Source organism: Streptomyces sp. NPDC058678, from assembly GCF_042714835.1.
Taxonomy (GTDB): domain Bacteria; phylum Actinomycetota; class Actinomycetes; order Streptomycetales; family Streptomycetaceae; genus Streptomyces.
This window is the reverse complement of the sequence record NZ_JBHXSG010000034.1, coordinates 14,681-72,351: the sequence shown is the minus strand read 5'-3', so window position 1 is coordinate 72,351 and position 57,671 is coordinate 14,681. Positions and strand designations below refer to the sequence as shown.

Annotated in this window: 48 protein-coding genes and 1 pseudogene (1 of these 49 cut by a window edge); 25 read left to right on the top strand and 24 right to left on the bottom strand. The window is 71.4% G+C overall.

Features of this window, described 5'->3' with window-relative positions:
• The 3 genes from ACFWWR_RS28030 to ACFWWR_RS28020 form a co-directional block, all read left to right on the top strand.
• Positions 1-556, top strand: partial view of an ABC transporter ATP-binding protein gene (locus ACFWWR_RS28030; RefSeq protein ID WP_384305976.1) — the 3' portion only. It extends 3,206 nt beyond the left edge of the window; 556 of the gene's 3,762 nt are visible here — the last part of the coding sequence; its start codon lies beyond the left edge, outside the window; it ends in the stop codon at positions 554-556.
• Positions 557-691: 135 nt separating this feature from the next.
• Positions 692-1,054, top strand: coding sequence for a hypothetical protein (locus tag ACFWWR_RS28025; protein ID WP_384305974.1), 363 nt, complete (start codon positions 692-694; stop codon positions 1,052-1,054).
• A 169-nt stretch (positions 1,055-1,223) separates the two neighbouring features.
• Positions 1,224-2,684 carry a S28 family serine protease gene (locus ACFWWR_RS28020; protein ID WP_383869284.1) on the top strand — a complete coding sequence of 487 codons (1,461 nt, stop codon included), beginning with the start codon at positions 1,224-1,226 and terminating at the stop codon, positions 2,682-2,684.
• Positions 2,685-2,721: 37 nt separating this feature from the next.
• Here the strand turns inward: ACFWWR_RS28020 and ACFWWR_RS28015 are convergent, their stop codons facing one another.
• Together ACFWWR_RS28015 and ACFWWR_RS28010 are read right to left on the bottom strand one after the other, a co-directional pair.
• Positions 2,722-3,372: a hypothetical protein gene (locus ACFWWR_RS28015; protein WP_384305971.1), complete on the bottom strand. Its 651-nt coding sequence runs from the start codon at positions 3,370-3,372 to the stop codon at positions 2,722-2,724.
• Between the two features lie 116 nt (positions 3,373-3,488).
• Positions 3,489-5,324: a glycoside hydrolase family 3 protein gene (locus ACFWWR_RS28010; protein WP_384305968.1), complete on the bottom strand. Its 1,836-nt coding sequence runs from the start codon at positions 5,322-5,324 to the stop codon at positions 3,489-3,491.
• A gap of 396 nt (positions 5,325-5,720) precedes the next feature.
• Between ACFWWR_RS28010 and aroA the strand changes: the two genes are divergently transcribed.
• The 3 genes from aroA to ACFWWR_RS27995 are packed head-to-tail and all read left to right on the top strand — an operon-like array spanning position 5,721 to position 8,095.
• A complete protein-coding gene (gene aroA, locus ACFWWR_RS28005; RefSeq protein ID WP_384305966.1) occupies positions 5,721-6,959 on the top strand; it encodes a 3-phosphoshikimate 1-carboxyvinyltransferase in 1,239 nt (412 codons plus the stop codon).
• A gap of 13 nt (positions 6,960-6,972) precedes the next feature.
• On the top strand, positions 6,973-7,608 hold the full coding sequence (locus ACFWWR_RS28000) for a GNAT family N-acetyltransferase (RefSeq protein WP_383869295.1): 636 nt from the start codon (positions 6,973-6,975) through the stop codon (positions 7,606-7,608).
• Positions 7,595-8,095 (top strand): hypothetical protein, encoded by a 501-nt coding sequence (locus tag ACFWWR_RS27995; protein ID WP_384305963.1) that lies wholly within the window; start codon positions 7,595-7,597, stop codon positions 8,093-8,095. Before ACFWWR_RS28000 ends, ACFWWR_RS27995 begins: the two co-directional genes overlap by 14 nt.
• A gap of 66 nt (positions 8,096-8,161) precedes the next feature.
• Here the strand turns inward: ACFWWR_RS27995 and ACFWWR_RS27990 are convergent, their stop codons facing one another.
• From ACFWWR_RS27990 to ACFWWR_RS27980, 3 genes and pseudogenes are all read right to left on the bottom strand, one after another.
• Positions 8,162-8,962: a sugar phosphate isomerase/epimerase family protein gene (locus ACFWWR_RS27990; RefSeq protein ID WP_383869301.1), complete on the bottom strand. Its 801-nt coding sequence runs from the start codon at positions 8,960-8,962 to the stop codon at positions 8,162-8,164.
• Between the two features lie 11 nt (positions 8,963-8,973).
• Positions 8,974-9,321: pseudogene (locus tag ACFWWR_RS27985) on the bottom strand (GNAT family N-acetyltransferase); the annotation flags it as partial.
• 289 nt (positions 9,322-9,610) lie between these two features.
• Positions 9,611-10,657, bottom strand: coding sequence for a LacI family DNA-binding transcriptional regulator (locus ACFWWR_RS27980; RefSeq protein WP_383869304.1), 1,047 nt, complete (start codon positions 10,655-10,657; stop codon positions 9,611-9,613).
• Positions 10,658-10,987: 330 nt separating this feature from the next.
• Between ACFWWR_RS27980 and ACFWWR_RS27975 the strand changes: the two genes are divergently transcribed.
• Genes ACFWWR_RS27975 through ACFWWR_RS27965 form a run of 3 tightly spaced genes read left to right on the top strand, consistent with a single transcriptional unit; the run spans position 10,988 to position 14,123 of the window.
• Positions 10,988-12,139: a Gfo/Idh/MocA family protein gene (locus tag ACFWWR_RS27975; protein WP_384305960.1), complete on the top strand. Its 1,152-nt coding sequence runs from the start codon at positions 10,988-10,990 to the stop codon at positions 12,137-12,139.
• Entirely contained in the window at positions 12,136-13,287 is a 1,152-nt protein-coding gene (locus ACFWWR_RS27970; protein WP_384305957.1) for a dihydrodipicolinate synthase family protein, read from the top strand. Before ACFWWR_RS27975 ends, ACFWWR_RS27970 begins: the two co-directional genes overlap by 4 nt.
• A 32-nt stretch (positions 13,288-13,319) precedes the next feature.
• Positions 13,320-14,123, top strand: a complete 804-nt coding sequence (locus ACFWWR_RS27965; protein ID WP_383869406.1) for a sugar phosphate isomerase/epimerase family protein — start codon at positions 13,320-13,322, stop codon at positions 14,121-14,123.
• 253 nt (positions 14,124-14,376) lie between these two features.
• On the opposite strand, the gene rbsD is transcribed toward ACFWWR_RS27965, so the two are convergent.
• The 5 genes from rbsD to ACFWWR_RS27940 all read right to left on the bottom strand — a co-directional run bounded on the left by rbsD (position 14,377) and on the right by ACFWWR_RS27940 (position 20,294).
• Complete coding sequence (gene rbsD, locus ACFWWR_RS27960) at positions 14,377-14,766, bottom strand: D-ribose pyranase (RefSeq protein ID WP_383869313.1); 390 nt, start codon at positions 14,764-14,766, stop codon at positions 14,377-14,379.
• Positions 14,763-15,665: a ribokinase gene (locus ACFWWR_RS27955; protein WP_383869316.1), complete on the bottom strand. Its 903-nt coding sequence runs from the start codon at positions 15,663-15,665 to the stop codon at positions 14,763-14,765. Before ACFWWR_RS27955 ends, rbsD begins: the two co-directional genes overlap by 4 nt.
• 66 nt (positions 15,666-15,731) lie before the next feature.
• The gene (locus tag ACFWWR_RS27950; protein ID WP_383869318.1) at positions 15,732-17,681 is read right to left on the bottom strand and encodes a substrate-binding domain-containing protein; all 1,950 of its coding nucleotides are present in this window, start codon (positions 17,679-17,681) and stop codon (positions 15,732-15,734) included.
• Positions 17,671-19,227 (bottom strand): sugar ABC transporter ATP-binding protein, encoded by a 1,557-nt coding sequence (locus tag ACFWWR_RS27945; RefSeq protein WP_384305954.1) that lies wholly within the window; start codon positions 19,225-19,227, stop codon positions 17,671-17,673. The genes ACFWWR_RS27950 and ACFWWR_RS27945 overlap by 11 nt, the downstream gene beginning before the upstream one ends.
• The gene (locus ACFWWR_RS27940; RefSeq protein ID WP_384305951.1) at positions 19,224-20,294 is read right to left on the bottom strand and encodes a LacI family DNA-binding transcriptional regulator; all 1,071 of its coding nucleotides are present in this window, start codon (positions 20,292-20,294) and stop codon (positions 19,224-19,226) included. Before ACFWWR_RS27940 ends, ACFWWR_RS27945 begins: the two co-directional genes overlap by 4 nt.
• A gap of 200 nt (positions 20,295-20,494) precedes the next feature.
• Here ACFWWR_RS27940 and ACFWWR_RS27935 point away from each other — a divergent pair, with 200 nt between their 5' ends.
• The 3 genes from ACFWWR_RS27935 to ACFWWR_RS27925 all read left to right on the top strand — a co-directional run bounded on the left by ACFWWR_RS27935 (position 20,495) and on the right by ACFWWR_RS27925 (position 24,635).
• Positions 20,495-20,860 carry a hypothetical protein gene (locus ACFWWR_RS27935; protein ID WP_384305948.1) on the top strand — a complete coding sequence of 122 codons (366 nt, stop codon included), beginning with the start codon at positions 20,495-20,497 and terminating at the stop codon, positions 20,858-20,860.
• A gap of 30 nt (positions 20,861-20,890) precedes the next feature.
• On the top strand, positions 20,891-23,134 hold the full coding sequence (locus tag ACFWWR_RS27930) for an ATP-dependent RecD-like DNA helicase (protein ID WP_384305945.1): 2,244 nt from the start codon (positions 20,891-20,893) through the stop codon (positions 23,132-23,134).
• A 211-nt stretch (positions 23,135-23,345) separates the two neighbouring features.
• A complete protein-coding gene (locus ACFWWR_RS27925) occupies positions 23,346-24,635 on the top strand; it encodes a citrate synthase (protein ID WP_384305943.1) in 1,290 nt (429 codons plus the stop codon).
• Positions 24,636-25,450: 815 nt separating this feature from the next.
• On the opposite strand, the gene ACFWWR_RS27920 is transcribed toward ACFWWR_RS27925, so the two are convergent.
• Entirely contained in the window at positions 25,451-25,690 is a 240-nt protein-coding gene (locus ACFWWR_RS27920) for a heavy-metal-associated domain-containing protein (RefSeq protein WP_383869334.1), read from the bottom strand.
• Between the two features lie 50 nt (positions 25,691-25,740).
• Positions 25,741-26,463 carry a TetR/AcrR family transcriptional regulator gene (locus ACFWWR_RS27915; RefSeq protein ID WP_384305940.1) on the bottom strand — a complete coding sequence of 241 codons (723 nt, stop codon included), beginning with the start codon at positions 26,461-26,463 and terminating at the stop codon, positions 25,741-25,743.
• Between the two features lie 124 nt (positions 26,464-26,587).
• Here ACFWWR_RS27915 and ACFWWR_RS27910 point away from each other — a divergent pair, with 124 nt between their 5' ends.
• Positions 26,588-28,795, top strand: coding sequence for an MMPL family transporter (locus ACFWWR_RS27910; RefSeq protein ID WP_384305938.1), 2,208 nt, complete (start codon positions 26,588-26,590; stop codon positions 28,793-28,795).
• Between the two features lie 42 nt (positions 28,796-28,837).
• On the top strand, positions 28,838-29,881 hold the full coding sequence (locus ACFWWR_RS27905) for a zinc-dependent alcohol dehydrogenase family protein (RefSeq protein WP_383869341.1): 1,044 nt from the start codon (positions 28,838-28,840) through the stop codon (positions 29,879-29,881).
• Between the two features lie 128 nt (positions 29,882-30,009).
• Here the strand turns inward: ACFWWR_RS27905 and ACFWWR_RS27900 are convergent, their stop codons facing one another.
• Together ACFWWR_RS27900 and ACFWWR_RS27895 are read right to left on the bottom strand one after the other, a co-directional pair.
• Positions 30,010-30,201, bottom strand: a complete 192-nt coding sequence (locus ACFWWR_RS27900) for a helix-turn-helix transcriptional regulator (protein WP_383869343.1) — start codon at positions 30,199-30,201, stop codon at positions 30,010-30,012.
• A 318-nt stretch (positions 30,202-30,519) separates the two neighbouring features.
• Entirely contained in the window at positions 30,520-31,437 is a 918-nt protein-coding gene (locus ACFWWR_RS27895) for a sugar phosphate isomerase/epimerase family protein (RefSeq protein WP_383869346.1), read from the bottom strand.
• A 124-nt stretch (positions 31,438-31,561) separates the two neighbouring features.
• Between ACFWWR_RS27895 and iolC the strand changes: the two genes are divergently transcribed.
• From iolC to ACFWWR_RS27855, 8 genes are all read left to right on the top strand, one after another.
• Positions 31,562-32,512: a 5-dehydro-2-deoxygluconokinase gene (iolC, locus tag ACFWWR_RS27890; RefSeq protein ID WP_383869349.1), complete on the top strand. Its 951-nt coding sequence runs from the start codon at positions 31,562-31,564 to the stop codon at positions 32,510-32,512.
• Positions 32,509-33,426, top strand: coding sequence for a deoxyribose-phosphate aldolase (locus tag ACFWWR_RS27885; protein ID WP_383869352.1), 918 nt, complete (start codon positions 32,509-32,511; stop codon positions 33,424-33,426). The genes iolC and ACFWWR_RS27885 overlap by 4 nt, the downstream gene beginning before the upstream one ends.
• Before the next feature lie 7 nt (positions 33,427-33,433).
• Entirely contained in the window at positions 33,434-34,258 is an 825-nt protein-coding gene (gene iolB, locus ACFWWR_RS27880; RefSeq protein ID WP_383869355.1) for a 5-deoxy-glucuronate isomerase, read from the top strand.
• Positions 34,255-36,138, top strand: a complete 1,884-nt coding sequence (gene iolD, locus ACFWWR_RS27875) for a 3D-(3,5/4)-trihydroxycyclohexane-1,2-dione acylhydrolase (decyclizing) (protein ID WP_383869358.1) — start codon at positions 34,255-34,257, stop codon at positions 36,136-36,138. The genes iolB and iolD overlap by 4 nt, the downstream gene beginning before the upstream one ends.
• A gap of 14 nt (positions 36,139-36,152) precedes the next feature.
• Complete coding sequence (gene mmsA, locus ACFWWR_RS27870; RefSeq protein ID WP_383869361.1) at positions 36,153-37,655, top strand: CoA-acylating methylmalonate-semialdehyde dehydrogenase; 1,503 nt, start codon at positions 36,153-36,155, stop codon at positions 37,653-37,655.
• A gap of 317 nt (positions 37,656-37,972) precedes the next feature.
• Positions 37,973-40,621 (top strand): CocE/NonD family hydrolase, encoded by a 2,649-nt coding sequence (locus ACFWWR_RS27865; RefSeq protein WP_383869364.1) that lies wholly within the window; start codon positions 37,973-37,975, stop codon positions 40,619-40,621.
• On the top strand, positions 40,618-41,481 hold the full coding sequence (locus tag ACFWWR_RS27860; RefSeq protein WP_383869367.1) for an ABC transporter permease: 864 nt from the start codon (positions 40,618-40,620) through the stop codon (positions 41,479-41,481). The genes ACFWWR_RS27865 and ACFWWR_RS27860 overlap by 4 nt, the downstream gene beginning before the upstream one ends.
• A gap of 371 nt (positions 41,482-41,852) precedes the next feature.
• Entirely contained in the window at positions 41,853-42,455 is a 603-nt protein-coding gene (locus ACFWWR_RS27855; protein ID WP_383869370.1) for a chaplin, read from the top strand.
• 257 nt (positions 42,456-42,712) lie between these two features.
• Here ACFWWR_RS27855 and ACFWWR_RS27850 read toward each other — a convergent pair whose 3' ends face one another.
• Positions 42,713-43,975 (bottom strand): NAD(P)-binding domain-containing protein, encoded by a 1,263-nt coding sequence (locus tag ACFWWR_RS27850; RefSeq protein ID WP_383869409.1) that lies wholly within the window; start codon positions 43,973-43,975, stop codon positions 42,713-42,715.
• Between the two features lie 2 nt (positions 43,976-43,977).
• Positions 43,978-45,231, bottom strand: a complete 1,254-nt coding sequence (locus ACFWWR_RS27845) for an ATP-grasp domain-containing protein (protein WP_383869373.1) — start codon at positions 45,229-45,231, stop codon at positions 43,978-43,980.
• 167 nt (positions 45,232-45,398) lie between these two features.
• Between ACFWWR_RS27845 and ACFWWR_RS27840 the strand changes: the two genes are divergently transcribed.
• A complete protein-coding gene (locus ACFWWR_RS27840; protein ID WP_384305935.1) occupies positions 45,399-46,589 on the top strand; it encodes a glycoside hydrolase family 26 protein in 1,191 nt (396 codons plus the stop codon).
• A gap of 146 nt (positions 46,590-46,735) precedes the next feature.
• Here the strand turns inward: ACFWWR_RS27840 and ACFWWR_RS27835 are convergent, their stop codons facing one another.
• The 8 genes from ACFWWR_RS27835 to ACFWWR_RS27800 are packed head-to-tail and all read right to left on the bottom strand — an operon-like array spanning position 46,736 to position 56,086.
• Positions 46,736-47,392 (bottom strand): lipopolysaccharide biosynthesis protein, encoded by a 657-nt coding sequence (locus ACFWWR_RS27835; protein ID WP_383869378.1) that lies wholly within the window; start codon positions 47,390-47,392, stop codon positions 46,736-46,738.
• Positions 47,389-48,540 (bottom strand): glycosyltransferase, encoded by a 1,152-nt coding sequence (locus ACFWWR_RS27830; protein WP_383869381.1) that lies wholly within the window; start codon positions 48,538-48,540, stop codon positions 47,389-47,391. The genes ACFWWR_RS27835 and ACFWWR_RS27830 overlap by 4 nt, the downstream gene beginning before the upstream one ends.
• Position 48,541: 1 nt before the next feature.
• The gene (locus ACFWWR_RS27825) at positions 48,542-49,306 is read right to left on the bottom strand and encodes a polysaccharide deacetylase family protein (RefSeq protein ID WP_384305932.1); all 765 of its coding nucleotides are present in this window, start codon (positions 49,304-49,306) and stop codon (positions 48,542-48,544) included.
• A complete protein-coding gene (locus ACFWWR_RS27820; protein ID WP_383869387.1) occupies positions 49,290-50,978 on the bottom strand; it encodes a lipid II flippase MurJ in 1,689 nt (562 codons plus the stop codon). Before ACFWWR_RS27820 ends, ACFWWR_RS27825 begins: the two co-directional genes overlap by 17 nt.
• The gene (locus tag ACFWWR_RS27815; RefSeq protein WP_384305929.1) at positions 50,975-52,318 is read right to left on the bottom strand and encodes an O-antigen ligase family protein; all 1,344 of its coding nucleotides are present in this window, start codon (positions 52,316-52,318) and stop codon (positions 50,975-50,977) included. The genes ACFWWR_RS27820 and ACFWWR_RS27815 overlap by 4 nt, the downstream gene beginning before the upstream one ends.
• 5 nt (positions 52,319-52,323) lie before the next feature.
• Positions 52,324-53,751, bottom strand: coding sequence for an exopolysaccharide biosynthesis polyprenyl glycosylphosphotransferase (locus ACFWWR_RS27810; protein WP_383869393.1), 1,428 nt, complete (start codon positions 53,749-53,751; stop codon positions 52,324-52,326).
• Complete coding sequence (locus ACFWWR_RS27805) at positions 53,748-55,007, bottom strand: glycosyltransferase family 4 protein (RefSeq protein ID WP_384305927.1); 1,260 nt, start codon at positions 55,005-55,007, stop codon at positions 53,748-53,750. The genes ACFWWR_RS27810 and ACFWWR_RS27805 overlap by 4 nt, the downstream gene beginning before the upstream one ends.
• Positions 55,004-56,086: a DUF3344 domain-containing protein gene (locus tag ACFWWR_RS27800; RefSeq protein ID WP_383869398.1), complete on the bottom strand. Its 1,083-nt coding sequence runs from the start codon at positions 56,084-56,086 to the stop codon at positions 55,004-55,006. The genes ACFWWR_RS27805 and ACFWWR_RS27800 overlap by 4 nt, the downstream gene beginning before the upstream one ends.
• A gap of 266 nt (positions 56,087-56,352) precedes the next feature.
• On the opposite strand from ACFWWR_RS27800, the gene ACFWWR_RS27795 reads away from it, so the two are divergent.
• Positions 56,353-56,592: a chaplin gene (locus ACFWWR_RS27795; RefSeq protein ID WP_383869400.1), complete on the top strand. Its 240-nt coding sequence runs from the start codon at positions 56,353-56,355 to the stop codon at positions 56,590-56,592.
• A gap of 234 nt (positions 56,593-56,826) precedes the next feature.
• Entirely contained in the window at positions 56,827-57,519 is a 693-nt protein-coding gene (locus ACFWWR_RS27790; RefSeq protein WP_384305924.1) for a hypothetical protein, read from the top strand.
• Positions 57,520-57,671 lie beyond the last annotated feature (152 nt).

Here is a 57,671-nt window from a genome sequence, read left to right as displayed (position 1 = left end):
CGGCACGGACCTCCGCGCCCTCGACCTCACCTCGTACCGCCACCGCCTCGGGGTCGTCCCGCAGGAGGCCTACCTCTTCCAGGGCACCGTGCGCGACGCCATCGCCTACGGTCGCCCGGACGCCACCGACGCCGAGGTGGAGGCGGCGGCCCGCGCGGTCGGCGCCCACGAGATGATCGCCACGCTGGAGGGCGGTTACCTGCACGAGGTCGCCGAACGCGGCCGCAACCTCTCGGCGGGCCAGCGCCAGCTGATCGCGCTCGCCCGTGCCGAGCTGGTCGACCCGGACGTCCTCCTCCTCGACGAGGCGACCGCGGCCCTGGACCTGGCCTCGGAAGCCCAGGTCAACCAGGCCACCGACCGTATCGCGGGCCGCCGTACGACACTCGTGGTCGCCCACCGGCTGACCACGGCGGCCCGCGCGGACCGGGTGGTCGTCATGGATCACGGACGGGTCGCCGAGGACGGCACGCACGACGAGCTGCTCGCGCAGGGCGGGCGGTATGCCGAGCTGTGGCGGACGTTCGTGGGGGAGGACGAGCCCGCGGCGGCCTGACGGCCCGGCGCTCGGCGGCCTGACGGCCGGACACCGGCAACCATCCGACACCTGTCCCGCGTCCGTACACCAGTACGCTCATCGCGCGATACGGGAGGGACGTCTGTGGACAGGGGTGCTGGGATTCGCCGGCGGATGGCGCTCGGCTTGGCCGTACTGACCGCCTCCGGGCTGCTCGCTCTTGCCGCGCCCGGGGACGCACAGGCCGCCGACTCTTCCTGCGGGGGGCGCAAGGTCAAGTCGTTCTCGTTCTCCACCGGCTCCGTGGAGGTGTACAAGCGGCGCGGGTACGTCTGCGCGGTCACGCTGCCCAAGAAGCCCGGCACGTGGCGGTACATGATGGTCAGCGTGCAGGCGTACGGCCTCCACCCGGTCGTGGACGAGGGGCGGTACGCGCGCTTCGCCGGACCGAGGACCGTGCACGCCGGTCAGCGCTGCGTGCGGGTCAAGGGGGCGGTGGGCGGCGGATCGTACAGATCCGTCTGGATTATGTGCTGAACCACGGACCGAACACGGACCGCATTACAGGCCGAACCACAGGCCGAACCACAGGCCGATCCACAGACTTCCTACAGGGTTTTCCCCACCAAAAGCTCATCTCCCCTGGTGCTGAGGCGACTTGCTCCGCTAGCTTCCGGCGCACATCTGTACTCACAGGGGAGGGTGCATGCGCAAGGCGCTCAGATGGCTGCTGGCGCTCACGGTGCTCATAGGCACGTTGAGCACGGCGGGGGCGGCCACAGCCGCCGAGCCGGAGGCCATAGGCACCACAGGTACCACCGGCACCACCGCGGCCACGGACATCAAGGACCAACTCCTCGCCATTCCGGGGATGAGCCTGATCGAGGAGAAGCCCTACACCGGCTACCGCTTCTTCGTCCTCAACTACACCCAGCCGGTCGACCACCGCCACCCGTCCAAGGGCACGTTCCAGCAGCGGATCACCTTGCTGCACAAGGACGTCTCCCGCCCGACGGTCTTCTACACCGGCGGCTACAACGTCTCCACGAACCCGGGCCGCCGCGAGCCGACCCAGATCGTGGACGGCAACCAGGTCTCCATGGAGTACCGCTTCTTCACGCCGTCCCGGCCCGACCCGGCCGACTGGACCAAGCTGGACATCTGGCAGGCCGCCAGCGACCAGCACCGCATCTTCAAGGCGCTGAAGAAGATCTACACCAAGAAGTGGATCTCCACGGGCGGCTCCAAGGGCGGCATGACCGCCACCTACTACGAGCGCTTCTACCCGAAGGACATGGACGGCGTCGTCGCGTACGTCGCCCCCAACGACGTCGTGAACAAGGAGGACTCGGCCTACGACCGCTTCTTCGCCACCGTCGGCACCAAGGAGTGCCGCGACCGGCTGAACGCGGTGCAGCGCGAGGCGCTGGTGCGCCGCGAGCCGCTGGAGAAGAAGTACGAGGCGCTCGCGGCCGAGAACGGCTTCACCTTCACCACGATCGGCAGTCTGGACCGGGCCTACGAGGCGGTCGTCCTCGACTACGTCTGGGGCTTCTGGCAGTACAGCCTGCTCTCCGACTGCGACTCGATCCCGGCGGACGCGAAGAACGCGACCGACGACGACATCTGGACCTCGATCGACACGATCTCCGGGTTCTCCTTCTACACCGACCAGGGCCTGTCGCCGTACACGCCGTACTACTACCAGGCGGGCACGCAGCTCGGCGCGCCGACGATCGGGTTCCCGCACATCGAGAAGAAGTACATCCGCTACGGCTACCAGCCGCCCCGGAACTTCGTCCCGCGCGACATCTCGATGAAGTTCCAGCCGTACGCGATGCGTGACGTGGACACCTGGGTGAAGCACAACGCCCGTCACATGCTCTTCGTCTACGGCCAGAACGACCCGTGGGGCGCCGAGCCGTTCCGCCTCGCCAAGGGCGCGAAGGACTCGTACGTGTTCACCGCCCCCGGCCTCAACCACGGTGCCAACGTGGCCGGCCTGGTCCCCGACCAGAAGGCACTCGCCACGGCCCGGATCCTGGACTGGGCGGGCGTCGCCTCCTCCACCGTCCAGGCGGACCCGTCGGCGGCGAAGCCGCTGGCCAAGTTCGACGCCAGGCTGGACAAGCGGGACGTGGAGCGCGAGCCCGCGCTGCGTCCGTAACTCCTGTGGTGCGCCCGGCCGGCGGCCCCCTTGCGGGTCACACCGGCCGGGCGCAGCCCACCGGGTGTTCGCCGCCCAACTGGACGTAGAGGGCGGTCGACAGGGGGCACTGGGTGCGCTTGTCGACCGCCTTGGTCACCTTGTGCTCCGGCTTCTTGTCGCCCTTGCCGTCGCACGCGGTCTCGCGGACCTGGCCGTCGCCCAGGCCGTAGACGCAGTCGCCGACGATGGTGCGGGGCCCGCCTCCGCCGCCGGGGTCGCCGGGATGGGGTGCGCCCAGGTTGCGCATGCACGCGTAGCCCTGGGGGATCGCCCCGTCGCCGTCCTCGTCGGACACCTGGCTCTGTTCGCTGATGTGCAGCACGAAGTCGGTGGTCGCGGGGCACTGCGGCCCGTCGCCGACCGTGCCGTCGTGGCGGGCCACGACCCGGGCCGCCGCCCGCTCACCGGTGCAGGCCACCTCGGTGAAGCTGGTGGTTCCGAAGGAGCTGCACTCGTCGACGGCGAGGAACACCGCGCCGTAGCCGGAGGTCCGCGAGGGCGAGGGCGACACCGCCGTGCCCAGCCGCCCGTCCTCCTCGCCGCGGCCGCCGCCCGCGCTGGACGCCGGTCCCGAACATCCCGTCAACAGGGCAGCCAGCAGCGCCAGCAGGGCGCACACGACCCCCACGGAACATCTCTCGCGCATCGCCATCCCCCCGGGTACCCCCGTCCAGCGTGACCCGCCGCGGCGGGCCCACGCCAGACGTGCAGGGCGCTTTGAGCCTTTTGGGGGGCGTACGCCGGTTGCGTGGCGTATGAGGGCTACGTCTGATACGACAGCCCGTGCCCGACCGGATACAGCACTCGCGCCGGATCGTCCGCCCGGACCACCGGCACCGGCAGCCTCCCGCGCGGCGCCGCCCGGCCGGCGATCACCCGGGCGGCGGCCCGCAGTTCGACGTCGGTCCAGGAGTAGGCCGCCAGGCAGGCCGGTACGGAGGGCAGCTGGGCCACGTCGTACGGATTGCGGATCGCGACCGCCACCACCGGCTTCCCGGTCGCCACCAGCTGCTCGACGAGCGTCTTCTGGGCGCTGGTCGCGGTGACGTTGTACGTCCCCACCACCACCGCGTCCACGTCCCGGGCCGCCGCGACGGCCCCGGCGATCGTGGCGGCCGAGGGGGCGGTGCCCGTCGACAGGGCGGTGGCGGTGAAGCCGAGTTCGGTGAGCGCGTCCGCGAGCACCCCGGTGGGCGGCCCGGTCGTTCCGGACGGCGAGGCGGGATCGGCCCCGACGACGAGGACCCTGGCATGCGTACGCCGGGACAGCGGCAACAGCCGCCCCTGGTTCACCAGCAGCGTGGTCGTCCGCTCAGCGATGCGGTCGGCCGCCGCCAGATGAGCCGCGGTGCCGACGGTGTCGGTGACACCGGCCTGACTGACGTACGGCATCTCGAACAACCGCAGCTTCGCCTTCAGTCGCAGCACCCGCAGGACCGACACGTCCAGCCGCGCCTCGGTGAGCTCCCCGTCCTGTACGGCCTTCAGCACGGCGTTCCAGGCGAGGTCCAGGTCCGGTGGGTTGAGGAGCTGGTCCACCCCGGCCTTCAGCGCGAGCACCGGCACGCGGTCGTCGCCGTACTTCTCCCGGACGCCCTGCATGCCGAGGGAGTCCGTCACCACGACCCCGTCGTAACCGAGCTGTTCGCGCAGGATGCCGGTGAGGATCGGCCGGGAGAGGGTGGCCGGGTCGCCGGAGTCGTCGAGCGCCGGGACCATGATGTGCGCGGTCATGATCGAGTCGATGCCGGCGCGGATGGCGGCCCGGAAGGGCGGCGCGTCGAGCTCTTCCCACTGGGCGCGCGTGTGGGTGATGACCGGGAAGCCGTAGTGGCTGTCGACGGCGGTGTCGCCGTGCCCGGGGAAGTGCTTGGCGGTCGCGGCGATCCTCGAACGCTGGTAGCCGGCGACCTCGGCGGCGACCAGCCCGGCCACCGCGCCCGGCTCGGCACCGAAGGACCGGACGCCGATCACCGGGTTCGCCGGGTTGACGTTCACGTCGGCGACGGGGGAGTAGTTCTGCCGGATGCCCAGCGCCCGCAGCTCGCGGCCCGCGAGGAGGCCGAGGGTGCGGGCGTCGGCACGGGAGCGGCCGGCGCCGACGGCCATGGCGCCCGGGAACAGGGTGGCGGGCTTCCCGACCCGGCAGACGATGCCGTGCTCCTGGTCGGTGGAGATCAGCACGGGCAGCCCGCGCGGCTGCTCCAGGGACACCTTCTGGATCCCGTTCGACAGGTCCGCGATCTGCTGGGGGCTGCGGGTGTTGTGCGCCCAGCTGAAGTAGATGATCCCGCCGACCCGGTACCTGGCGACCAGTTCGGCGGCCGTGCGCACGCCGAGCTCCTTGAGGTTGGCGTCGATGTCGGCCTGGTCGGGGGCGGTTGCCGAGTGGCCGTAGACCCGTGTCACGAAGAGCTGGCCGACCTTCTCCTCCAGGGTCATACGGGAGGCGAGGGAGCGGAGGGACTTGTCGTCGGAGACGGCGTGCGAGGTTCCGCCGACCGTCAGTGCGGCGGTGGCACCCGCGGTGGCGGCGAGGACGGTGCGTCTGGAGGGGTGTGCGGTGCTTCCCGTGCTTCCCGTGCTGATGTCGGGCACGTGTGCTCCTTCCGGAGGAGAGCCACTGAAGGAAACTTCCGAGAGGTCACCAATATCCGGGAAGTTTCTGCCGGTCAAGGGAGCGCACAGTAACCAGAAAGGGGCCGCCATCGGCGCAGTTGGAGGGGGGCGCGCCGATGGCGGCATGCTGCCGGCCGCGGTACGGCGGAGAGGGTGGGTCAGCGTTCGCAGCCAGCAGCGAGGCCGACACCGCACCACGGTGACTCTCCGACAGCTTGCGGGTTGGACGAGCGGGGAGGGGGCGGGGTTCCCGGCTCGGGCCGTATTTCCGAAGTTGGTGAACCTGGGGCCGGTGGGTTCGACGGGGCGTTACGGAAGGCGTTTCATCCCGTGGACGTCCCGGCGCGGGACCCGTAGGTGGGCGATCATCGGGGCATGCCCGTAGTCGACATCCCAGGCTCGAAGTCCATCACCGCCCGCGCCCTCTTCCTGGCGGCCGCGGCCGACGGCGTCACCACCCTCGTACGACCGCTCCGATCGGACGACACGGAGGGCTTCGCCGAGGGCCTGGTACGGCTCGGCTACCGCGTCGGCCGGACCCCGGACGCCTGGCAGGTCGACGGCCGCCCCCAGGGCCCGGCGGTCACCGAGGCCGACGTGTACTGCCGCGACGGCGCGACCACGGCCCGCTTCCTGCCGACCCTGGCGGCGGCCGGCCACGGCACGTACCGCTTCGACGCGTCACCCCAGATGCGCCGCCGCCCGCTGCTCCCCCTGACGCGCGCCCTGCGCGACCTGGGCGTGGACCTGCGGCACGAGGAGGCGGAGGGCCACCACCCGCTGACGGTGGTGGCGGCGGGCGTCGAGGGCGGCGAGGTCACCCTGGACGCGGGTCAGTCCTCGCAGTACCTGACGGCGTTGCTGCTGCTGGGTCCGCTGACGCGGACGGGTCTGCGGATCACGGTGACCGACCTCGTCTCGGTGCCGTACGTGGAGATCACCATCGCGATGATGCGGGCGTTCGGTGTCGAGGTGCGCCGGGACGGGAACGTCTTCGTCGTCCCGCCGGGCGGCTACCGGGCGACGACCTACGCGATCGAGCCCGACGCCTCCACGGCGAGCTACTTCTTCGCGGCGGCGGCCGTGACGGGCGGCGAGGTCACCGTCCCCGGCCTCGGAACGGGGGCGCTCCAGGGCGACTTGGGCTTCGTGGACGTACTGCGGCGGATGGGCGCCGAGGTGTCGTTCGGCGCGGAGGGCACGACGGTCAGGGGAACCGGCCGTCTGGACGGCCTCACGGTCGCCATGCGGGACATCTCGGACACGATGCCGACCCTGGCCGCGATCGCCCCCTTCGCCTCCGGCCCGGTGCGGATCGAGGACGTGGCGAACACCCGGGTCAAGGAGTGCGACCGCCTGGAGGCCTGCGCGGAGAACCTGCGACGGCTGGGCGTTGCGGTGGAGACGGGCCCCGACTGGATCGAGATCCGCCCGGGGCTGCCTGCCGCTGCCTCCGGTGCGGAGATCACGTCGTACGGCGACCACCGCATCGTGATGTCGTTCGCGGTCACCGGGCTCCGGGTGCCGGGTATTTCGTTCGACGACCCCGGATGCGTCCGCAAGACTTTCCCCGGTTTCCATGAGGAGTTCGGGGCGCTGCGCGCACGGCTGTGAGGGGCGGCAAAAGGTGAGCTTCAAGCTGGAGGGGCCGGTCCTGGAGGGGACGCTGGTCCGCCTGGAACCGCTGGAGCACCGGCACGCGGCCGGGCTGGCGGTGGCGGCGGAAGCGGACCGGGGCACCTACGCGTTCACGTGGGTGCCGAGGGCCGACGAGGTCGGCGCCTACATCGACGCGCAGCTCGCCCGCGCGGCCACGGGACGACTCGCGCCGTACGTCCAGATCTCGACGCTCACGGGACAGGTGGTCGGCGCCACCTCGTACTGGGAGCCCCGCTGCTGGCTGACGGACGACCGGCTCGACGCCGTCGAGGTCGGCTTCACCTGGCTCGCCGGGCCGGCCCAGGGCACCGGCGTCAACGCCGAGGCCAAACTGCTGCTGTTCCGGCACGCCTTCGAGAAGTGGGGCGTGTCCCGGGTCGACCTGAAGACGGACGCCCGCAACGAACGCTCCCGCGCGGCGATCCAGAGCGTCGGCGCCCGCTTCGAGGGCGTCCTGCGGAACTGGTCCCGCTCCTGGGCGCCGGGCGAGGACGGCCGGCTGCGCGACTCCGCGATCTTCTCGGTCACGGCGGCGGAGTGGCCGGAGTGCCGGGGGCGGCTGGAGGAGCGGGTGGCCAGGCTGGCGGCGCGTGCGGGGGGATAGCGGGAGCCCGTCCGGCCCCGGGGAAGCGCCGATACGACCCGCGCGAGGCGCGACCGGGTTCCGGGACCGGCGCGACGGGCCGCTTCCGGCGACGGACCCGAAGCTGTTCCGCGCCGCGTGCTTCGAGGCGGCCAGGGGAGTCAGGGGTCGCGCCGACGTCCTGACGATCCCCGGACCCTCGACCTTCGAGGCGGCCACGATCACCGGACGCGGAGAGCCGTGCACGGTCGTGTGCCACGCCCACCTGCCGCTGGTCGCCTTCACGGACACCCCGCCGGAGCCCGGACGCCCGCTGTCGCGGTTCGTGGACCCGCCGCCCTGGGCCGACGCCTTCGGGGCGGTCGGCCTCCGGGCCCTGCGAGTCACCGAGCTGAGCACACCGATGAGCACGGTGGACGTAGGGGAGCTGTCGGCGGGTGAGCTGGAGCAGGTGCGTTACTGGCGGCCGGCTGCGCTGAGCGACCTGCTGTTCCACTGGTGGGACTGAGCACCGGCTTCCCGGACGACTCGGCGACGGACGCCACCAACTCGCCCGCACCTGCCAGACTCCGCGCTACGCGGATTCGTTGAGCAGCCGGGCCAGGTGGTCGTGGCCCGCGCGCAGCAGGTCGGGGAGCGGGGCGGCCGCCTCGTACCACCGCTTCTCGTACTCCCAGCACAGCCAGCCGTCCCAGCCGTGGCGGCTGAGGACGTCGACGCACTCGGTGAGGGGGAGGACGCCGGCGCCGAGGCGCAGGGGGGTCGTGTCGTCGGGGGAGGCGATGTCCTTGACCTGGACGTATCCGAGGTAGGGGGAGAGGGCCGCGTACGTCTGCGAGGGCTGCTCACCGCCCAGCCAGGTGTGCATGACGTCCCAGAGCGCGCCGACGTGGCGGTGGCCGACCAGGCCGAGGACGCGGATCGCGTCGGCGCCGGTGCGGTGCGAGTCGTGGGTCTCGAGGAGGATGCGCACGCCGAGGTCGGCGGCGTACTCGGCGGCCGTGCCGAGGCGCCGGGCGGCCGTGACGTCGGCTTCCTCCCGGCTCTGCTCGGCGGCACCGCCGGGGAACACCCGGATGAAGGGGGCGCCCAGGTCGCGGGCGAGGTCGAGCAGGCGGCGGATCTCCTCGATCACGGGGGCGTCGTCGCCCGGCGCGGCCACCCGCGCATACCCCGCGATCCCCAGGACCTCCACGCCCGCCGCCTTGAACTCGGCGGCCACGTCCATGCGTTGGGCGAGGTCGAGGCCGGGATGGACCGGCTCCTCCGGATCCGCGCGCAGTTCGACACCGTGGTAGCCGTACGTCGTCGCGAGTCGCAGCACTTCGGAAAGGGGCAGGCCGGGGACACCGAGGGTGGAGAACGCCAGTTTCATGGTCCCTACTGTCACTCGCCGGTGCCGCCGAGGTCCAGGCGCCAGTCCTGGCCGTTCAGGTCCTTTCCGAACGAGCGGTGGGGTTTCTCGGCGACGAGGACGAAGCCGTGGCGCTGGTAGATGCGGCGGGCGGAGGAGAGGACGTCGTTGGTCCACAGGACGAGATCGCGGTAGCCGACCCCGCGCGCGAAGTCGACGACCGCCCCGACCAGCCGGTCGCCGATGCCGAGCCCCCGCGCGTCCGGCTCGACCAGCAGCAGCCGCAGCCGGGCGGTGGCGGGCGCCTCGTCCCGTACGCACATCACGCAGCCCACCGGCCGCCCGTCCAGCTCGGCGATCCACACCCGCTCCAGGTGCGGTGCTGCGCATGGGACTCACTCCAGTTGCTCGCTGCTGCCTTGATCGGCGATTACGGCGGTACAGACCGGGGCGCGGCGCAAAACTCATCGGTGCGCATCATCCAGCCCGTCCGGCGTTTGAGGACGAGGCCCCTTCAGGGCCGAAAGCGGGGTCTGGGGGCGCAGCCCCCAGGACAAGGCCCACCCCTCGACCGACCGAGACGGGCGGCAGGGTGGGCGAAGGCCCGGGGGTCCGGGGGCGGAGCCCCCGGTGCGCCAACGCCGGGTCACCCCACAGGCACCGGCAAGCTCAACCCCGCGGCACCCCGGAGGACCCCCGCACCATCAGCTCCCCCCGGATCGTCGCGATCCCGCCCGGCGGCGGCTCCTCGCGCCCCATCGCGATGCGCCCCGCCCGCACCCCCGCCTCCGCGAGCGGCAGCCGTACCGTCGTGAGGGCGGGCACCGCGTCGATGCTGAAGGGGAGATCGTCGAACCCGGCCACCGACACGTCGTCCGGAATCCGCAGCCCGGAGTCCCGCAGCGCCGCGCACGCCCCCAGCGCGACCGAGTCGTTCGCCGCGACCACCGCCGTGAGAGACGGGTCCCGCCGCAGCAGCTCCAGAGTGGCCTCGTACCCGGACCTCCGGTCGTACCGCCCGTGGACGGTCCAGCGCGGGTCCTCGTCGATGCCGTGGGCCTTCAGCGCCTCCCGGTGGCCCTCCAGTCGGTGGCGGGTGGTCGTACGTTCCTCGGGACCCGCGATGTAGCCCAGCCGCCGGTGCCCGAGCCCGATGAGGTGTTCGGTCAGCTCCCGCCCGCCCCCGCGGTTGTCGAAGGTCAGCGCGATCGCCTGGGTGTCGGGCGCGGGCGGTCTCCCGCACAGCACCACCCGCGTCCCCGCGTCCGCCATCTTGCGCAGCTTCGAGGTCATGGCCGCCGCGTGCGGCACGTTCTCCACCGCACCGCCGGTCAGCACGACGGCCGCCGCCCGCTGTCGCTGCAGCAGCGTGAGGTAGGTCAGCTCGCGCTCCGGGGAGCCCCCGGTGTTGCACACGACCGCCAGCCGCTCGCCCCCCGCGCGCCCGCCCGGCCCCCCGATCTCCGACTGGATCGCGCCCGCCATGATCCCGAAGAACGGGTCGGCGATGTCGTTCACCAGGATCCCGACCAGGTCGGACGTGGCCGCCGCCAGCGAGCTCGCCGGACCGTTCAGCACGTAGTCCAGCTCGTCCACGGCCCGCAGCACCCGCTCACGGGTGGACGCGGCCACGGGGTAGTTCCCGTTCAGTACGCGCGACACCGTCGCGGGGGAGACCTGGGCGCGGGCCGCCACGTCCGCCAGGGTCACCGTCATCTCGTCGTCCTCCGGTCGCGCATCTCGTCGTACCTCGTCGTACACACACCGACCACGCCGGTCCCTCGTTGTTGTGTAGGTGGGCCAACGGTGTCGAGCAGACCCTAAAGCCCCAGCCCCCGGTTGTTCGCCCCCTCGAACAACTCAACCCCGTCACGGTCTTGTCTGGACCGCTGCTCAGAGGCTAGCTTCTCATCAGATAGAAAGCGCTTGCTGTAACGCTCATCAGCAGGGCGGGAATCCCAAGACCCGGCCTAGGCGTACGCGGCGCGCACAACCGCGTACGAAACGCGCGCGAACGCCGCGTACGACGCCTACGAAGGGAAAGACGTGACACGCAAGACGGTGCGTATCGCCATGAACGGCGTGACCGGGCGCATGGGCTACCGCCAGCACCTGGTCCGCTCCATCCTGGCCCTCCGCGAGCAGGGTGGCCTCGACCTCGGCGACGGCACCGTGCTGTGGCCGGAGCCGATCCTGGTCGGCCGCCGTGAGCACGCCCTGCGCGCGCTCGCCGAGCAGCACGGCCTGGAGCACGTCTCCACGGACCTGGACGCGGTCCTCGCCGACCCGACCGTCGACATCTACTTCGACGCCCAGGTCACCTCCGCCCGCGAGGAGGCGCTCCAGAAGGCGATCGCCGCGGGCAAGCACATCTACACCGAGAAGCCGACGGCCACCGGCCTCGAAGGCGCCCTGGAACTGGCCCGCCTGGCCAACGCCAAGGGCATCAAGCACGGCGTGGTCCAGGACAAGCTCTTCCTGCCGGGCCTGCTCAAGCTCAAGCGCCTCATCGACGGCGGCTTCTTCGGCCGCATCCTGTCCGTCCGCGGCGAGTTCGGCTACTGGGTCTTCGAGGGCGACTGGCAGACCGCCCAGCGCCCGTCGTGGAACTACCGTGCCGAGGACGGCGGTGGCATCGTCGTCGACATGTTCCCGCACTGGGAGTACGTCCTGCACGAGCTGTTCGGCCGCGTGAAGTCCGTCCAGGCCATCGCCACCACCCACATCCCGCAGCGCTGGGACGAGAACGACAAGCCCTACGACGCCACCGCCGACGACGCCGCCTACGGCATCTTCGAGCTCGACGGCGGCGCGATCGCCCAGATCAACTCCTCGTGGGCGGTCCGCGTCAACCGCGACGAACTCGTCGAGTTCCAGGTCGACGGCACCGAGGGATCCGCCGTCGCCGGTCTGCGCAACTGCCGCGTCCAGCACCGCAGCGCCACCCCCAAGCCGGTCTGGAACCCGGACATCCCGGCCACCGAGGTCTTCCGCGACCAGTGGCAGGAAGTGCCCGACAACGCCGAGTTCGACAACGGCTTCAAGGCCCAGTGGGAGCTGTTCCTCAGGCACGTCTACGCCGACGCGCCCTACCACTGGGACCTCCTGGCCGGCGCCCGCGGTGTCCAGCTCGCCGAGCTGGGCCTGAAGTCGTCGGCCGAGGGCCGCCGTCTCGACGTACCGGAGATCGCGCTGTGACCATCCAACTCCCCGACTTCAAGGGCGGGTTGCGGACGTACGAGCCCCGGCCCGAACCCCTCGCCGTCACCACCGGCGCCCCCTTCACCTCCCGTACGGTCTTCTCGGCGGCCCACGTGGTGGCCGACCCGTACGCGGACGCGTCGCCCGACTCGCCCGCCGCCGTCGACTGGGACGCCACCCTCGCCTTCCGCCGCCACCTGTGGTCCCACGGACTCGGCGTCGCCGAGGCCATGGACACCGCCCAGCGCGGCATGGGTCTGGACTGGGCGGGCGCGGCCGAGCTGATCCGCCGCAGCGCCGCCGAGGCAAAGGCGGTCGGCGGGCTCATCGCGTGCGGTGTCGGCACCGACCAGATCACCGCCGGGACGCTGGAAGAGGTCCGCGCGGCCTACGAGGAGCAGCTCGCCCTCGTCGAGGAGTCCGGCGCGCAGGCGATCCTGATGGCCTCGCGGGCACTCGCGGCGGCGGCCAGGAGCCCCGAGGACTACCTGGACGTCTACGGCCACCTGCTGCGCCAGTCCACCGAGCCGGTGATCCTGCACTGGCTGGGCCCGATGTTCGACCCGGCGCTGGAGGGCTACTGGGGCTCGACGGACCTCGACGCCGCCACCGACACCTTCCTCGAGGTCATCGCCGCCCACCCCGACAAGGTCGACGGCATCAAGGTCTCCCTGCTGGACGCCCAGCGCGAGATCGACCTGCGCCGCCGGCTCCCGAAGGGCGTGCGCTGCTACACGGGCGACGACTTCAACTACCCCGGGCTGATCGCGGGCGACGAGCAGGGCTTCAGCCACGCGCTGCTCGGCATCTTCGACCCGCTGGGGCCCCTGGCGGCCGAGGCGGTACGGGTGCTGGACACCGGGAACGTGGCCGGTTTCCGCGAACTGCTCGACCCCACGGTCGCGTTGTCCCGCCACCTCTTCCAGACGCCGACCCGCTTCTACAAGACGGGCGTGGTGTTCCTGGCGTGGCTCGCGGGCCACCAGGGCCACTTCACCATGGTCGGCGGCCTCCAGTCGGCCCGCTCCCTCCCGCACTTCGCCCACGCCTACGAACTCGCCGACGGACTGGGCCTGTTCCCCGACCCGAAGCTGGCCGAGGAACGGATGAAGACGCTGCTGAGCCTGTACGGAGTGACCCAGTGAGCACCGGACTCGAACGCTTCTCCATCAACCAGATGACGGTCAAGCAGCTGTCGATGCCCGAACTGGTCGACACCTGCCTCGAGCTGGGCGTCCCGGGCATCGGTCTCTGGCGGGAACCGGTCCAGTCGTACGGTGTGGAGGCGACGGCGAAGCTGGTCCGCGACGCCGGCCTGAACGTCACCACCCTGTGCCGCGGCGGCTTCTTCACGGCGATCGACCCGGACGAACGCGCCAAGGCCCTGGACGACAACCGCCGGGCGGTCGACGAGGCCGCCACCCTCGGCACCGACGTGCTGGTCCTGGTCTCCGGCGGCCTGCCCGCCGGCTCCAAGGACCTGCGCGGCGCGCGGGAGCGGATCGCCGACGCGCTCGGCGAGCTGGGCCCGTACGCGGAGGAACACGGCGTGAAGCTGGCCATCGAGCCGCTGCACCCCATGTACGCGGCCGACCGCTGCGTGGTCTCCACCCTCGCGCAGGCCCTCGACCTCGCGGAACGCTTCCCGGCCCACCAGGTCGGCGTCACCGTCGACACGTACCACATCTGGTGGGACGACGCCGCGCCCGAGCAGATCGCCCGCGCGGGCGCCGACGGCCGCATCCACACCTTCCAGCTCGCCGACTGGACCACCCCGTTGCCGGAGGGCGTCCTCAACGGCCGCGGCCAGATCGGCGACGGCTCCATCGACATGCGGGAGTGGAAGGCCTACGTGGAGGCGGCCGGCTACACCGGTCCCATCGAAGTCGAGCTGTTCAACGACGCGTTGTGGGCCCGGGACGGGCGCGAGGTGCTCGCGGAGACCGCGGCACGGTTCGTGGAGCACGTGATCCGCGACTGAAAAAAATCGCGGAACCCGTGCAACCCTTTCCGCCCATGCTGTGTCGTACATGGCATCAGGACTTCTCGGAGGGGGATCCGGGGGGATCGCGGGGGTTCTGATGCGGAGGGGAAAACCCGAGGGGGGCCGGTCGACGGACCGGACCCCCTCGAAGTTTTTCCCGGCCGGTGGCACGGCGTCCTGGCCTGCGGCACGCAGTCCCGGCCCGGTGGCTCAGCGCGCTGGCCTGCGGCTGAGAATCACGGTCGGCGGCTCAGAAGAAGACCCCGCACCGCAGCAGCACGTTCGCGTACGGCCGCGCTTCCCCGGTCCGTACGACCAGACGCGCCCCCGCCGACAGCTCCTTGAGCCTCTCGTGCGGGACCAGGGCGAGGCCGGGGAAGCGGTCGTCCAGCAGTGCCGAGGCCTGCGCGTTCGCGTCCCGTACCTCCGTCGCCGCCGTCGCGCCCTCCACCACCAGCTCGGCCAGCAGCCCCTCCAGCACCTCGGAGAAGGACGGCACCCCGGCCCGGAAGGCGAGGTCGACGACCCGCGGCCCGTCGGGTATCGGCATGCCGGCGTCGCACACCAGCACCCCGTCCCCGTGGCCCAGCTCGGCGAGCGCGCCGGAGAGATGGCGGTTCAGGATGCCGGCCTTCTTCACAGGGCCTCGACCTCCGCCGCCGTGGGGAACGACGCCTGCGCGCCCGGCCTGGTCACCGCCGCCGCCCCGACCCGGGACGCGTACGCCGCGGCCTCCTCGAGCGACGCGCCGGCGCCCAGCCGACAGGCCAGCGCCGCGGTGAACGCGTCGCCCGCTCCGGTCGTGTCCACGGCGGCCACCTTCACGGACGGGACCCGGGTCACGCCCTCCGAGGACGCCACCAGCGAGCCTTCGGCGCCGAGCGTCACCACGACCGACCGGGGGCCCTTCGCGAGCAGGATCCGCGCCCAGTCCTCGGGCTGCTCGCCGACGCGGGCGTCCTCGAGGATCACCCTCGCCTCGTGCTCGTTGACGATCAGCGGGTCGCAGGCCGCCAGAACCTCCTGGGGGAGGGGACGCGGCGGTGACGGGTTGAGGACGAAGCGGCAGTCGGCCGCCAGGTTCCGTACGACCTCCACGACCGTCTCCAGCGGGATCTCCAGCTGCGCCGACACCACGCGCGAGGCGTGGATGACACCGGCGGCGGCCCGCACGTCCTCCGGCGTCAGCCGGCCGTTCGCGCCCGGCGAGACCACGATGCTGTTGTCGCCCGACGGGTCCACCGTGATCAGCGCGACCCCGGTCGGCGCGCCGCCCACCAGGACACCCACCGTGTCGACGCCGGCCGCCCGCTGCGAGTCGAGCAGCAGCCGGCCGTGCGCGTCGTCGCCGACCCGGGCCAGCAGGGCCGTACGGGCGCCGAGGCGGGCGGCGGCGACCGCCTGGTTGGCGCCCTTGCCGCCGGGGTGGACGGCCAGGTCGGAGCCGAGGACGGTCTCCCCGGCGTCGGGCCGTCGTTCGACGCCGATCACCAGGTCGGCGTTGGCCGACCCGACGACCAGCAGGTCGTGGTCGTACATGAATGAACTCCCCTAGTGAGTGACTCGGGGCGGGCGGCCCTGTGACCGCCCGCCCGCCCGCCGATGTCAGCCGCTGAACCCGGCCACGTTCTCCTTCGTGACCACCTTCACCGGCACCTTCACCGTCTCCTCGACCTTCTTGCCCTCCAGCGCCCTCAGCGCGTTGTCCACGGCGATCCTGCCCAGCTGGGTCGGCTGCTGCGCCACGGACGCGTACAGCGTGCCCGCCGCGACCGCCTTGAGGCCGTCCGGGGTGCCGTCGAAGCCGACGACCTGGACGGACGTGCCGGCCTTGGAGCCCAGCGCCTTGATCGCGCCGAGGGCCATCTCGTCGTTCGCGGCGATGACGCCCTGGACGTCCGGGTGCGCCTGGAGCAGGTTCGACATCACGTCGAGGCCCTTGGTGCGGTCGAAGTCCGCGGGCTGCTGGGCCACCACCTGGATGCCCGGGTAGGCCTTGAGGCCCTTGGCGAAGCCCTCGGCGCGCTCCCGGGCGGCGGAGGTGCCCGCCTGGCCCTGCAGGATGACGATCTTGCCCTTGCCGCCCAGCTTCTCGGCGACCGTCTTCGCGGCGAGCTCGCCGCCCGCGACGTTGTCGGAGGCGACCAGTGCGTCCGTGGTGGCCTTGTTGACGCCCCGGTCGACGGCGACGACCGGGATCTCCGCCTTGTCGGCGGCCCGTACCGACGGGCCCGCCGCGTCCGAGTCCACCGGGTTGACGATGATCGCGTCGAAGCCGGAACTGGTGAAGTTCTGCAGCTGGTTGGCCTGCTGGGAGGCGTCGTTCTGCGCGTCCGTGACGGTCAGGTCCACGCCCTGCTTCTTCGCCTCGGCCTGGGCGCCCGCCCTGATCTGCACGAAGAAGGGGTTGTTGAGGGTGGACAGCGACAGACCCATCTTCGGCGTCGAGGACGACGAGGTGCCGCCGTGCAGGAACGAGGTCGCGCCGACGATCGCCACGGTGACGACCGCGGCCAGCGCGTACGTCGTCGCCTGCTTGCCCCTGCCCCCGCCGGACACGCCCGCGGCAACCGGGGTCGACCCGGCCTTGCGGCGCAGGGTGTCGAGCAGCACCGCCAGCGCGATCACGACGCCGATGACGACCTGCTGCCAGAAGGCGGACACGGACAGCAGGTTCAGGCCGTTGCGCAGCACGGCCAGGATCAGCGCGCCGATCAGCGTGCCGGACGCCTTGCCGGTGCCGCCCGCGAGGGAGGCGCCGCCGATGACGACCGCGGCGATCGCGTCGAGTTCGTAGCCGTCGGCGGCCTGCGGCTGCGCGGAGGACAGCCGGGAGGCGAGCACGACGCCGGCGGCGGCGGCGAAGACGCCGGACAGGGCGTAGATGGCGAGCTTCTGCTTCTTCACGCGCAGGCCGGACAGCCGGGCGGCCTCCTCGTTGCCGCCGATCGCGTACATGGAGCGGCCGATGTACGTCCGGCCGAGCACGAAGGCGGCGATCAGCCCCATCACGATCATCACGAGCACCGGCACCGGCAACCAGCCGCCGAGCGTGTCCCCGAGATGCGAGACGGAGTCGGGGAAGGCGATCGGTGAGCCCTCGGAGATAACCAGCGACAGACCACGGGCCACCGACAGCATGGCCAGCGTCGCGATGAACGGCGGCAGCTTGCCGTACGCGATGAGGAAGCCGTTGACCAGGCCGGCCGCGATGCCGGTGGCGACTGCCAGGACGACCGCTATGACGACCGGTACGCCGTGCGAAGTGGCGCTCCAGGCGAGGACGGTCGCCGACAGGGCCGCCACCGAGCCGACCGACAGGTCGATGCCCGCCGAGACGATCACGAAGGTCACGCCGAAGGCGAGGATGGCGGTCACGGCCGCCTGGACACCGACGTTGAGCAGGTTGTCCGTGGTCAGGAAGTCGCCCGACAGCGCCGACATGGCGACGACGAGGACGATCAGCGCGGTGAGCGCGCCGTTGTCGAGGAGCAGACGGCGGACCGCCGCGGCGCCACCGGCGCCCGTTGTGCTTTTGAGCGTGTCAGCGGCCACGGCCGGCCTCCAGTTCACTTGTGGATGTGCTTACGGCTTCACCGGGAGGTGTGCTCACGGCGAGTGCCATCACCGCGTCCTGCGTGGCCTCGTCGGCGGACAGTTCGCCCGCGATCCGGCCCTGGGCCATCACCAGCACCCGGTCGCTCATGCCGAGCACCTCGGGCAGATCGCTGGAGATCATCAGGACGGCGGCACCGGCGGCCGTCAGTTCGTTGATCAGCTGGTAGATCTCGACCTTGGCGCCGACGTCGATCCCGCGGGTCGGCTCGTCGAGGATCAGCACCTTGGTCTCGGCGAGCAGCCACTTGCCGATGACGACCTTCTGCTGGTTGCCGCCTGACAGGGTCCTGACGTGCTGGCCGAGCCCGGCCATCCGCACGCCGAGTTGCTCGGCGATCCGCGCGGCCGAAGCGCGCTGCCCCTTGAGGTCGACGAGCCCGGCACGGGTCGCCGACCGCATGGTCACCAGCCCGAGGTTCTCCTCGACGGAGGCGTCCAGCACCAGCCCCTGGCCCTTGCGGTCCTCGGGGATCAGCCCGATGCCCGCGGTCATCGCCGCGTTGACGTCGTACTTGGGGACCGAGGCGCCGGAGACCTTCACGGCCCCCTTGTCGTACGGGTCCGCCCCGAACACGGCCCGTACGACCTCCGTACGGCCCGCTCCGACGAGCCCCGCGACGCCGACGACCTCGCCGGCGTGCACCTCGAAGGTGACGTCGTGGAAGACACCGTCCCGGGTCAGCCCCTCGACGGTGAGCAGCGCGGCTTCGGCCCCCGACTCGGCGGCGGCCCGTTCGCGCGGGTACTGCTGCTCGATCGACCGCCCCACCATCAGGCGTACGAGCTCGTCCTCGGGCGTGTCGGCGGGGACCTGCCCGACGCTCCTGCCGTCGCGGAGGATCGTCACCCGGTCTCCCAGGGCGGCGATCTCCTCCAGGTGGTGCGTGATGAAGACGATGCCGACCCCGTCCTCGCGCAGCCTGCGCACGATGGAGAAGAGCTTGTCGACCTCCTCGGAGGTGAGGACGGCGGTCGGCTCGTCCATGATCAGCACGCGCGCGTTCAGGCTCAGCGCCTTCGCGATCTCGACCATCTGGAGGCGCGCGATTCCGAGTTCACGCACCCGCGCGCGTGGAGACACGTTCACGCCGACCCGCTCCAGCAGAACGGCGGCGTCGGCCTCCATCCTCTTCCGGTCGATCATCCCCAGGCGGCGCGGCTGCCGCCCCAGGAAGATGTTCTCGGCGACCGTCAGATCGGGAACGAGGTTGAACTCCTGGTAGATGGTGGCGATCCCGAGGCGCTCGGAGTCCTGCGCACCATGGATGCGCACCTCCTCGCCGCCGGCCAGGATCCGCCCGCCATCGGGCGTGTAGGCGCCGGAGAGCATCTTGATGAGGGTGCTCTTGCCCGCGCCGTTCTCACCGAGGAGTACGTGCACCTCGCCCCGGCGCAGATCGAAGTCGACGCCGTCGAGCGCGATCACGCCGGGGAAAACCTTCCGTATGCCCTCGATGCGCAGCAACTCGTCCTGGTTGCTCACGACTGGCTCCTTCTTACGGGGGACCGCACAGCGGGGGACTGTGCGGGGGGCGGCTCCGGGGAGGCCGACGGCTCCGCCGGCTCGCCGCACGAGCGGCGTACGACGAGACGGGCGGGGAGGGTGACGGACTCGGGGGACCGCCCCTCGATGCGGTCGACCAGCGCGCGCACGGCGGCGCGTCCCAGCTCGCCCGTGGGCTGGGCGATCGCGGTGATCGGCGGATCGGTGTGGACGAACCAGCGGATGTCGTCGAACGCGGCCAGCGCGATGTCCTCGGGAACGCGCAGCCCGCGCGCGCGGATCGCGTCAAGGGCGCCCAGGGCCATCAGGTTGTCCGTGGCGAAGACGACCTCGGGCGGCTCGGGCAGGTCGAGGAAGCCCTCGGTGACCCGCCGTCCGCTGGCGGCCTGGAAGTCGCCCTGGCCGATGTAGACGTCGGGGAGAGCGAGACCGTGCGCGTGCAGCGCCGCCCTGAAGGCCGCCACGCGCTCCTGACCGGTCGTGGTCGCCGCCGGGCCCGCGATGATCGCGAGCCGGCGGTGACCGAGGCCGTGCAGATGGGCGACGAGGTCGCGCACGGCCGCCAGCCCGTCCGCCCGCACCACGGGCACGTCCACGCCCGGGATCCACCGGTCCACGAAGACCATCGGCGTCCCCCCGCGCGCGGCGCCGAGCATCAGCGGCGACCCGCCGTCGGTCGGGGAGACGAGGAGGCCGTCGATACGACGGTCCAGCAGGTTCCGTACGTGATGGTCCTGGAGGTCGGGCCGCTCGTCGGCGTTGCCGATGATGACGCTGTAGCCCAGCGCGCGGGCCTCCTCCTCCACGGAACGGGCCAGTTCGGTGAAGTACGGGTTCATCACGTCGCTGATGACCAGGCCGAGGGTGTGGGTCTGGTCGGTGCGCAGCGATCTCGCGACGGCGTTCCGGCGGTAGCCCAGTACCTCGACGGCGGCCAGCACGCGCGTGCGTGCGTCCGCGCTGACCGACGGATGGTCGTTCAGGACTCGCGAGACCGTGGCGACGGAGACTCCCGCCTCGGCCGCGACGTCCTTGATGCTCGCCATCGCCGCTCCACCTCCTTGTGGAACTCGGGGGACGCGTGGAATCGATTACATCCAGGCGCTGAGAGGATTGGAATCGATTACACGCGAGTAGGCAAGACCCCGACACCGGATCGTGATGTCGCGGGGCCCTCCGGGTCGGGCCAGGCTGGAGGCGCGGAGTCGTTTCCTCGAAGGCCCTGGCGGGCCGGATCGGAGGAGTCATGACATCGGCGACTCGGAATGACGTTCCCGTCGCGCTCGAAGGCGAGGGAGTGGAACTGCGCGTCAAGCCGATCGGGGGCGGCATGTCGGTCGGCTACATCAGCCTGCCGCAGGGCACGGACATGGGCCCGGCCCTCAAGGGCCTGCCCGGCGACGCGTGCCATTGCCCCCACTGGGGCTACCTGCTGAAAGGGCGGTTGAGGATGCTCACGGCCGCCGGCGAGGAGGAGTACGAGGCGGGCCAGGCCTACTACTGGGCACCCGGCCATGTCCCGCTGGCCCTGGAGGACTGCGAGCTCGTCGAGTTCTCCCCGACCGAGGACTTCCAGAAGGTCCTCGACCACGTGGTCTCGCAGGCAGGATGAGTTGTCGGTGCCGGGCGGTACCGTCGGATCATGGCTCAGGAATCGGGGAGCGGGGAGCGGCGACTCGCCGTGCTCGAAGGCGTACTGGAGCGCATCACGTACGCCAACGAGGAGAACGGCTACACGGTCGCCCGGGTCGACACCGGCCGAGGCGGAGCCGACCTCCTCACCGTCGTCGGCGCGCTGCTCGGCGCCCAGGTCGGTGAGTCCCTGCGGATGGAGGGCCGGTGGGGCTCCCATCCGCAGTACGGCAAGCAGTTCACCGTCGAGAACTACACGACCGTCCTCCCGGCCACCGTCCAGGGCATCCGCCGCTATCTCGGCTCGGGGCTGGTCAAGGGCATCGGCCCGGTCTTCGCCGACCGCATCACCCAGCACTTCGGGCTGGACACCCTCCAGATCATCGAGGAGGAGCCCAAGCGCCTGATCGAGGTCCCCGGCCTCGGCCCCAAGCGGACGAAGAAGATCGCCGACGCCTGGGAGGAGCAGAAGGCGATCAAGGAGGTCATGCTCTTCCTCCAGACCGTCGAGGTGTCCACGTCCATCGCGGTCCGCATCTACAAGAAGTACGGCGACGCCTCCATCTCCGTGGTGAAGAACCAGCCCTACCGGCTGGCCTCCGACGTCTGGGGCATCGGCTTCCTCACCGCCGACAGGATCGCCCAGTCCGTCGGCATCCCGCACGACAGCCCGGAGCGCGTCAAGGCGGGCCTGCAGTACGCCCTTTCGCAGTCCACCGACCAGGGCCACTGCTACCTTCCCGAGGAACAGCTGATCACGGACGCGGTCAAGCTCCTCCAGGTCGACACCGGCCTTGTCATCGAGTGCCTCGCCGAGCTCGCGGCGCCCCCGGAGGAGGGGGAGGACCCCGGTGTCGTGCGGGAGAAGGTGCCCGGCCCGGACGGCGCCCCCGTCACCGCCGTCTACCTCGTCCCCTTCCACCGGGCCGAACTGTCCCTCTCCGCCCAGCTGTTGCGCCTCCTGCGCACCGACCAGGACCGGATGCCCGGCTTCAAGGACGTGGCCTGGGACAAGGCACTGGGCTGGCTCGCCTCGCGCACCGGGACCTCTCTCGCGCCCGAGCAGGAGGCCGCCGTCCGGCTCGCGCTCACCCAGAAGGTCGCCGTCCTCACCGGTGGCCCCGGCTGCGGCAAGTCCTTCACGGTCCGCTCGATCGTGGAGCTGGCCCGCGCCAAGAAGGCGAAGGTCGTCCTCGCCGCCCCCACCGGCCGCGCCGCCAAGCGCCTCGCCGAACTCACCGGCGCCGACGCCTCCACCGTCCACCGCCTGCTGGAGCTGAAGCCCGGCGGCGACGCGGCCTACGACAAGGACCGCCCGCTGGACGCCGACCTGGTGGTGGTCGACGAGGCGTCGATGCTCGACCTGCTGCTCGCGAACAAACTGGTGAAGGCGGTGCCTCCCGGCGCACATCTCCTCTTCGTGGGAGACGTGGACCAGCTGCCCAGCGTCGGCGCCGGCGAGGTCCTGCGCGACCTGCTCGCCGAGGGCGGCCCGATCCCGGCGGTGCGCCTCACGCGCGTGTTCCGGCAGGCCCAGCAGTCCGGCGTGGTGACCAACGCGCATCGGATCAACTCCGGGCAGCACCCCGTCACCGACGGCATGAAGGACTTCTTCCTCTTCGTCGAGGACGACACGGAGGAGGTCGGCCGCCTCGTCGTGGACGTGGCGGCACGGCGGATTCCGGCCAAGTTCGGCCTCGACCCGCGCCGGGACGTCCAGGTCCTCGCGCCCATGCACCGGGGACCCGCCGGCGCGGGCAACCTCAACGGCCTGCTCCAGCAGGCCATCACCCCCGGGCGACCCGAGCTGCCCGAGAAGAGGTTCGGCGGCAGGGTCTTCCGGGTCGGCGACAAGGTCACCCAGATTCGCAACAATTACGAGAAGGGCACCAACGGTGTCTTCAACGGCACCGTGGGCGTGGTCACCTCGCTCGACCCGGTCGACCAGCGCCTGACGGTGCTGACGGACGAGGACGAGGAGGTTGCGTACGAATTCGAGGAGCTGGACGAACTGGCCCACGCGTACGCGGTGACCATCCACCGGTCACAGGGGAGCGAGTATCCGGCCGTGGTGATCCCGGTCACCACCAGCGCCTGGATGATGCTCCAGCGGAATCTCCTGTACACGGCGGTGACCCGCGCCAAGAAGCTGGTCGTCCTGGTCGGTTCGCGCAAGGCGATCGGCCAGGCGGTGCGCACGGTGTCCGCGGGACGCCGCTGCACGGCACTCGACTTCCGGCTCTCGGCCCTGTGACCGCAAAAAATGATCGATCAAATGAGTCATGTGGGTCACAGAGCTCTTCCGGAGCGGGTGGAGGAGAGGCAGGATGAGCGAGTTGGCGGCACTCAGTGCCGCCGATAAGCCCAATGGTCGACCCCGAGTGCACTCTCCTGCGCCAAATGGGGGATGGTAGAGACAGTCAGGGCAACCTCGAAGAAGAGGCACAACGTCGGTGAGGGATGACGTGAGCGACAACTCTGTAGTACTGCGGTACGGCGACGGCGAGTACACCTACCCGGTGATCGACAGCACCGTCGGCGACAAGGGCTTCGACATCGGGAAGCTCCGCGCCCAGACCGGTCTGGTGACTCTGGACAGCGGTTACGGGAACACCGCCGCCTATAAATCCGCGGTCACCTACCTCGACGGCGAGGCGGGCATTCTTCGGTACCGCGGTTACCCGATCGAACAGCTGGCCGAGCGCTCCACCTTCCTGGAGGTCGCTTACCTGCTGATCAACGGCGAGCTGCCGACCGTCGACGAGCTCACCTCGTTCCAGACCGACATCACGCAGCACACCCTGCTGCACGAGGACGTCAAGAACTTCTACCGCGGCTTCCCGCGGGACGCCCACCCGATGGCCATGCTGTCGTCGGTGGTCTCCGCGCTGTCCACGTTCTACCAGGACAGCCACAACCCGTTCGACGATAAGCAGCGCAACCTCTCGACGATCCGGCTGCTCGCCAAGCTTCCGACGATCGCGGCGTACGCGTACAAGAAGTCGATCGGCCACCCGTTCGTCTACCCGCGCAACGACCTCGGCTACGTCGAGAACTTCCTCCGCATGACCTTCTCGGTCCCGGCGCAGGACTACGAACTCGACCCGGTCGTCGTCTCCGCCCTGGACAAGCTGCTCATCCTGCACGCGGACCACGAGCAGAACTGTTCGACCTCCACCGTCCGCCTGGTCGGTTCCTCGCAGGCGAACATGTTCGCCTCGATCTCCGCCGGCATCTCCGCCCTGTGGGGCCCGCTGCACGGCGGCGCCAACCAGTCGGTGCTGGAGATGCTGGAGGGCATCCAGGCCTCCGGCGGCGACGTCGACTCCTTCATCCGCAAGGTGAAGAACAAGGAGGACGGCGTCCGGCTGATGGGCTTCGGCCACCGGGTCTACAAGAACTTCGACCCGCGCGCCAAGATCATCAAGGCCGCCGCGCACGATGTGCTGTCCGCCCTCGGCAAGTCCGACGAGCTGCTGGACATCGCGCTGAAGCTGGAGGAGCACGCGCTCTCCGACGACTACTTCGTCTCGCGCAGCCTCTACCCGAACGTGGACTTCTACACCGGCCTGATCTACCGCGCCATGGGCTTCCCGACCGAGATGTTCACGGTCCTGTTCGCCCTCGGACGTCTGCCGGGCTGGATCGCCCAGTGGCACGAGATGATCAAGGAGCCGGGTTCCCGCATCGGCCGCCCGCGCCAGATCTACACGGGTGTCGTCGAGCGCGACTTCGTTCCGGTCGAGGCGCGATGATCACCGCGGCCGCCTAGTCAGCGGCCGCAAGCGCAAAAAGCGGAAGGCGCCCTGTCGACGGTCCCCCCACGGGCCGGCGTCCAGGGCGCCTTCCCATGTCCCGGTGCGGATTCCCCCCACGGGATCCGGCCGGGCGTCTGTGAGAAACCAGCGCCTGAATTCGCTGTTGAGCAAAACGAGCAGAACTCGTCGTACTACTGCTGTGTGCGGTCTGCCGGGACAGCGCACGCTGGGAGGGCCGCTCAAAGCTCCCCGGTGTGCGTGCCCCGGCAACGCATCTCTGAGGAAGTCCCCCAAGACATCCTCAGATGCCAGTAGGCGCCCCCCAAGACGCTTTCTGACATCGTCAACTTAGACCTTTGAACCCCTTCGATGGTTACGTTCGCATCACTGTGATCTGGGTCTCTTGCATATGTCCGTTAGATACGCAAGAGCCCGGATACAGCGAACGAGACCCAAGCGTAAGGATGATGCGCGAGCCTTGTGAAGAGCTTATGTGAGGCGGGCGCAGGACTCCAGAGGGGCTTTGGCCTCGACTTGGACCAACCCGGCGGTAACAACGGCGCACTTCGCCGGTCCGCTGACCGAACGTTCACGGTCGGAGGCTGTTCGTCACCGCGAACGCCGGCGGTCGCCCAGCTGGTCCCGCTCTCCCCGGCTCGTCACCCACCATGGCGACGGACCGCCACTCGGCAACGGCCGCCGTACGGCCGTCCCGCCCGGCCTCGTTCCTGGTGCGGGCCGCTCCGGACGGCGGACCGGACCGTACGGAACCGGTGTCGGCCGGTCGGTACGGTCCGGTCGGGAGTCGGTGCTCAGGCCTTGCCGGCGAGCTCGAAGCCGGCCTCGTCGACGGCGGTGCGCACGGCCTCCTCGTCGAGCGGGGCCGCGGACACGACGGTGACCTCCCCGGTCGAGGCGACGGCCTTCACCGAGCTGACGCCGGGGATCTCGGAGATCTCGCCGGAGACGGAGCCCTCGCAGTGCCCGCAGCTCATGCCGCTCACCTTGTAGACGGTGGTGACGGAGCCGGGGGTGTCGGTCTGAGCGGTCATCTCGTTCTCCTCGTGGGGCGGGTGGGACTCACCCCGGACACGCTATACCCCTAGGGGGTACTTCTCCAAGAAGGGTCGTGACGTGCCGGCCGGGGGCCGGGGTGGCCGAGTCTCTCCCCGACCAGCGGGTCGAGGTAACGGACCAGGGCGTTCTTCACTTCCTGGATGTAGGCCGCCCGCTCGGCGCCCTCGTGGGCCAGGACGAGCTCCAGGCCCGCCTTGTAGAGGCCCAGGCACATGTGCGCGGTACGGGTGAGGTCGGCCGGGGGTGCGTCGGGCAGGAGCGAGGAGAGCAGGCCCTCGATGCGGGAGAGCAGGCTGGCGTGCAGTGCGTCGTGCGCCTCGGCGATCCGGCCGGGGATGTCGGGTCCGTGCATCAGCGCGAAGAACACCGGGTGCTCGCAGTTGAAGTCGATGAACCGCTCGACGGCGGCGCCGACGGCTTCCTCCAGCGGGGTCACGGGATCGATCGGTGCGAGCGCCTCGCCGTACGTCTCCCGCATCTCCTGCATGAGCCGGTCGCCCAGCTCGATCGCGATCGCTTCCTTGTTCGGGAAGAACTGGTAGAGCGTGCCCGGTGAGACGCCCGCCTCGCGGGCGATGGCGTTGGTGCTGGCGGCCGTGTAGCCGGTGGTGCAGAAGACGTTGGCGGCCGCTTCGAGGAGTTGGGTGATGCGGCGCTCGCCGCGGGCCTGGCGGCGGCGCGGCGGCTGTTCCTCCACCTGCTTCTCCTGTTGCTCCTGTTGCTCCTGTTGCTCCTGGCTCTCGGGCACGCGTTTTCCCCAAGTCTCCGAACGCGGTTGACAAACACGAGCGGTCGCTCGCATTCTGGTGGAACGCGAGCGATCTCTCGTGTTTGCCATTTTATGCGTTCCACGGTGAAGGGGACACCGCACGATGAACGAAGTCAACGACCCGCCCGCCGTCGGCGGCTGGACCCGATTCGTGACCGCCCGCCCCCGGTTGTCGCTGCTCGCGGCCCTGGTGGTCACCGTCCTCGCCGTGCTGGCCGGCAGTGGGGTCGCCGACCGGCTGGGCGCCGGCGGCTGGGAGGACCCGGGCGCCGAATCGACGTACGCGACCAAGGCGCTGGAGCGCGAGTTCCCTGGTTCCCAGCCCAACTTCCTGCTCCTGGTGGACTCGGGAGCCGCCTCGGCCGACGCCCCGGCGGTCGCCGCGGAGGCCGAGCGCCTCGCCGGGCGGCTGGCCGGTGAGCGGGGCGTCGTGGGCGTCAGCTCCTACTGGCAGTCGGGCGCCCCCACCCTTCGCGCGAAGGACGGCCACGAGGCGCTGATAGCCGCCCGGATCACGGGCGACGAGAAGGAGATGGGCGAGACCCTGGACCGCATCGCCTCCTCCTACCGAGGCGCGCACGGCCCGGTGGACGTGACGGTGGGCGGCCCGGTAGCCGTCCGGCACGAGATGCAGACGATCATCCAGGAGGACCTGACCCGCGCCGAGATCATCGCCCTGCCGGTGACACTGGTTCTGCTGGTGATGGTCTTCGGCAGCGCGGTCGCCGCCCTGCTGCCGCTCGGTATCGGCATCGTCGCGATCCTCGGCACCAACGCGGTACTGCGCGGCCTCACCGAGGTCACCGACGTCTCCGTCTTCGCACTGAACCTCACCACCGCCCTGGGCCTCGGCCTCGCCGTCGACTACGCGCTGTTCATCGTCCGGCGCTTCCGCGAGGAACTGGCCACCGGCGCCGAGCCGCTGACGGCGGTCGGCACGACCCTGCGGACAGCGGGCCGCACCGTGCTCTTCTCCGCGCTCACGGTCGCCGTCTCACTGGCGGCGATGCTGCTCTTCCCGCAGTACTTCCTGCGGTCCTTCGCGTACGCCGGCATAGCGGTCGTCCTGCTGGCCGCGGCGGCCGCGCTGATCCTGCTCCCGGCGGCCCTGGTCCTGCTGGGCCACCGGGTCAACTCCCTCGATCTGCGGCGCGTCTTCCGGCGCGGCGGGCCACCGCGGGTGGCCACGGAGGGGAGTGGCGCCTGGGCGCGCACCGCCGGCCTCGTCATGCGCCGTGCCCCTTTCTTCGCCCTGGGCACCACAGCCGTGCTCGTCCTCCTCGGCCTGCCCTTCCTGGGTGTGAAGTTCGGTACCGCCGACGACCGCCAACTGCCCTCCTCCGCCGAGTCCCACGTCGTGCAGCAGCACATCCGGGACGGCTTCCCCGGCAGCCCCGGCGGCGGAATCGAAGTGCTCGCCCAGGGGCCGGCGACCCGGGCGCAGTACACCGCGTACAAGGAGCGGATCGCGGACCTGCCCGAGGTGCGGCGGGTCGACGGCCCGCTGGTCAAGGGCGACTCGGCGTACTTCACGGTGCTGCCGAAGGGCGAGGCCGTCGACGACCCGGCTCAGCACCTGGTGGGTGAGCTGCGCGCCACCAGCGCCCCCTTCGACACCGAGGTGACGGGCGCGGCGGCCGTGCTGGTCGACTCGAAGGACGCGATAGGCGAGCAACTGCCCCTTGCGGGCGCCTTCATCGTGATCGTCACCCTGCTCCTGGTGTTCCTGCTGACGGGCAGCGTGCTGATACCGGTCCAGGCGGTCGTGCTCAACGCGCTCAGCCTGACGGCGATGTTCGGCGCGGTGGTCTGGATCTTCCAGGACGGCCATCTGTCCGGCCTGCTCGGCTTCACCAGCCCCGGATCCATAGAGACCACCCTTCCTGTCCTGATGTTCTGCGTGGCCTTCGGACTGTCGATGGACTACGGCGTCTTCCTGCTCTCCCGCATCAAGGAGGAGTACGACGAGACCGGTGACCACGACCAGGCGGTCCGGCACGGGCTCCAGCGCACGGGCGGGCTGATCACCGCGGCCGCGGTCATCCTCGCGGTCGTGATGGTCGCGATCGGCACGTCCAGGGTGACCAACACCAAGATGCTCGGCCTGGGCATCGCCCTGGCGGTCCTGATGGACGCGATGATCGTCCGCAGCCTCCTGGTCCCGGCGGTCATGCGCCTCACGGGCCGGGCGACCTGGTGGGCGCCGGGGCCGCTGCGGCGGTTCCACCAGCGGTTCGGCCTGAGCGAGGGTGGCGGCGGTCCTGAGCCGGCCGTGACGCGGGACCGGGACAAGGTGGCGGCGCGCGGCTAGCGTTCGGCGTCAGAAGCGATCGGCACAAGGCGAGGCGGGCGTATGCGGGCAGTGGTGTTCGAGCGGTACGGGGAGCCGGCCGAGGTGCGGGAGGTGGCCGACCCGGAGCCCGCGGAGCACGGGGTCGTGGTGCGGGTCGAGGCGACGGGACTGTGCCGCAGCGACTGGCACGGCTGGCAGGGCCACGACCCGGACATCACGCTGCCGCATGTGCCGGGGCACGAACTCGCCGGTGTCGTCGAGGCGGTGGGCACCCGGGTGACCGGATGGCGCCCGGGCGATCGCGTGACCGTCCCCTTCGTGTGCGCCTGCGGCACCTGCCCGTCCTGCGCGGCGGGCGACCAGCAGGTGTGCGAACGGCAGACGCAGCCGGGCTTCACACACTGGGGTTCCTTCGCCCAGTACGTGGCGCTGGACCACGCGGAGGTGAACCTCGTCGCGGTCCCGGACGAGATGTCCTTCGCCACCGCCGCCTCGCTCGGCTGCCGGTTCGCCACGGCGTTCCGGGCGGTGGTGCAACAGGGCCGGGCGGCGGCGGGGGAGTGGGTCGTGGTGCACGGCTGCGGGGGCGTCGGCCTGTCCGCGGTGATGATCGCGGCAGCCTCGGGGGCGCGGGTCGTGGCCGTCGACGTGTCGCCTCAAGCCCTGGACCTGGCAGAGAAGTTCGGTGCGGCTCACTGTGTGGACGCGTCCGGAATCAAGGACACGGCGGCGGCGGTCCGCGAGCTGACCGGCGGCGGCGCGCACCTCTCCCTCGACGCCCTCGGCTCGCCCGCCACCTGCGCGGCCTCGGTGAACGGCCTGCGCCGCCGTGGCCGTCACGTCCAGGTCGGCCTGCTGCCCTCCCCGACCGGCACGACACCGGTGCCGATGGCCCGCGCGATCGGCCTGGAGCTGGAGCTCCTCGGCAGTCACGGCATGGCCGCGCACACCTATCCGCCGATGCTGGAACTGGTCCGGGCGGGGGTCCTGCGGCCCGACCTGCTGGTCACCTCCACGATCACCCTTGACGCGACCCCGTCCGCGCTGGCCGCGATGGGGACGACACCGGGGGCGGGGGTGACCGTCATCGAGCCGTGGCACTGAGAGCGGCCTCGGCCGCGGTGAACGGTCGCAGTACGGTCCGGGCGCCGGTCAGGGGGTTTGACGGAGACGTCCATCGGACGACTGTGCCCCACGTGCGGGTGGGGCACAGGTTCTTCCGGGCAGAACTCTCATCGGCCCCGGTTTCCCGGGCGGGACGCCACCCACGCCCGGACGGTGTCCGCGTACCAGAAGGGCTTGCCGCCCTCGACGTGGTCGGGCGGTGGCAGCAGTCCGTGCTTGCGGTAGGAGCGCACGGTGTCCGGCTGCACCCGGATGTGCGCCGCGATGTCCTTGTAGGACCAGAGCCTTCGGTCGGTCATGGGTTGCACCTCCCTGCGCGCACCGCGGCGGCGGCCGGAAGCGGCCGTCCGGGGGAGCCGGGCGCTGCGCTGGCGATCACAAAGCCTGTGTCCCGGTGAACGACGCAGGGTGAGGGCCGGGCAGGGCCTGTGCGCCGATGTGACGCACGTGCCGCGTACATGCGACACATGTGACACAAGGGGGGTATTTGTGACAGAGGTGACGCAAAGGCGTACGCGGGCCGGTCGGCGGGGCGCGTTGACTTGTGGGCGACCGTGTCCCCCGGATCACGGTCGGATGCCCGGTGTGCCTTCGGCGAGCCCCGCCGGTTTTGGCGGCTACGCCCCGCAGGACCTCAGGAACGCCCGCGTCCGTTGCGCGATCGGCAGCGGCTTGTCCGGCTCGCACGGGTACATGTCCTGCTCGACGATCGCGAACAGGTCCACGTCCAGTTTCTGCGCGGCCTCCAGGACGGGCCCCAGCGCGGGCACCCCGGCCGGCGGCTCGCACATCACACCGCGCGCTACCGCCGGCCCGAACGGCACCTCATTGGCCCGCACGTCCGCCAGGATCTCCGGGTCGACCTGCTTGAGGTGCAGGTACCCGATCCGCTCGCCGTAGGTCTCGATGAGCTTGACACTGTCCCCGCCGCAGTACGCGTAGTGCCCGGTGTCCAGGCACAGTGACACCAGCGACGAGTCGGTGCCGTCGAGGAAGCGGACCACGTTCTCCTCGCTGTCGATGTGGGTGTCGGCGTGCGGGTGGACGACGATCTGCAGGCCGTATCGCTCCCGCACCTCCTTGCCGAGCCGCTCGGTCAGGGAGGTGAGATTGCGCCACTGCTCGGGCGTGAGCGTGTCCGGCTCCAGCACCTCACCGGTCTTGTCGTCCCGCCAGAAGGACGGGATGACCACCAGGTGGGATGCCCCCATCGCCTGGGCCAGGACCGCGTTGTCCGCGACGTGGTCCCAGGTCTTCTCCCACACGGCCTCGCCGTGGTGCAGGCCGGTGAAGACCGTGCCGGCCGACACTTTCAGGCCACGCCGGGAGGTCTCCTCGGTGAGGACGGCGGGATCGGTCGGCAGATAGCCGTAGGGGCCCAGCTCGATCCATTCGTAGCCGGACTGCGCGACCTCGTCGAGGAAGCGCCGCCAGGGCACCTGCTGGGGATCGTCCGGGAACCAGACGCCCCAGGAGTCGGGGGCCGATCCGATCCGGATGCGGGACAGTGAGGTCTGAGGTGACAACGACGTCATGGCCGCCAGCGTGCGGATCCCGAGCGGGGGTGTCAAGCCCTGGTCCGAATGTCTGGACAAAACATTGACAGGGCTCACCATGCGGGGCTAGAAAGCCGTGGAGAGCCGACACGAAGGGAAGTCGATGGCGTACGACCTGATCACCATGGGGCGGATAGGAGTGGACCTCTATCCGCTGCAGACGGGCGTCCCGCTGCCGCAGGTGTCGTCCTTCGGCAAGTTCCTCGGCGGCTCGGCCGCGAACGTGGCGGTCGCCGCGGCCCGCCTGGGCCGGGACACGGCGGTGATCACGCGGACCGGCGACGACCCGTTCGGCACCTACCTGCACGAGGCGCTGCGGGACTTCGGCGTCGACGACCGGTGGGTCACCCCGGTCCCCGGCCTGCCGACCCCGGTCACCTTCTGCGAGGTCTTCCCGCCGGACGACTTCCCGCTCTACTTCTACCGCCGGCCCAAGGCGCCCGACCTGGAGATCGACGCCCACGAACTGGACCTGGACGCCATCCGCGAGGCCCGCATCTTCTGGGTCACCGGCACCGGCCTGAGCGAGGAGCCCAGCCGTACGGCGACCCTGGCGGCCCTCGCCCACCGGGCCAAGGCCGGCACCACGGTCTTCGACCTGGACTGGCGGCCCATGTTCTGGACGGACCCGGACACGGCCCGCCCCTTCTACGAAGAGGCCCTGCGCCACACCACCGTCGCCGTCGGCAACCTGGACGAGGTGGAGGTGGCGACCGGGGTGCGCGAGCCGCACGCCGCCGCCCGGGCGCTCCTGGACGCCGGTGTCGAACTCGCCGTCGTCAAGCAGGGCCCCAAGGGCGTCCTCGCCGTCAACAGCAAGGGCGAGTCCGCCGAGGTCCCGCCCCTGCCGGTGAACGTACTCAACGGCCTCGGCGCCGGCGACGCCTTCGGCGGCTCCCTCTGCCACGGCCTGCTGGAGGGCTGGGACCTGGAGAAGATCATGCGGCACGCCAACGCGGCCGGCGCCATCGTCGCCTCCCGCCTGGAATGCTCGTCCGCGATGCCCACGCCTGACGAAGTGACGGCGGCCCTCGCGGCGGGAGCCGTCCTGTGAGCGCCGTCGCCCCCGCCGACAACGGCCCCGTGCCCTCCGTCGACGTCACCGAACTCGTCCGCCTGCGCACCCACCACCCCGACGCGATCGCGGAGGCCGCCGCCCGCCGCCCCCGCCGCCCGCTGCTCAACGAGGCCGGCCGGCTGATGATCGTCGCCGCCGACCACCCGGCCCGCGGCGCTCTCGGTGTCGGCGACCGCAAGTTCGCCATGGCCAACCGCGTCGACCTGCTCGAACGCCTGTGCCTGGCGCTGAGCCGCCCCGGCGTGGACGGCGTCCTCGCCACCGCCGACATCCTCGACGACCTGCTGCTGCTCGGCGCCCTCGACGGCAAGGTCGTCCTGGGCTCGATGAACCGCGGCGGCCTCCAGGGCGCCGGCTTCGAACTCGACGACCGCTTCACCGGCCACCGCCCCGAGGACATCGAGCGCTTCGGCTTCGACGCCGGCAAGCTGCTGCTCCGTATCGACTACGACGACCCGGGCTCCCTCACCACCCTGGAGTCCACGGCCCGCGCCATCGACGACATGGCCGCGCGCCGGCTCCCCGTCTTCGTCGAGCCGTTCATCAGCGAACGCTCGGCGGAGGGCAAGCTCCGCAACGACCTGTCCGCCGAAGCCGTCACCAAGTCGATCGCCATCGCCTCCGGGCTCGGCGGCACTTCGGCCTACACCTGGCTGAAGGTGCCGGTCACCGAGAACCCCGACGACATGGCCGAGGTCATGGCGACCTCCACGCTGCCCGCCGTGCTGCTCGGCGGCGAGGTCGGCGACGACCAGGACGGGGCGTACGAGAAGTGGCGGGGCGCCCTGCAACTGCCCACCGTGCGCGGCCTGGTGGTCGGCCGTTCGCTGCTGTACCCGGCGGACGGCGACGTGGCCGCCGCCGTGGACACCGCCGTAGGACTGCTGTGAGGGCCGCATGACGAGCAACGACCTCTACCTCGCGAAGGGCGCCACGACGGGCGCCCGGTACGCCGTCGACATCGACCCCGAGCGGGCCGGCTGGACCTACAGCAGCCTGCGGATCGTCGAGCTGGCACCCGGCGGCACGCACGCCTTCGACGCCGGGGACAGCGAGTGGATCGTCGTCCCGCTGCAAGGCGGATGTACGGTGCAAACAGAGGGCAGAGAGTTCCAACTCCTGGGCCGGGAAAGCGTGTTCGCCGGAGTCACCGACTTCGCGTACGTGCCCCGTGACGCCCGGGCACAGATCGCCTCCGGCGCGGGCGGCCGCTTTGCTTTGGCAGGAGCGAAGTGCGAGCGACGACTCCCCGCCCGCTACGGCCCCGCGCCGGAGGTCCCGCAGGAAGTGCGCGGCAGCGGCAACTGCACGCGCCACGTCCGCAACTTCGCCTCGGCGGACGCCTTCGACTGCGACAAGCTGATCGCCGTCGAGGTCGTCACGCCCGGCGGCAACTGGTCCTCGTACCCGCCGCACAAGCACGACGAGCACCGACCGGGCGAGGAGGCCGAGCTGGAGGAGATCTACTACTTCGAGATCGACGGCCCGAACGGTTTCGGCTACCAGCGCGTATCCCCTTCCCGTGAGGGCGGAGCGGACGTCCTCGCGGAGGTCCGCTCCGGCGACGCCGTCCTCGTCCCCGACGGATGGCACGGCCCGTCGATCGCCCAGCCCGGCCACGACATGTACTACCTGAACGTCATGGCGGGCCCGGGCGAGACCCGGGAGTGGCGGATCTGCTTCCACCCGGACCACGTAGAGAGCACTGGGGGTTACCGATGACCTCGACGACGAGGCTGACGGTCGCACAGGCGCTGGTGCGCTTCCTCGCCGCCCAGTACACCGAACGCGACGGTGTACGGCAGCGGCTGATCGGCGCGACCTGGGGCATCTTCGGCCACGGGAACGTCGCCGGCCTCGGCCAGGCGCTCGTCGAGTACGCCGACGAGATGCCCTACCACCAGGGCCGCAACGAACAGTCCATGGTGCACGCGGCCGTGGGTTACGCGAGGCAGTCCAACCGCCTGTCCACCCACGCGGTCACGACCTCCATCGGCCCGGGCGCGACGAACCTCGTCACCGGTGCCGCCCTCGCCACGATCAACCACATCCCGGTCCTGCTCCTCCCGGGCGACACCTTCGCCACCCGGGTCGCCGACCCGGTCCTCCAGCAGCTGGAGCTGCCGTACGCGGGCGATGTGTCGGTCAACGACTGTCTGCGCCCGGTGTCGAGGTACTTCGACCGCGTCACGCGTCCGGAGGCCCTGATCCCGGCCGCCCTGCAGGCCATGCGGGTGCTCACCGACCCCGTGGAGACGGGCGCGGTCACCCTTGCCCTCCCGCAGGACGTCCAGGCCGAGGCGTACGACTGGCCGGACGAGTTCTTCGCCGAGCGCACCTGGGTCGTACGACGGCCCGGCGCCGACACGACCGAGCTGGCCGAGGCGGTCAACGCCATCCGGGTGGCCGAGCGCCCCCTGCTGATCGCGGGCGGCGGCGTCCACCACAGCCGCGCCGAGGAGGCCCTCGCCGAGTTCGCGGCGGCCACCGGCATCCCGGTCGCCTCCACGCAGGCCGGCAAGGGCTCCCTGCGCCACGACCACCCCCAGGACGTCGGCGGAGTCGGCCACACCGGCACCGCGACGGCCGACGAACTCGCCCGCCTGGCCGACCTGGTCATCGGCGTCGGCACCCGCTACACCGACTTCACCACCGCCTCCGGCACCCTGTTCGAGAAGCCCGGGGTCCGCTTCCTCAACCTCAACATCGCTCCCTACGACGGCCACAAGCTCGCCGGCATGCCGCTCGTCGCGGACGCCCGCAGCGGCCTCCAGGAGCTGACCCAGGCCCTGGGCATGCACGCGCACCGGGTCCCGGACACGTACGTCAGCGAGTACACCCTGGACAAGGAGCGCTGGGAGCAGCGCGTCGACGCCTGCTACGAGGCGGAGGAGCCGGACGTACGGCCGACGCAGTCCCAGGTGCTCGGCGCGCTGGACGCCCTCGTGGACGAGTCGGACGTGATCATCAACGCGGCCGGTTCGCTCCCCGGCGACCTGCACAAGCTGTGGCGGGCACGCTCGCGGGACCAGTACCACCTGGAGTACGGCTACTCCTGCATGGGCTACGAGATCCCGGCCGCGATCGGCGTCAAGATGGCGGCACCCGACCGGCCCGTGTGGGCGCTGGTCGGGGACGGCACCTATCTGATGATGCCGACGGAGATCGTGACGGCCGTACAGGAAGGGATAGCGATCAAGATGCTTCTCGTCCAGAACCACGGCTACGCGTCAATCGGCGGACTGTCCGAGTCGGTGGGCGGCGAGCGGTTCGGCACCGCCTACCGCTACCAGTCCGAGGACGGTACCTACACGGGGGCCCCGCTCCCCGTGGACCTCGCCGCGAACGTGGCGAGCCTCGGCATGCGCGTGCTGCGCGCGAAGACCGTACGGGATCTGCGGGCCGCGCTCGCCGAGGCCCGTGCGGCCGACATTCCCACATGTGTCTACGTCGAGACGGAAACGGCAGACACAGTGTCGGGCCCGCCGCCGGCGCAGGCCTGGTGGGATGTACCTGTGGCCGAAACCGCGACCCGACCGTCCGCGGTGAAGGCACGTGAGCTGTACGAACGGCACGTCTCCACCCGACGCCGCCATCTGTGAAGGAGCACTCGGTCATGACGAAGATCGTCAACCACTGGATCGGCGGCAAGACCGTCGAAGGCGCGTCGGGTACGTACGGGCCGGTCACCGACCCCGCGACCGGCGCGGTCACCACGAAGGTCGCGTTCGCCTCCGTCGAGGAGGTGGACGCGGCGGTCGCCGCCGCCAAGGACGCCTACGCGACCTGGGGCCAGTCCTCGCTCGCCAAGCGCACGGAGATCCTCTTCCGCTTCCGCGCCCTGCTCGACGCCAACCGCGACGCCATCGCCGAGCTGATCACCGCCGAGCACGGCAAGGTGCACAGCGACGCCCTCGGCGAGGTCGCGCGCGGCCTGGAGATCGTCGACCTGGCCTGCGGCATCAACGTGCAGTTGAAGGGCGAGCTGTCGACGCAGGTCGCCAGCCGCGTGGACGTGTCGTCGATCCGGCAGCCGCTGGGTGTCGTCGCCGGCATCACGCCGTTCAACTTCCCGGCGATGGTGCCGATGTGGATGTTCCCGATGGCCATCGCGTGCGGCAACACCTTCGTGCTGAAGCCGTCCGAGAAGGACCCGTCGGCGTCCCTGAAGATCGCCGAGCTGCTGGCCGAGGCCGGTCTGCCGGACGGCGTCTTCAACGTCGTCCACGGTGACAAGGTGGCCGTCGACCGCCTCCTGGAGCACCCGGACGTCAAGGCCGTCTCCTTCGTCGGCTCGACCCCGATCGCCCGCCACATCCACACCACGGCCTCCGCGAACCACAAGCGCGTCCAGGCCCTGGGCGGTGCCAAGAACCACATGCTGGTCCTCCCGGACGCCGACCTGGACGCGGCGGCGGACGCGGCGGTGAGCGCGGCCTACGGCTCGGCCGGCGAGCGCTGCATGGCCATCTCGGCCGTGGTCGCGGTCGGCGCGATCGGTGACGAGCTGGTCGACAAGATCCGCGAGCGCGCCGAGAAGATCAAGATCGGCCCCGGCAACGACCCGACCTCCGAGATGGGCCCGCTGATCACCGCCGTCCACCGCGACAAGGTGGCCTCCTACGTGGAGGGCGCGGCGGCCGAGGGCGCCGAGGTCGTCCTGGACGGCACCGGCTACACGGTCGACGGCTTCGAGGACGGCCACTGGATCGGCATCTCGCTCCTCGACAAGGTGCCGACCACCGCCAAGGCCTACCAGGACGAGATCTTCGGCCCGGTGCTGTGCGTGCTGCGCGTCGACACGTACGACGAGGGCGTGGCCCTCATCAACAGCTCGCCGTTCGGCAACGGCACCGCGATCTTCACCCGGGACGGCGGCGCGGCCCGCCGCTTCCAAATGGAGATCGAGGCCGGCATGGTCGGCGTGAACGTCCCGATCCCGGTCCCCGTCGGCTACCACTCCTTCGGTGGCTGGAAGGACTCCCTCTTCGGCGACCACCACATCTACGGCAACGACGGCACGCACTTCTACACCCGCGGCAAGGTCGTCACCACCCGCTGGCCCGACCCGGCGGACGCCCCGGCGGGCGTCGACCTGGGCTTCCCGCGCAACCACTGACACCGAACCGTTCAGGGGCCGTCCGTCATACGGACGGCCCCGTTCTTCTCTGCTGCAGCAACTCACGGTGGCTTGTATCGATCCCGGCGGACCAGCAGACCCAAGGGGCGCGGGGCTGTGCTCAACATGCGGCTCCGCCGCGTGGGCGCGACCAGCCCCCACGCACCCGCAGCCGGCCGACCACAGAACCCACCGAGCTCCCGGCCGCCGTACCACGCTCGCGGTACACGAAACCGCTCCCGTACCCCCACGGGATGGGGCATGGTTCACCCCCCAGTCGATAACTCCCCGACAGTTTCACCCCGTACCGTTGACGCATGGATCTTCGACTGCCCCGGCTGCGAGGCCTACTCAGGGGGCCGCGACGGCTCGGCGCCGCCGCGGCCGCCGTCGTAGTGCTCGCCGGCGCCGGGACATGGACGGCCGCCGCCGATGACGAGGCGCCGCCGGTACACCGCACCGACCGGGTCATGCCCATGGGTGACGGCGTGCGCATCGACACCTCGTACTTCACCTCCGGAGGAACCGGCCGCCGCCCCGCCGTCCTCCTCGCCCACGGCTTCGGCGGCAGCAAGGCCGACGTCCGGCAGCAGGCCCAGAACCTCGCCCGGGACGGGTACGCCGTCCTGACCTGGTCGGCCCGTAGCTTCGGCAGGTCCACCGGCAAGATCGGGCTCAACGACCCGAAGGGCGAGGTCGCCGACGTACGCAAGCTCATCGACTGGCTCGCCGAGCAGCCTCAGGTCCAGCTCGACAAGGCCGGCGACCCGCGCGTGGGCATGGCGGGCGCGTCGTACGGCGGCGCGATCGCGCTGGAGACCGCCGGGTACGACGACCGGGTGGACGCCATCGCCCCGGCGATCACCTACTGGAACCTCGCCGACGCCCTCTTCCCCAACGGCGTGTTCAAGAAGCTCTGGGCGGGCATCTTCGTCAACTCCGGCGGCGGCTGCGACAAGTTCGAGACGCAGCTGTGCCAGATGTACGAACGGGTCGCCGAGTCCGGCACCCCGGACGTGCAGGCCGAAAAGCTCCTGGAGGAGCGCTCGCCGTCCGCCGTCGGCGACCGCATCAAGGTGCCCACCCTGCTGATGCAGGGCCAGACCGACTCCCTCTTCCCGCTCGGCCAGGCCGACGCCGCCGCCAAGGCGATCCGCGCCAACGGCGCCCCGGTCGACGTCGACTGGATCGCGGGCGGCCACGACGGCGGCGACATGGAGACGAGCCGCGTCCAGGCCCGCGTGCAGTCCTGGTTCGACCGGTACCTGAAGGACGACAAGGGCGCCGACACCGGCCCCGCCTTCCGCATCACCCGTACCGGAGGCGTCGACTCCACCGACGGCCAGGCGCTGCGGCGCGGCGCGAGCGACGACACGTACCCCGGCCTGGAGAGCGGACGGAAGTCGTTCGCCCTGACCGGCCGCGAGCAGCACTTCGCCAACCCGGCGGGCGCCAACCCGCCCGCCGTCTCGGCCCTTCCCGGCCTCGGTGGTGGCGGTCTCGCCCAGCTCTCCTCGCTCGGCGTCGGCATCTCGCTGGACTTCCCCGGCCAGTTCGCCCGCTTCGAGTCGAAGCCGGTCGCCGACGACGTCCGGATCACCGGATCGCCGACGGTCACCGTCCACGTCGAGTCGACCAGCGACGACGCCGTCCTCTTCGGCAAGGTGTACGACGTCGGCCCGGGCGGCACCCGGCAGGTGCTGCCCTCCCAGCTGGTCACGCCCCTCAGGGTGGAAGGCGCCAAGGCCGGCAAGGACGTGACGATCACGCTGCCCGCCGTCGACCACGACGTCGAGAAGGGCCACCGGCTGCGCCTGGTCCTCGCCTCCACCGACCTCGGGTACGCCTCCCCGGCCGCCCCGGCGACGTACACCGTCTCCCTGAAGAGCGACCTCGAGGTGCCGACGGCCCCCGGCGTGACGACCGCGGCCGCCCCGCTGCCCGCGTGGGTGTGGTGGCTGCCGCTCGCGGGCGCGGTGGTTGCCCTGGTCCTGCTGCTGTCCGGCCGCCGCCGTACCTCCGCGGCGCCCCCCGACCCGGACCTCGCCGACGTTCCCCTGCAGATAACGGATCTGAGCAAGCGGTACGCCAAATCGGCGGACCGGTACGCGGTCAAGGAACTGTCCTTCCGCGTGGAGAAGGGGCAGGTCCTCGGCCTGCTGGGCCCGAACGGCGCGGGCAAGACGACCACCCTGCGCATGCTGATGGGCCTGATCAAGCCGGACGACGGGGAGATCCGCGTCTTCGGCCGGGCGATCCGCCCGGGTGCCCCGGTGCTGTCCCGGGTCGGCGCGTTCGTCGAGGGCGCGGGCTTCCTGCCGCACCTGTCCGGCCGGGAGAACCTGGAGCTGTACTGGGCGGCGACCGGCCGCCCGGCCGAGGCCGCCCACCTGGAAGAGGCCCTGGAGATCGCGGGCCTCGGCGACGCGCTGGCCCGCGCGGTGCGCACGTACTCGCAGGGCATGCGCCAGCGCCTCGCCATCGCCCAGGCCATGCTCGGCATGCCCGACCTGCTGATACTGGACGAGCCGACGAACGGTCTCGACCCGCCGCAGATCCGCGAGATGCGCGAGGTGCTGATCCGGTACGCGGCCGCCGGGCGCACGGTGATCGTCTCCAGCCACCTGCTGGCGGAGGTCGAGCAGTCCTGCACGCACATCGTCGTCATGGACCGGGGCAGGCTCGTGCAGGCCGGCCCGGTCTCGGAGATCATCGGCTCCGGCGACACCCTGCTCGTCGGCACCGGAACCCCCGTGGAGGAGCCGGTCGTCGAGAAGATCGCCGCACTGCCGGGAGTCACCTCGGCCGTACGCACCGACGACGGACTCCTGGTCCGCCTCGCCGCCGACGGCAGCGCGCAGCGCCTGCTCGTCGAACTCGTCCGGCTCGAAGTGCCCGTCGAGTCGGTGGGCCCGCACCGCCGACTGGAAGACGCCTTCCTCACCCTGATCGGAGGCTCCGCATGAGCACGCTCGTCGAGCGCCCGGAGGTCGCCTCCGGCTACCGCGCGGGCCGCACGCTCCCCCTCCGGGTGGAGCTGGCCCGCCAGCTGAAGCGGCGCCGCACCCTGGTCATGGGCGGGATCCTCGCCGCCCTGCCGTTCGTCCTGCTGATCGCCTTCGCCATCGGCGGGGAACCGGACGGGGGCGGCGACCGGATCACGCTGATGGACACGGCGACGGCGTCCGGCGCCAACTTCGCCGCCGTCAGCCTCTTCGTGTCGGCCGGCTTCCTCCTCGTCATTCCCGTCGCCCTGTTCTGCGGGGACACGGTGGCCTCGGAGGCCGGCTGGTCCTCCCTGCGCTACCTCCTCGCCGCCCCCGTGCCCCGGGCTCGCCTCCTCTGGTCCAAGCTCGTCGTCGGCCTCGGTCTCAGCCTGGCCGCGATGGTCCTGCTGCCGGTGGTCGCGCTGGCCGTCGGCACGGCCGCCTATGGCTGGGGCCCCCTGCAGATACCCACCGGCGGCGTGCTCGACGCGGGCACGGCGGCGCAGCGCCTCGTGGTGGTCGTGGCGTACATCTTCGTGTCCCAACTGGTCACCGCGGGGCTGGCGTTCTGGCTCTCGACCAAGACCGACGCCCCGCTCGGCGCGGTCGGCGGCGCGGTCGGTCTGACGATCGTCGGCAACGTCCTCGACGCGGTGACCGCCCTCGGCGACTGGCGCCACTTCCTCCCCGCGCACTGGCAGTTCGCCTGGGCGGACGCCGTACAGCCCCGCCTCGAGTGGTCCGGCATGATCCAGGGGACGGCGGTGTCCCTCACCTACGCCCTCGTGCTGTTCGCCCTGGCCTTCCGCGGGTTCGCCCGGAAGGACGTGGTGTCGTAGCCGGTCGGGCGGCTACTCGCTCGATGCCGTCGGGGTCGACCACCTGATTGCCCGTTCTGGGACTCTCCTGCTGTGGCGCGGGCCGACCGGGTGAACCTCCGAAACCAATTCCCCGGCGGCGGGTTGATGGGGCAGCGGGCCATGCGACGCCACGAGAAAGGAATGCGCAGCACTCACGACGGCACTGGTCGCCGCGGTGGCCGGACTTTCCTGCGTCGTTCACCCGGACCTTCGGGTGTTCTTCTCGACCGGGTATCAAGCGAATGGCCGCCCCACGCACCAACCTCCCGGCTGTGCCATGGCAGGCCTTGGACGTCGATCTCCGTCCCAAGGCCGGCTTTCCCCGTTCTTCAAGCAGGAAGACAACTACATTGCGAAAGACCCTGAGCAGGGGAGCGTTCGCGGCGGCGGCCGCCGCCACGGGCATGCTGTCCCTGTCCTGCAGCTCCGCCTTCGCCGACACGCACGCGGCAGGAGCCACCAAGGATTCCCCCGGTGTGCTGTCCGGGAACGTCGTGCAGGTGCCGGTCGAGGCGCCGGTGAACGCGTGTGGCAACACCGTGAATGGGGTCGCGGCCTTCAACGGCGCGTTCCGCAACTCCTGCGCCAACACCGAAAGTGAGACGGAGGACTACGGCGACTCCGGCTACGGCGACTCCGACTACGGTGACTCCGACTACGGCACTGACGACGAGTCGCCGGGGGGGAGTCCGACGCCCTCGCCCACCGAGGACTGCGAGACTCCTGAGCCCACCCCGCCTCCCACGCACGTCGTCGAGACGCCGCCTTCGACACCTCCGCCCACGCGGATCATCCAGACGCAGCCTCCGGCCGACCATGAGAAGCCCGTCGAACCGCCTCAGCTGGCCGAGACCGGCAGCAAGACGATGCTGGCGGCGTCGGCGGCCAGTGCCGCACTGATCACGGGAGGGGTCCTGATGTACCGCCGCGGCCGTACCGCCTTCCAGCGGTAGCCGCTCCGGGGTGCGGGACGTACCGCGCCCGACACCCGCACCCCGCTCCGGCCGAGCACCACCCGGACCGACGCGAGCCACCACGCGAGGCAGCTCGAGCCGGTCCGGGGACGAACCGCCGCACGGGCACCGGGTACCCATCACCGGCTCGCCGGTCCGGGTCGAGCAGCTCGACTCCCGCCCTCCCCGTCAGCGGCACACGGTGGGCCGCTGACGTTCTCGTCAGCGGCCCAGAAGCGCCCGCGCGTGGTTCTCCGTCAGCGGCGCACCGGCGACGGCGACCACTCTCGGCTGCCGCCTCCCGGTACGGGGATCGTCCCGTTCGGGGTCCTCTTGAGCCGGCGGCGTACGCCTCGGACAAGTGTCGTCGCCGTGAACGACGCCCCCTGGACGAAGCGCATGGCCGGCCCGAAGCCGGAGGCGGTCACCAGGCCCGCGAAGAACAGCCCGGGCTGGGAGGACTCGAATTCACGCCCGACCGCGGGGGAGCCGTCGGGCAGGGCCGTCAGTGTCCCGCGAAGCTCCTCGGAGAGCAGTCCGAGCCGGTCGCAGCGCGCCCGGAACCCCGTGGCGGCGATGACATGGCTGGTCTCCAGCGTGCGCAGGGCGCCGTCGCGGCTCATCGTGTCCAGCCGTACCCCGCCCGGCACCGCGCGGGCCGCGGTCACCTTGTGGCCCGGCAGCAGCTCCACCGCGCCCTCCACCCGGTCCCGCACCCACCACGCGCCCGCCGGCCCGAGCGCCGTGGCCGCGATGCGCGCCCGGGTCGGCTCCGACAGCTGCCGGAAGAGGCCGGGGCGCTCGGCGTAGAACCAGTTCCGCCAGCCGGGGCCGAGGCCGCTGTGCGGGGAGCGAACCGACTGCCACCAGGGGCGCTCCCAGGGCGGCGGCACGTCGTTCCACCGCAGACGGTCCGCCCGCGCCAGCACCCTTACGCGGGTGCCCTGTTCGCTGAGCAGCGCCGCGGTCTCCAGGGCCGCCTGGCCGCCGCCGATCACCGTGACGTCCTTGCCGCGGAAGCGGTCGAGGTCGCTGTGGTGGCTGCTGTGCGTCACCAGCGCGGGGTGCAGATCACGCAGTGCCCGCGGTACCTCGACGAACGGCATCACTCCGACCGCCAGCGCCACCGTCCGCGCGTGCAGCAGCTCCCCGTCCTCGGTGACGGCGCTGAAGCCGTCGGGGCGGGACGCCACCCGGGTCACCATGCGCTCGTCCACCGCCGGCACGGCATGGTGCGCGAACCACAGGCCGTACGACGCGAACGCCTCGACCGGGATCGGCTCCGCGTGACGTGCCGTCAGGCCGTGCTCCGCGCAGTACGCGTCCAGGCGCCAACGCCCCTCCGGGTCGGAGAGGTTGGACGCCCACGGCTCCGACTTCAGGAACATGCCGCGGGGCATGTTGTCCCGCCAGGACGCCATGGGCCGGCCGAACACGCGCACGTTCAGCCCGGCGGCCGCCGCGTGGGACGCGATCGACAGGCCGTACGGGCCTGCGCCCACCACCAGAAGGTCGTACATCATCAACTGTTCGCTTTCTCGTCGTCGGTCAGGGCGGGCGAGGCCGCCCGGGGGATCAGGAGTGGCGCCGGGGCCGCCTTCGTCGCGCCCAGCCGCTCCCGCAGCCGACGGGACACATGGCGACACCACAGGGCCCACATCGCCCAGCCGGGAACGCGGTCGTCCCGCGCGTACCAGGCCAGTTCGCGGCCGCCGGGCGCCGCACGCAGCGCGGCGAGCGGCGCGTAGTTCTCCACCACGAACGTCCGCCCGGCCGACGGGGACCCGTCCGGCAGCGGACGGCCCGTCATGTCCAGGTGCAGGGCGCGTACGACGTCCAGTCCGGCGCTGTCCGCGAAGAGCCGGAACTGGGCGCCGGGGCGCGGGTTGAAGTCGAGGAGGTGGTAGCGGCCCGTGGTGCCGCAGCGGCGGAAGTCGAGGTCGAAGACGCCGCGGTAGCCCAGCTCGCCCGTGAGGCGCTCGGCCAGCGCCTGCAGCTGCGGGTTGGGTGTCCAGCAGCCCACCGCGGTCAGCCCCGCTCCACGCGGCCAGGCCAGCTGCTTGCGGCCCGGTCCGCCCGCGCGCACGGTTCCCGAGCGGTCGGCGTAGCCGTGGAAGAACCAGTCCAGGTCCGGTCCCGGCGGCAGGTACGCCTGCAGCAGCAGCCTGCTGCCCGCTTCCTCGGTGCGCAGATACAGCTCGCGGGCCTCCTGCGCGGAGTGCACCACCGCAGTGCTGCGCAGCCCGCTGCCGGCGGGCAACAGCCAGGGCCGGCTCCACTTCGCCACCAGCGGCAGCCCGAGCTGCCGCGCGTCGTCGGAGGCCCGCGCCGGGCTGTCCGGGACCAGTGTCACCGGGTGCGGGATGTCCGCGGACGCGCACACGGCGGCCAGTTCCGCCTTGTCGGCGACGCGTTCGGCCAGTGTTCCCGGCATCGTCGGCAGCAGGTAGGAGGGTGTGAGTTCGTCCCGCATCCGTCCCACGGCGATCGCGCTCGCGTCGTCCAGGGGGATGAGGACGGCGGGACGCCCGATCCGGTCGGCCACGCGGCGCAGCACGACGAGGATGTCGTCCGGTGATGCTCCCGGGAGCGGCGGGGGATGCATCTGACGCACGTAACGAGACCTGAGGACGGGACTTCCCGCTGAATCGGCGACGACGTGTACTTCCACGCCCGCCCTGCCGAGCGAACGCACGGCACCCAGCGTTCCGTGGTGAAAGGGATTCCGGTCGATCCGCAGCAGAACAGCGGGAACGTCGGTGTCGAGAAGTGACACGAATTCTCTCTTTCTTTCGCTTGACTCACCCGCACGGGCGAGCGCATTACTCGAAATGCCCCACGGAAATGGCGCAATGGGTTTTTCTGTGACTGACTTCATATGACTGCTCGTCAAAAATGAGAACTGAGACAGAAGGCCGGACGAGAGAGAAGAACGGAGCAGGCATGGCCCCACAGCACAAGCCGGTCCGGGCCCGCTGGCTGGCCGCGGGCGCGGTGGCGATCGCCGCGGCGGCCGCCCTGGCCACCGGTGCCCCGCAGGAGGTGGGGGTGGTGAGAGCCGATGACCCTCGCCCTCCGGCGCCGACCCCGACGACCGCGCCGGTACCGGGCAAGGAGGTCCCGGCATTCGGTGCCTTCCTCAACTCCGACGCCCGTGGCGTGGCCGGCATGGAGCGGCTCAGCCACTGGCTGGGCGGTGCCGAACTCCGCGTCGGGCACACGTATCTGCCAGGCCACCGCTGGCGGGACATCGAAGGTGCCCCCGGCTTCCTCGACGTATGGGCGCACTGGCGCAACCAGAAGGCCGATCGGATGCTCGTCCTCAACGTCCCCATGCAGGAGCGCAACGAGGAGGGCGTCTCCGACTACGAGGTCCGGCAACTGCTGAGGCAGGGCGCGGCCGGCGAGTTCGATCACCACTTCCGGGCCCTCGCCGAGCAGCTGGTCGAACTGAAGGTGCCGGACACGGTCGTCGTGCTCGGCTGGGAGATGAACGGCACCACGTACACCCATCGCTGCGGTCCGGACCCGGAGGCCTGGAAGCGGTACTGGAACAGGATCGTCACCACCATGCGTTCGGTGCCGGGCCAGAAATTCCGGTTCGATTTCACGCCGACTCGTGGCCGGGACGCCGTTCCCTGGACGAAGTGCTATCCGGGGGACGACACGGTCGACATCATCGGCATGGATTCCTACGACCAGCCGACCGGTATGTCGTTCGACCGGCAGGTGAGAGAGCCCTACGGGCTTCAGGACCATGTGGATTTCGCGAAGGCCCATGGCAAACCCATCTCGTATCCCGAATGGGGACTCTTCCGTAATGGCGACAATGTCGAGTACATGGGGCGCATGCTCGCGTGGATGGAGGAGCACAGGCCGCTCTACAACACGCTGACCGACTACTGCCCGCACGGTGTGTGGCAGTGCGGGGCCAACCCGAGGTCGTCCCGCCTCTACCGGTCCGTCCTGTTCGGCCGCGCCGACGAGGCGACCCCGACCCCGACCCCCACACCCAAGCCGACCACGCCCAGCACGCCCACCACGCCGTCGGAGGAATGCACTCCGCTGGACCTGGGGAGCTGGGTGGAGGACTGGCTCGGCGGGAAACTCTGTCTCCGCTTGAACTGGTGGTAGCGCACCGGCCGACCCGGTCGATGGCGGCGGACCCGCTTCAGGACCCGCTGCCACCGTCGGGCACCGCCCGTAGTGCCGCTCCGCGTCCCGGAGCGGTTCGGCGAGAGCGCGCTCCTCGGTGACGGGTCCGGCCGGGTTCACCGTCGTCACCGCTGTCCGCGCACATCGGTGGCGGCGGCCGGGCCGGGCACCGAGGCGGCCGGGGCGGGGTCGTCGTGCCGGCCGGTCTTCCTCGGCCGTGCCAGCAGGGCCAGGCCGCACAGCAGCCCGCCCGCGCTCGCGCCCACCAGAGAGGTCACCGACGCCGACGCCGAAGTCGGCTCGGTCGGCTGCACCGCCCTTGAGAACTGCACGAGTCGGACCTGGGTGCTGTCCCTGGCGTCGTCCGCGTGTTGGGTCAGCGAGCGGGAGACCGCGTTGGCCATGTCGACGGCGAGGTCGGGGCGCGAGGAGGTGGCCGAGACAGCGACCATCGGCGCGTCCGGCGAGGTCGCCGTTCGCACGCTGTGCTGCAGTGTCCGCACCGGCACGCCCGCCCAGACCTGCGCGTCCCCGAGCACCGCGAGCTGTGTGGCGACTCGGCCGTATGCCTGCGCGAAACCGAGGGCGGAGTCCGGGGCGGTCTTTTCGGCGGGTACGGCGATGACGTAGCTGGTGGCCGTGTACGTCGGGGGCGTGAGCATGCCGTACGCGCCGCCGAGCAGGCTCCCGACAAGGGTGCCGGTCGCGAGTACGGACCAGGACGGCAGCCTCCTGACACGGGCCAGGGGCAGGCGGCGCTGACGAGTCGGAGTGTCGGTCATGACGGGCTGGCTCCCAGAGGTGAGCGGGACGACGAACTGGAGACGGCTGCCGCATACACGTCCATGAGGCGGGCTGCGCTGCGGGTGATGCTGTAGCGGTGGGCGACTTCGGGGGCCGTGCGCGGCCGGGGGCCCGCCGCCCGGACCTCGGAGATCGCGCGGGCGTACGCCTCGGGGCCGCCGCGTACCCGCCGGGCGCCGACGGCGGCCGACGGCGGCAGGTCCTCGATCGCCGGGCAGGAGGCGTAGAGCACGGGCAGTCCGGAAGCCAGTGCCTCCACGGCCGCCAGACCGAAGGCCTCCTCCGTGGACGGGGAAGCGAGCAGGTCCATCGCGGAGGTGAGCGAAGGCAGGTCGGGGCCGGGAGAACCGTCGGCGACGTTGGGACGCTCGCCGGTGAACAGGACGCGCTCGGCCACGCCGGCCGCGTGTGCCGTGCGGCGCAGGACGTGCTCCTCGGGGCCACTGCCCACCAGCAGAAGCCAGTGGTCGTCAGGGAGCCGGGTGAGCGCGTGGACGAGGACGTCGAACCGCTTGCCGCGGGTGAGCCGGCCCACACCGCCGACGACACAGGCGCCCTCCGGCAGGCCGAGGCGCCGGCGGGTGTGCTCGCGCCGCTCCTGGTCGAAGCGGAAGCGGTCCAGGTCGATGCCGTTGGGGACGACCTCGATGCGGGGTGCGGGCACGCCCCAGCGCTTGAGGCGGTCGGCCACCGTGGGGGAGACGGCGACCGTCGCCGAGCCGAGGCGCTCGCTGGCGAGGTACAGAGCACGCACGCCTGCCGTCAGCCTGCGGCCCTCCATCTGCGAGTCGCCCAGGGAGTGTTCGCTGGCGACGACCGCACGGACCCCCGCGATGCGTGCGGCGAGCCGGCCGTAGACGCAGGCGCGGTACAAGTGCGTGTGCACGAGGTCGTAGCCGCCGGCGCGGATCAACCGGACCAGGCGCGGGAGCGCGGCCAGGTCGCGGTTGCCGCTCATGCCGAGATGCACCACGCGGACGCCGTCGGCGGCGAGACCCTCGGCGACCGCACCGGGGTTGGTGAGCGTCACGACGTCGCAGTCGACGGGCAGGTGCCGCAGCAGCAGGCGCAGCTGCTGCTCGGCCCCGCCGACGCCGAGGCCGGTGATGATGTGCAGAGCCTTCATCTCACAGACCCCCCACCGGGCGCCGCCGCAGCCGGTGCAGACGGTGCTTCAGGTGCAGCCGCCAGGCCGTGTCGTTCTGGCCGACGTGCACGCGCGGGAGGGCGTGCGGACCTGTCAGCGGGCCGGGATCGATGGCGCAGGCGTAGGTGTATCCCGCTTCCCGTACGGCGTCGACGGTACGGACGTCGACCGTGCCGTACGGGTAGCAGAAGCCGTCGACCCGGGCGCCGGTCAACTCCGCGAGCAGAGCGCGGCTTTCGACGACCTCGGTCTTGAGGGTGAGGTCGTCCGCCCGGGTGAGGTCGACATGCGTCAGCCCGTGCGAGCCGATCTCCACGCCCTCGGCGGCCGCGTGCCGGATGCCGTCCGCGGTCAACAGCGGTTTGCGCGGGCCGAGCGGGTCCCAGGCGTTGTCGCCGCCGAATCGCCCGGGCAGCACGAAGAGGGTGGCGCCGCAGTCCCAACGGCGCAGCAGCGGCAGGGCGTCGGTGACGAAGTCGGCGTACCCGTCGTCGAAGGTGAGCCCGACCAGGCCCCGTCCGGCGCCGCGGGCGCGGGCGGCGAGCAACTCGGCCACGGACACCCCCCGCAGCCCCCGCCGGCGCAGCCACGCCAGCTGCCGGTCGAGCCGCTCGGGCGTGACCGTGATGCGGTACGGGTCGTCGGAGGCGTCACCCACCGAGTGGTACATCGCCACCCACGGGATCGGGCCCGGGCGCGGTGCGGAGGGTCTGCCGGTGTCGAGGGAATCAACGGGAGCTGCCATGTGTGAGCCTTCGTGTGACGGCGCGTACGTAGCGCAGTGCGGATGCGAAGCCCTGGGCGCCGGAGGCCCAGGCGAGCGGGACGAAGACGGCGATCACGGTCAGGCAGCCGGTCGCGAGGCCCGCCACCGGGGACTCGAGACGGCTCGCGACGAACCCTCCGGCCACGGTGGCGGCGACCGCCGCGCGCACCGGCCTGCTCAGCTCGGTCAGTACCTGCCGGACGCGGATCGAGACGCTGTGGGGGCTGTTGCGCCGGGTCGTCCGCAGGCCGGCGAGCATCAGGGCGGCCGTGACGGTGATGCCGATGGCATTGGCGGCGGCGATCCCCGCCACGCCCCAGGCGCCCAGCGTCGCGGCGCCGATCGAGGCGGTCACGGCGATGCCCGCGGCCATCGCGCCGACGGGATACCAGCTGGGCCGGCCCGCCGAGAAGTACGAGCGGGTCAGGGCGCCCACCAGGGTCTGGCCCAGCAGACCGAGGGCGTACACGCGCATGACGTCCGCCGTCGCCGCGGTGTCGCTCGCGGTGAACGCGCCCCGCTGGAAGAGCAGTTCGATCATCTGCGGGGCGCAGGCGATCACGGTGCACATGCCCAGCAGCAACAGGCAGGAGGCCAGTGCCAGATCCCGCTCCACGCGGTTGCGGGCCCGTTCGGTGTCGCCGTCCGCGAGCGCCCGCGCCACCACCGGGAAGGTGACGGTGACCACCATCAGCGACAGCGTCATCGGGATCTGGGCGACCTTCTGCGCGTAGTTCAGGTGCGAGATGGCCCCGGCGGGCAGGCTGGAGGCGAGGAAGCGTTCGACGAGGACCTGAGACTGACGGCACAGGGCGAAGAGAAGGACGGTGGCGACCAGGGCGAGTCGCACCGGCCGCTCCTCGATGTCGGCCCCGGTCCGGTGGGACGTCCGCTCGCGCGACGTCAGTTGTCGCCACAGCGAGGGAAGCTGTACCACCACCATCAGACAGCCGCCCGCCGCGACTCCGATCGCCGCGGAGCGCACGCCCCAGCGTTCGCCGAGCAGGAACATGGCGGCGACGATGGCGGCGTTGTAGGCGACGTAGATCGCCGCGGGCGCGACGAAGCGGCGGTGCGCCCGCAGGGCGGCGCTGCAGTACCCCGCGAGTCCGAAGGCCAGCACGCAGATCGCCGTGAGCCGGGTGCAGTCGGCGGCCAGCCGGGGGTCGGGCAGGCCGGGCGCCAGGGCCTTGACCAGGTAGGGAGCCAGACCGGCGACCAGAGCGGCCACCGCGGCCAGGGCGAGGCAGAGGCGGGGCAGGGTGGCGACGACCAGGGCGCGGACCGGGTCGCCCGGGGCGCCCCGGGCGCGTCGGGCCAGCGCCATGCTGAACGCCGGGATCAGCACCAGCGCCAGCCCGTCCTCGATGAGCAGCGTGGCGGCGAACTCCGGCACGGTCCACGCGACCAGGAAGGCGTCCGTGTCGCTCCCGGCACCGAACAGCCGCGCCAGCGCCTGGTCGCGCACCAGGCCGATCAGGGAGCCGGCGATGGACAGCGACGCGGTGACGAACGTGGCCCTGGCAAGGAATTTCCGGGAGGCCGAGGTCGGGTCGGTGCCCTCCCCGGCGAGGGTGGCGGCACGCGCCGCGGGCAGCGTCGCCGCACCGCCGGGCTTGGTCGCGGGGCTTCGGGAAGGCCTCACCGTCATCGCGCCACGGCCTCCTCGACGCGCTCGGGTACCCCGCCCCGCGGCACGACGTCCCCCTGCCGGTCGCCGGCCAGCGCCCACCACGCCACGAGCCCCAGGCCCATGGCGGTCAGCACGGTCGAGGGGCCGCCGATGTCTCCGTACGCGAAGTCGGTCAGCAGCCAGATCAGCAGCCCGCAGGCGACGAGGGCGCAGTCGAGTCCAGGTCCACGGGCGCGGACGCGCAGCAGCCTCCGCAGCCCGCACACCAGCAGCGCCAGCCAGCTCCCGGCGAGCCCGAGCAGCCCGATCAGGCCCTGCTCGCTCAGCACCAGCAGGTACATGTTGTGGGGCGACAGCAGCGGCTGCCTCTCGTACGTCACTCCCGCGCCCTTGATGTCGCTGGCCGACGACAGCGCCAGGGTGGCGTGCCCGTCCCGGTGCTCGGGAAAGCCCTTCAGCCCGACGCCGGTCAGGGGGTGGTGACGCCAGATGTCGGTGGCGGACGCCCACAGGGTGTACCGGTCGACGACGGACTGGTCGGGGGCGTCGGTGACCTGCGTGATGCTGTCGATGCGCTGCTGCAACAGCGCCGAGCCGACGCCGAATCCGCCCACCAGGACCACGGCTGCGGCGGCCACGGCCAGGGCCGCCTTCAGCGTGCGCCGCGGCCCGGCCAGCGCCAGCTGCACGGCGCACGTCAGGATGGTCGCGATCCAGGCGCCGCGGCTGAAGGAGAGCGCGAGCGGTGCCAGGAGCGCAAGAGCGCATCCGACGGCGGTTGCCCGCTGCCGTACCGACGCCGGGCCCAGCGCGATCCCGACGGCGCACACCAGGCCCAGAGAGACCACCGTCGCCATGCCCATCACGTCATGCGGACCGAACGTGCCGACCGCCCGGATGTCCTCGCCCCGGTAGGAGGCGCCGGTCCGGGTGACGTACTGGTGAACGCCGACGGCTCCCTGGCACAGCGCGAGCCCCACGAACGACCAGGCCAGCAGCCGAAAGTCGGAGCGGTCGCGGATCAGCAGCAGCACGGCCGCCGGGATCAGTACGAAAATCTGCAGATAGCGGCCCAGGCCGGTGAGCCCGACCTCCTGCGAGGAGGCCCCCACGGCGGCGAGCGCGAGCCCCAGGACCGGCAGGCCCAGCACCACGGCCGCCGTCGGCGACAGCGGGCGTCGGCGTTCGCGCAGGAGACGGATCACGCAGTACACCACCATCAGCCCGGAGACCAGGTCGGCGGGCCCCGCGCCGGCCGGCGTCAGCGGCAGGGCCAGCAGGGCGAACACGGCCACCGCGGGCAGGAGCGGCGTCAGCGCGGCGGCCCGGCGCGGGAGCGGTGTCACAGCGTGGCTCACGTCCTTCAGCCCCCCGTCGGGCGTACCAGCGTGGCGGCGGTGCGCAGCAGGATGCAGACGTCCTGCCAGAGCGACCAGTTGTCGATGTAGGCGTTGTCGAAACGGCTGCGGTCCTCGATCGAGGTGTCGCCGCGCAGCCCGTGAACCTGGGCGAGGCCGGTGATACCGACCCGCATGCGGTGGCGGGCCGCGTAACCGGGGTACGTCTGGCTGAACTGCGCGACGAAGTAAGGGCGTTCGGGCCGTGGGCCGACCAGGCTCATGTCGCCCCGGAGCACGTTCCACAGCTGCAGCAGTTCGTCGAGCGAAGTGCGCCGCAACATACGACAGAACCAGCGCATCTCGGTCTCGTTGGCCACGCTCCACCGGGTGGCCGACTCGTGCTCGTCGACCGGACGGTGAGTACGGAACTTCAGCAGCGTGAACGGCTTTCCCTTCCTGCCGATGCGCTCCTGCCGGAACACCACGCCCGGCCCGTCGCTGATCCGCAGCGCCACCGCGCACACCAGCAGCAGAGGACTGACCAGCAGCAACAGGGTCCCCGAGACGAGGATGTCGAGCGTCCGCTTGCCCGCGCTGTCGCGGCGCGCCGGGGACATGTCCAGACGCCGGCAGGAGAACCCGGCCAGCCGTTCCCTCGCCGCGTACGACGGGGAGTCGGCGTCGACCTCCCACACCATGCAGCCCGACTCGGCCAGCGCCCCCAGCAGCGGTCCCTGTTCGGTGCGTACGGAGGGGTGAACGACCAGCACCTCCCGCACCCCGTTCTGGATGACCGCGCGCTTGACCTCCTCGCCGCTCGTCAGCACGGGCAGACTCTCGGTTCCGCCCGGGTGCTCGGCGACGATCCCCACCGGACGCATGCCGCACTGCGGGTGGCGCAGCACGGCGGCGGCCACGCGCTGTGCGGTCGCCACCGGGCCGACGAGGAGCGCGCTGTGCGGGCGGCGCAGCAGTGCGGCGCGCCGTCGCCTGCGCACGGCGCCACGAAGCGCACAGCCCGCCGCCGCATGCAGGGTGAGGCCCGTCAGCACGGTGCCGACAGACAGGGCGTGCTCCGGCCGGTACGCCGCCACCAGCGCCGCGAGCGCCAGCCAGACCACCGCGATGCGGCCCCACAGGGCGGGCAGTTCCTCCAGCAGCCCCGGCGCCGGCGGTCGGCCGTCGCGTGGGCGCAACAGCAACGCTGCGACGATCAGCAGGGCGACGAGCAGCGGGTGGTGCTGGGCTTCGGTGAGCGCCAGGGCGCCCAGCAGGGCGGCGACACCGTCCGCGACGAGCAGCGGCACCGGTGAGGGCTGCCTCACCGGGGGCCGCGCGACGGGTGAGCGGAAATCGGTGGCGGTGTCGCGCGGCGGCATGACCGAAACCGGTGAGGATTGATGATCCCGTGGCTGTGCGCCGGGAGAAGGGACGCTACGTTCGGCGGTCACGAGTGGTTCGACTCCTTGTGTTCTGTGTGCTCCACGCGATGCGTTGTCTGGTTCGTCTCGGCGCCACAGCCTGTGACGAGCAGGTCGCGGTAGACGTCCGCGACCGCCTTGGCGGTGTGCCGCACGTCATGGGTGGACAGCACGTGCCGGCGGGCCCGGTTGCCGAGCGACTCGCGCAGCGGCGGGTCGAGCAGCAGCTCCGTGACGGCCTCGGCCAGCACCGCCGGGTTCTCCGGGGGGACCAGGCACCGGGCGGTGAAGGAGGACGGAAGGCTCTCGCAGGCGCCGTCGACGTCCGTGACCACCACGGGCCGCCCGCAGGCCATCGCCTCCAGCGGGGCCAGCGCCATGCCCTCCCAGCGGGATGGCAGGACCACGAGATCAGCGGCCTGGTACCAGGGCGAGGCGTCGGTGACGGCTCCCGTGAACAGCACGGATCCGGGGGCGACTTCGCGAAGCCTGTCGCGGTCCGGCCCGTCGCCGACCAGGACGAGGCGGGCCTCGGGCACCCTGCGCACGACGGCGTCCCACGCTCGCAGCAGGACGTCCTGCCCCTTCTGCCGGCACAGCCGTCCCACGCAGACCGCGAGCGGCGCTGCCGGGTGGATGCCGGCGAGCGGTGCGAGCCCGGCCCGCACGGTCTCGGCGGCGGCGGGGTGGAAGCGCTCGGGATCGATGCCGTTGGGGACGACGGTCCACCGGCCGGCGATCCCGGCGCGCACACCCGTGGCACGCTCCGCCTCGCTCACACACAACACCCGCGCGGCCCAGCGCACCCCCCATCGCTCCCATCTGAGCGCCAGGGCCGCGGTGACCCCGCCGACCGCCTCGAACGACCAGGCGTGCGGCTGGTAGACCGTCGGAATGCGCCCGCGCACCGCGAGCCGCCCGGCGAGCCCGGCCTTCGCGCTGTGCGCGTGCACAAGATCGGGCCGTACCTCGTCGATGAGCCGCGCGAGGTGCCGTACCTCCCGCACGAGCGACGGACCCGGCGACCGCGTCGCGTGCCAGTGTCGTACGGTCGCGCCGATCGCCCGCAGTTCCAAGGCGAGTGCGCTGTCGGGACAGGCCGCGGTCACGTCCAGGCCGTCCGCCAGCTGTGCTCGGACCAGGTCCGTCACGACGCGCGCGACTCCACCGTCCACCGGCTGGGTGAGGTGCAGGACCCGTGGCCGAGGGCCGGTGGGTGACAGGTCCGTCCGCGTGCTTTCCTCGCTCACGAACGTGCTCGGGGAGGGGGCCAACGCGCTCATCACCGGGCGTCGACGGCGACGAAGAGCACGCCGGCCCAGGCCGCGTCCCGCTGGGAGGTGAGCCGGAAGGTCGCCTGGTCCCCCGCGTGCTGCAGGCCTCGTCCGAGATCGAACACGTCGGAGTCGTAGCCGAGGGTGTTGCCGTACATCGGCACGCGCGCCGGGGGACTCCCCCCGGCGTCACTGATGGTGGAGTTCAGGATGTCGTCGGAGGGATTGGCGGGGCCGGTGAGGTCGACGGAGGTGGACCCGTTCGTCAGGGTGAGCGAGTCGCCGGTGGTGCCGCGGTCGCCGTTGTACGCCACCACACCCGCGTAGCCCTCCGCGCCTGCGGCGAAGTTCAGGTCACGCAGCCGCACTTCTTGTCCCCCGCCGGATCTCAGCGGTACGAAGCCGTCCCAGAGCGCGAGATCGCGCAGCGGCGCCGCCGGGTTCTCGTAGGCCACCACCAGGGTCCAGCCGCCCCATGCCCCGGCTGCGGACCTGCCGCTCGCCACGTTGACCTGGGCCACGGTGTACAGGCCCGGCGAGCTGTCCCGGACCAGCTTCGTCACGTCCGCCGAGGCCTGGAAGGCGTCCGCGCCTTCTGCCACCCGGTGTCCGACGACCGTGTCCGCGAGAAGTTCCTGGTAGTCCCCGCCGGGTTCGGCGATCAGCACCCGCCCGTTGTCCTCCGACGGCTTCTGCTCGCCCACGAGCAGGTTGCCGCCCCAGTACAGGCGCGCGTACGTCACCCGGGAGCCGGAGGGCAGGCTAACCTCCGCGCGCGAGGAGTTGTAGGTGTTCGGGTCGTTGTCGACGTCGACGTAGAACATGTCGAAGTCGCCGTTCACCCCGTCCCCGCCCGTCTGCACGTCCAGGCACGAACGTGCCGCGCGGCAGGTGGCGGAGGAGTTGGCCGCGCGCACGATCCCGCCGTGCACATGTGCGCGGTACCGCTGGGCGAACGCGAGGCTGCTTGCCTCCGGTGCGGGCGGTGCGGCCGACGCGGCGGCCGGGAAGCCACTGGGGGCACAGAGCACAGCAAGGGCGAGGCCGCCCACCGTCGCACGGCGAAGCAGCGGGCCCAGGGAATGGCGCATGACCGTCGTTGCCCTTTCGGAACAGGTGAGGTGGCAGCAGCGACACAAGTGCGAGGTGTCCCGCCGGGGTGCGTCGGAAGGTGCGCAACACTAGCCGTCAATGAACAAACATAAAGAAAACAGACAAGTGTGTCGGAATGGTGTAGCCCTTTCCCTTCCCGGGATCACGCCAATGGCGGCACAACCCGGGCACGCTGGAGCGCGTTGACACAGAGCCGGGCGTCCCGCCCGGGTGTCTTGCGTCAACTTCCAAGGAGCTCTTCTCCATGTCGCGTATCGCCAAGGGCCTGGTCCTTACCTCCGCCGCTGCCGCGGCTGTCGCCGGCGCAGCCGGCGCAGCCTCCGCCGACAGCGGCGCGAGTGGCGTCGCCACCAACTCCCCGGGTGTTCTGTCGGGCAACGTCGTCCAGGCCCCGATCCACGTCCCGGTCAACATCTGCGGCAACACCCTCAACGGCGGCGGTTTCATGAACCCGGCGTTCGGCAACCACTGCGTCAACCGCTGACGTCGGCGCCCCGTCCCTTGGTCGGCCGCTCTCCCCTTGGTTCCACAGGGGAGGGCGGCCGGTGCCGTTTCCTCGAACGGGGGTGGGCCGCAATCGGCCTGACATACCGTCCGGTAAGGCAGGACGCGGCGAAAGGGGGAACGCGGAATCGCAAAAGGCCTATGACCGGTTGCGGGCAGTCACAGGGGCTTTCACCGTGGGCTCGAGATCCGAAGCCCATCGAAAGGAATTCCCATGACAGCTCTACCCGTACGGCGCAGCGCGTCCGCCGCACTGTGCGCCGCTCTCCTGATCGGGATCACCGGGCCCGCCGCCATGGCGGCCGACTCGGCCCCCGAGCGCAGCCATGCGGCGCCGCCGGAGGCGCGGCTCCCCGGCTCGGACGCGCCTCCCGGGCAAACCAGGAAGCTCAACGCCACAGGGCTCGAGCTCTCCCCGGTCACAGACCTGCTGAACGCCGTGCAGGAGGCGGACAACGGCCAACTGCCCGCCGCCGAGGCCAGGACACTGGTTGACGCCGCGAAGGCCGCCCTGGCCGAGGCGGCCGCCAAGGCTCCGGCGCCCTCGGCCACGGCGACAGTGTCGACCCCGGCGGCGGGCGTGCTGCTGGTCGCTCCCACCCGGGGCGCTGCCAAGTCGAGGGTTGCCGAGCGACGCGCCGCCGACCCCACGAGCGACGCGCAGGACGCCGTGGCGAAGGCCCTCGACGACCTCCTGGAGTCGGTCACCTCCGGTGACGTCAGCCTGGTGCTTCAGTCGATCGACCGTCTCTTGGCCGAGGTGGAGAACCTCGTCGCCGCGCTCACCGACAGCGACCTGGCGGCTACGACGCCGCCCAGCACGTCGACGACGCCGGTGCTTTACCCGACGGCCGTCACGCTTCCCGCGGTCGCGTGGCCGACAGCGCTGGTGCTGCCGGTCTCATAAGCGTCGTACGGTGCGGTTCTTGCCCGTCCAGTCGTGGGGGGGGGGGCGGGCGCCCCCCCCCACAAGTTGTTTAGAGAGAAGAAGGGGAAAAACAACACAGAATAAGCGGGGACAGGGGGCGGAAGGTCAAGATATAAAATAATGTAATTAAA

Coding starts and splice junctions, on each gene's coding strand:
- ACFWWR_RS27920 (WP_383869334.1), bottom strand. CDS start 25,690: ATGACCGCTCAGACCGACACCCCCGGCTCCGTCACCACCGTCTACAAG.
- ACFWWR_RS27955 (WP_383869316.1), bottom strand. CDS start 15,665: ATGTACGACCACGACCTGCTGGTCGTCGGGTCGGCCAACGCCGACCTG.
- ACFWWR_RS27965 (WP_383869406.1), top strand. CDS start 13,320: ATGACGGTCAAGCAGCTGTCGATGCCCGAACTGGTCGACACCTGCCTC.
- ACFWWR_RS27935 (WP_384305948.1), top strand. CDS start 20,495: ATGACATCGGCGACTCGGAATGACGTTCCCGTCGCGCTCGAAGGCGAG.
- ACFWWR_RS27825 (WP_384305932.1), bottom strand. CDS start 49,306: ATGGCAGCTCCCGTTGATTCCCTCGACACCGGCAGACCCTCCGCACCG.
- ACFWWR_RS27900 (WP_383869343.1), bottom strand. CDS start 30,201: ATGACCGACCGAAGGCTCTGGTCCTACAAGGACATCGCGGCGCACATC.
- ACFWWR_RS27800 (WP_383869398.1), bottom strand. CDS start 56,086: ATGCGCCATTCCCTGGGCCCGCTGCTTCGCCGTGCGACGGTGGGCGGC.
- ACFWWR_RS27835 (WP_383869378.1), bottom strand. CDS start 47,392: ATGACCGACACTCCGACTCGTCAGCGCCGCCTGCCCCTGGCCCGTGTC.
- ACFWWR_RS27830 (WP_383869381.1), bottom strand. CDS start 48,540: ATGAAGGCTCTGCACATCATCACCGGCCTCGGCGTCGGCGGGGCCGAG.
- ACFWWR_RS28020 (WP_383869284.1), top strand. CDS start 1,224: ATGCGCAAGGCGCTCAGATGGCTGCTGGCGCTCACGGTGCTCATAGGC.
- ACFWWR_RS27860 (WP_383869367.1), top strand. CDS start 40,618: ATGAGCACGCTCGTCGAGCGCCCGGAGGTCGCCTCCGGCTACCGCGCG.
- ACFWWR_RS27795 (WP_383869400.1), top strand. CDS start 56,353: ATGTCGCGTATCGCCAAGGGCCTGGTCCTTACCTCCGCCGCTGCCGCG.
- iolD (WP_383869358.1), top strand. CDS start 34,255: ATGACCTCGACGACGAGGCTGACGGTCGCACAGGCGCTGGTGCGCTTC.
- ACFWWR_RS28025 (WP_384305974.1), top strand. CDS start 692: ATGGCGCTCGGCTTGGCCGTACTGACCGCCTCCGGGCTGCTCGCTCTT.
- aroA (WP_384305966.1), top strand. CDS start 5,721: ATGCCCGTAGTCGACATCCCAGGCTCGAAGTCCATCACCGCCCGCGCC.
- ACFWWR_RS27865 (WP_383869364.1), top strand. CDS start 37,973: ATGGATCTTCGACTGCCCCGGCTGCGAGGCCTACTCAGGGGGCCGCGA.
- ACFWWR_RS27905 (WP_383869341.1), top strand. CDS start 28,838: ATGCGGGCAGTGGTGTTCGAGCGGTACGGGGAGCCGGCCGAGGTGCGG.
- ACFWWR_RS27895 (WP_383869346.1), bottom strand. CDS start 31,437: ATGACGTCGTTGTCACCTCAGACCTCACTGTCCCGCATCCGGATCGGA.
- ACFWWR_RS27790 (WP_384305924.1), top strand. CDS start 56,827: ATGACAGCTCTACCCGTACGGCGCAGCGCGTCCGCCGCACTGTGCGCC.
- ACFWWR_RS27990 (WP_383869301.1), bottom strand. CDS start 8,962: ATGAAACTGGCGTTCTCCACCCTCGGTGTCCCCGGCCTGCCCCTTTCC.
- ACFWWR_RS27820 (WP_383869387.1), bottom strand. CDS start 50,978: ATGACGGTGAGGCCTTCCCGAAGCCCCGCGACCAAGCCCGGCGGTGCG.
- ACFWWR_RS27840 (WP_384305935.1), top strand. CDS start 45,399: ATGGCCCCACAGCACAAGCCGGTCCGGGCCCGCTGGCTGGCCGCGGGC.
- ACFWWR_RS28015 (WP_384305971.1), bottom strand. CDS start 3,372: ATGCGCGAGAGATGTTCCGTGGGGGTCGTGTGCGCCCTGCTGGCGCTG.
- mmsA (WP_383869361.1), top strand. CDS start 36,153: ATGACGAAGATCGTCAACCACTGGATCGGCGGCAAGACCGTCGAAGGC.
- ACFWWR_RS27940 (WP_384305951.1), bottom strand. CDS start 20,294: ATGGCGAGCATCAAGGACGTCGCGGCCGAGGCGGGAGTCTCCGTCGCC.
- ACFWWR_RS27930 (WP_384305945.1), top strand. CDS start 20,891: ATGGCTCAGGAATCGGGGAGCGGGGAGCGGCGACTCGCCGTGCTCGAA.
- ACFWWR_RS27850 (WP_383869409.1), bottom strand. CDS start 43,975: ATGTACGACCTTCTGGTGGTGGGCGCAGGCCCGTACGGCCTGTCGATC.
- ACFWWR_RS27980 (WP_383869304.1), bottom strand. CDS start 10,657: ATGACGGTGACCCTGGCGGACGTGGCGGCCCGCGCCCAGGTCTCCCCC.
- ACFWWR_RS27910 (WP_384305938.1), top strand. CDS start 26,588: ATGAACGAAGTCAACGACCCGCCCGCCGTCGGCGGCTGGACCCGATTC.
- iolB (WP_383869355.1), top strand. CDS start 33,434: ATGACGAGCAACGACCTCTACCTCGCGAAGGGCGCCACGACGGGCGCC.
- iolC (WP_383869349.1), top strand. CDS start 31,562: ATGGCGTACGACCTGATCACCATGGGGCGGATAGGAGTGGACCTCTAT.